General features: G+C 61.4%; 49 protein-coding genes, 1 tRNA gene, 1 pseudogene and 1 riboswitch (2 of these 52 only partly in view). Of the genes and pseudogenes, 21 read left to right on the plus strand and 30 right to left on the minus strand.

Annotated elements, in window-relative coordinates; all coding sequences use genetic code 11:
- Together ACU5AY_RS14310 and mscL are read right to left on the minus strand one after the other, a co-directional pair.
- Positions 1 to 634, minus strand: the 5' portion of a protein-coding gene (locus ACU5AY_RS14310; protein WP_446826713.1) for a pyridoxal phosphate-dependent aminotransferase. It extends 533 nt beyond the left edge of the window; the window shows 634 of its 1167 coding nt (coding positions 1-634); the start codon lies at positions 632 to 634; its stop codon lies off the left edge, out of view.
- A 132-nt stretch (positions 635 to 766) separates the two neighbouring features.
- Positions 767 to 1183, minus strand: coding sequence for a large conductance mechanosensitive channel protein MscL (gene mscL, locus ACU5AY_RS14315; protein ID WP_446825947.1), 417 nt, complete (start codon positions 1181 to 1183; stop codon positions 767 to 769).
- Positions 1184 to 1439: 256 nt separating this feature from the next.
- On the opposite strand from mscL, the gene ACU5AY_RS14320 reads away from it, so the two are divergent.
- The gene (locus ACU5AY_RS14320) at positions 1440 to 2420 is read left to right on the plus strand and encodes a zinc-binding dehydrogenase (RefSeq protein WP_446826714.1); all 981 of its coding nucleotides are present in this window, start codon (positions 1440 to 1442) and stop codon (positions 2418 to 2420) included.
- A 62-nt stretch (positions 2421 to 2482) separates the two neighbouring features.
- On the opposite strand, the gene ACU5AY_RS14325 is transcribed toward ACU5AY_RS14320, so the two are convergent.
- Positions 2483 to 3394: a pirin family protein gene (locus tag ACU5AY_RS14325; RefSeq protein ID WP_446826715.1), complete on the minus strand. Its 912-nt coding sequence runs from the start codon at positions 3392 to 3394 to the stop codon at positions 2483 to 2485.
- 245 nt (positions 3395 to 3639) lie between these two features.
- Here ACU5AY_RS14325 and ACU5AY_RS14330 point away from each other — a divergent pair, with 245 nt between their 5' ends.
- Positions 3640 to 4458 carry a class II glutamine amidotransferase gene (locus ACU5AY_RS14330; protein WP_446825379.1) on the plus strand — a complete coding sequence of 273 codons (819 nt, stop codon included), beginning with the start codon at positions 3640 to 3642 and terminating at the stop codon, positions 4456 to 4458.
- A gap of 4 nt (positions 4459 to 4462) precedes the next feature.
- On the opposite strand, the gene coaBC is transcribed toward ACU5AY_RS14330, so the two are convergent.
- The 4 genes from coaBC to ACU5AY_RS14350 form a co-directional block, all read right to left on the minus strand.
- Positions 4463 to 5668: a bifunctional phosphopantothenoylcysteine decarboxylase/phosphopantothenate--cysteine ligase CoaBC gene (gene coaBC / locus ACU5AY_RS14335; RefSeq protein WP_446826716.1), complete on the minus strand. Its 1206-nt coding sequence runs from the start codon at positions 5666 to 5668 to the stop codon at positions 4463 to 4465.
- A gap of 134 nt (positions 5669 to 5802) precedes the next feature.
- The gene (locus ACU5AY_RS14340; RefSeq protein WP_446826717.1) at positions 5803 to 8016 is read right to left on the minus strand and encodes an FAD-dependent oxidoreductase; all 2214 of its coding nucleotides are present in this window, start codon (positions 8014 to 8016) and stop codon (positions 5803 to 5805) included.
- Between the two features lie 16 nt (positions 8017 to 8032).
- Positions 8033 to 9241 (minus strand): acetyl-CoA C-acetyltransferase, encoded by a 1209-nt coding sequence (locus ACU5AY_RS14345; protein ID WP_446826718.1) that lies wholly within the window; start codon positions 9239 to 9241, stop codon positions 8033 to 8035.
- A gap of 99 nt (positions 9242 to 9340) precedes the next feature.
- Positions 9341 to 11137, minus strand: a complete 1797-nt coding sequence (locus tag ACU5AY_RS14350; protein WP_446826719.1) for an acyl-CoA dehydrogenase C-terminal domain-containing protein — start codon at positions 11135 to 11137, stop codon at positions 9341 to 9343.
- Between the two features lie 420 nt (positions 11138 to 11557).
- On the opposite strand from ACU5AY_RS14350, the gene ACU5AY_RS14355 reads away from it, so the two are divergent.
- From ACU5AY_RS14355 to ACU5AY_RS14365, 3 genes are all read left to right on the plus strand, one after another.
- Positions 11558 to 15277, plus strand: coding sequence for a peptidoglycan-binding protein (locus ACU5AY_RS14355; protein WP_446826720.1), 3720 nt, complete (start codon positions 11558 to 11560; stop codon positions 15275 to 15277).
- 237 nt (positions 15278 to 15514) lie between these two features.
- Entirely contained in the window at positions 15515 to 16435 is a 921-nt protein-coding gene (locus tag ACU5AY_RS14360; RefSeq protein ID WP_446826721.1) for a sulfite exporter TauE/SafE family protein, read from the plus strand.
- Positions 16436 to 16464: 29 nt separating this feature from the next.
- Entirely contained in the window at positions 16465 to 17235 is a 771-nt protein-coding gene (locus ACU5AY_RS14365; protein WP_446829025.1) for a TIGR02186 family protein, read from the plus strand.
- Between the two features lie 6 nt (positions 17236 to 17241).
- Here the strand turns inward: ACU5AY_RS14365 and pdeM are convergent, their stop codons facing one another.
- The 5 genes from pdeM to ACU5AY_RS14390 form a co-directional block, all read right to left on the minus strand.
- Positions 17242 to 17967, minus strand: coding sequence for a ligase-associated DNA damage response endonuclease PdeM (gene pdeM / locus ACU5AY_RS14370; RefSeq protein ID WP_446825386.1), 726 nt, complete (start codon positions 17965 to 17967; stop codon positions 17242 to 17244).
- Between the two features lie 19 nt (positions 17968 to 17986).
- A complete protein-coding gene (locus ACU5AY_RS14375; protein WP_446826722.1) occupies positions 17987 to 20506 on the minus strand; it encodes a ligase-associated DNA damage response DEXH box helicase in 2520 nt (839 codons plus the stop codon).
- Positions 20507 to 20548: 42 nt separating this feature from the next.
- Positions 20549 to 21184, minus strand: a complete 636-nt coding sequence (locus tag ACU5AY_RS14380; protein ID WP_446826723.1) for a YitT family protein — start codon at positions 21182 to 21184, stop codon at positions 20549 to 20551.
- A 50-nt stretch (positions 21185 to 21234) separates the two neighbouring features.
- Positions 21235 to 21873, minus strand: coding sequence for a YitT family protein (locus tag ACU5AY_RS14385; RefSeq protein ID WP_446826724.1), 639 nt, complete (start codon positions 21871 to 21873; stop codon positions 21235 to 21237).
- A 109-nt stretch (positions 21874 to 21982) separates the two neighbouring features.
- On the minus strand, positions 21983 to 22927 hold the full coding sequence (locus ACU5AY_RS14390; RefSeq protein WP_446825390.1) for a methyltransferase domain-containing protein: 945 nt from the start codon (positions 22925 to 22927) through the stop codon (positions 21983 to 21985).
- Between the two features lie 153 nt (positions 22928 to 23080).
- Here ACU5AY_RS14390 and ACU5AY_RS14395 point away from each other — a divergent pair, with 153 nt between their 5' ends.
- The 3 genes from ACU5AY_RS14395 to ACU5AY_RS14405 are packed head-to-tail and all read left to right on the plus strand — an operon-like array spanning position 23081 to position 25259.
- On the plus strand, positions 23081 to 23347 hold the full coding sequence (locus tag ACU5AY_RS14395; RefSeq protein ID WP_446825391.1) for a DUF6460 domain-containing protein: 267 nt from the start codon (positions 23081 to 23083) through the stop codon (positions 23345 to 23347).
- Position 23348: 1 nt separating this feature from the next.
- A complete protein-coding gene (locus ACU5AY_RS14400) occupies positions 23349 to 23858 on the plus strand; it encodes a CAP domain-containing protein (protein ID WP_446826725.1) in 510 nt (169 codons plus the stop codon).
- A 45-nt stretch (positions 23859 to 23903) separates the two neighbouring features.
- Positions 23904 to 25259: an MATE family efflux transporter gene (locus ACU5AY_RS14405; protein WP_446826726.1), complete on the plus strand. Its 1356-nt coding sequence runs from the start codon at positions 23904 to 23906 to the stop codon at positions 25257 to 25259.
- On the opposite strand, the gene ACU5AY_RS14410 is transcribed toward ACU5AY_RS14405, so the two are convergent.
- Together ACU5AY_RS14410 and ACU5AY_RS14415 are read right to left on the minus strand one after the other, a co-directional pair.
- The gene (locus ACU5AY_RS14410) at positions 25235 to 26323 is read right to left on the minus strand and encodes a quinone-dependent dihydroorotate dehydrogenase (protein WP_446826727.1); all 1089 of its coding nucleotides are present in this window, start codon (positions 26321 to 26323) and stop codon (positions 25235 to 25237) included. The two genes, ACU5AY_RS14405 and ACU5AY_RS14410, sit on opposite strands and share 25 nt — an antisense overlap.
- A complete protein-coding gene (locus tag ACU5AY_RS14415) occupies positions 26320 to 26664 on the minus strand; it encodes a DUF952 domain-containing protein (RefSeq protein ID WP_446826728.1) in 345 nt (114 codons plus the stop codon). The genes ACU5AY_RS14410 and ACU5AY_RS14415 overlap by 4 nt, the downstream gene beginning before the upstream one ends.
- Before the next feature lie 115 nt (positions 26665 to 26779).
- Between ACU5AY_RS14415 and ACU5AY_RS14420 the strand changes: the two genes are divergently transcribed.
- From ACU5AY_RS14420 to ACU5AY_RS14435, 4 genes are all read left to right on the plus strand, one after another.
- Positions 26780 to 27172 carry a hypothetical protein gene (locus tag ACU5AY_RS14420; RefSeq protein WP_446826729.1) on the plus strand — a complete coding sequence of 131 codons (393 nt, stop codon included), beginning with the start codon at positions 26780 to 26782 and terminating at the stop codon, positions 27170 to 27172.
- A gap of 176 nt (positions 27173 to 27348) precedes the next feature.
- On the plus strand, positions 27349 to 27993 hold the full coding sequence (locus ACU5AY_RS14425) for a S24 family peptidase (RefSeq protein WP_446826730.1): 645 nt from the start codon (positions 27349 to 27351) through the stop codon (positions 27991 to 27993).
- Positions 27994 to 27995: 2 nt separating this feature from the next.
- Positions 27996 to 28709 (plus strand): thermonuclease family protein, encoded by a 714-nt coding sequence (locus ACU5AY_RS14430; RefSeq protein WP_446826731.1) that lies wholly within the window; start codon positions 27996 to 27998, stop codon positions 28707 to 28709.
- Positions 28710 to 28798: 89 nt separating this feature from the next.
- Positions 28799 to 29212, plus strand: a complete 414-nt coding sequence (locus ACU5AY_RS14435) for a tellurite resistance TerB family protein (protein WP_446825399.1) — start codon at positions 28799 to 28801, stop codon at positions 29210 to 29212.
- Positions 29213 to 29240: 28 nt separating this feature from the next.
- Here the strand turns inward: ACU5AY_RS14435 and ACU5AY_RS14440 are convergent, their stop codons facing one another.
- Complete coding sequence (locus tag ACU5AY_RS14440; RefSeq protein WP_446826732.1) at positions 29241 to 30116, minus strand: transporter substrate-binding domain-containing protein; 876 nt, start codon at positions 30114 to 30116, stop codon at positions 29241 to 29243.
- A gap of 54 nt (positions 30117 to 30170) precedes the next feature.
- On the opposite strand from ACU5AY_RS14440, the gene ACU5AY_RS14445 reads away from it, so the two are divergent.
- Positions 30171 to 32165: a glycosyltransferase family 2 protein gene (locus ACU5AY_RS14445; protein WP_446826733.1), complete on the plus strand. Its 1995-nt coding sequence runs from the start codon at positions 30171 to 30173 to the stop codon at positions 32163 to 32165.
- Here ACU5AY_RS14445 and ACU5AY_RS14450 read toward each other — a convergent pair.
- Positions 32120 to 33079: a UDP-glucuronic acid decarboxylase family protein gene (locus ACU5AY_RS14450; RefSeq protein WP_446826734.1), complete on the minus strand. Its 960-nt coding sequence runs from the start codon at positions 33077 to 33079 to the stop codon at positions 32120 to 32122. The two genes, ACU5AY_RS14445 and ACU5AY_RS14450, sit on opposite strands and share 46 nt — an antisense overlap.
- 532 nt (positions 33080 to 33611) lie before the next feature.
- On the opposite strand from ACU5AY_RS14450, the gene ACU5AY_RS14455 reads away from it, so the two are divergent.
- Complete coding sequence (locus ACU5AY_RS14455) at positions 33612 to 34370, plus strand: competence protein CoiA (protein WP_446826735.1); 759 nt, start codon at positions 33612 to 33614, stop codon at positions 34368 to 34370.
- A gap of 348 nt (positions 34371 to 34718) precedes the next feature.
- Entirely contained in the window at positions 34719 to 36083 is a 1365-nt protein-coding gene (locus ACU5AY_RS14460) for a hypothetical protein (RefSeq protein WP_446826736.1), read from the plus strand.
- An 85-nt stretch (positions 36084 to 36168) separates the two neighbouring features.
- Here the strand turns inward: ACU5AY_RS14460 and ACU5AY_RS14465 are convergent, their stop codons facing one another.
- Positions 36169 to 38121: an FRG domain-containing protein gene (locus ACU5AY_RS14465; protein WP_446826737.1), complete on the minus strand. Its 1953-nt coding sequence runs from the start codon at positions 38119 to 38121 to the stop codon at positions 36169 to 36171.
- A 404-nt stretch (positions 38122 to 38525) separates the two neighbouring features.
- Here ACU5AY_RS14465 and ACU5AY_RS14470 point away from each other — a divergent pair, with 404 nt between their 5' ends.
- A complete protein-coding gene (locus ACU5AY_RS14470; protein WP_446826738.1) occupies positions 38526 to 39161 on the plus strand; it encodes a recombinase family protein in 636 nt (211 codons plus the stop codon).
- 84 nt (positions 39162 to 39245) lie between these two features.
- Here the strand turns inward: ACU5AY_RS14470 and ACU5AY_RS14475 are convergent, their stop codons facing one another.
- Positions 39246 to 40664 (minus strand): hypothetical protein, encoded by a 1419-nt coding sequence (locus ACU5AY_RS14475; RefSeq protein ID WP_446826739.1) that lies wholly within the window; start codon positions 40662 to 40664, stop codon positions 39246 to 39248.
- A 136-nt stretch (positions 40665 to 40800) separates the two neighbouring features.
- The gene (locus ACU5AY_RS14480) at positions 40801 to 41547 is read right to left on the minus strand and encodes a hypothetical protein (protein ID WP_446826740.1); all 747 of its coding nucleotides are present in this window, start codon (positions 41545 to 41547) and stop codon (positions 40801 to 40803) included.
- A gap of 453 nt (positions 41548 to 42000) precedes the next feature.
- Here ACU5AY_RS14480 and ACU5AY_RS14485 point away from each other — a divergent pair.
- A pseudogene (locus ACU5AY_RS14485) lies at positions 42001 to 43047 on the plus strand (tyrosine-type recombinase/integrase); the annotation flags it as partial.
- Positions 43048 to 43105: 58 nt separating this feature from the next.
- Here ACU5AY_RS14485 and ACU5AY_RS14490 read toward each other — a convergent pair.
- A tRNA-Gly gene (locus ACU5AY_RS14490) sits at positions 43106 to 43179 on the minus strand.
- Between the two features lie 227 nt (positions 43180 to 43406).
- Between ACU5AY_RS14490 and ACU5AY_RS14495 the strand changes: the two genes are divergently transcribed.
- A complete protein-coding gene (locus ACU5AY_RS14495; protein ID WP_446826741.1) occupies positions 43407 to 45635 on the plus strand; it encodes a methyl-accepting chemotaxis protein in 2229 nt (742 codons plus the stop codon).
- Positions 45636 to 45689: 54 nt separating this feature from the next.
- On the opposite strand, the gene ACU5AY_RS14500 is transcribed toward ACU5AY_RS14495, so the two are convergent.
- Positions 45690 to 46784 (minus strand): 2'-deoxycytidine 5'-triphosphate deaminase, encoded by a 1095-nt coding sequence (locus ACU5AY_RS14500; RefSeq protein WP_446826742.1) that lies wholly within the window; start codon positions 46782 to 46784, stop codon positions 45690 to 45692.
- A gap of 76 nt (positions 46785 to 46860) precedes the next feature.
- A riboswitch (SAM riboswitch) is annotated at positions 46861 to 46939 on the plus strand.
- A 44-nt stretch (positions 46940 to 46983) separates the two neighbouring features.
- On the opposite strand from ACU5AY_RS14500, the gene ACU5AY_RS14505 reads away from it, so the two are divergent.
- Positions 46984 to 48168 (plus strand): O-succinylhomoserine sulfhydrylase, encoded by a 1185-nt coding sequence (locus tag ACU5AY_RS14505; RefSeq protein ID WP_446826743.1) that lies wholly within the window; start codon positions 46984 to 46986, stop codon positions 48166 to 48168.
- Between the two features lie 24 nt (positions 48169 to 48192).
- On the opposite strand, the gene ACU5AY_RS14510 is transcribed toward ACU5AY_RS14505, so the two are convergent.
- Positions 48193 to 48819: a CDP-alcohol phosphatidyltransferase family protein gene (locus ACU5AY_RS14510; protein ID WP_446826744.1), complete on the minus strand. Its 627-nt coding sequence runs from the start codon at positions 48817 to 48819 to the stop codon at positions 48193 to 48195.
- A 203-nt stretch (positions 48820 to 49022) separates the two neighbouring features.
- Here ACU5AY_RS14510 and apaG point away from each other — a divergent pair, with 203 nt between their 5' ends.
- Positions 49023 to 49415, plus strand: a complete 393-nt coding sequence (apaG, locus tag ACU5AY_RS14515; protein WP_446825407.1) for a Co2+/Mg2+ efflux protein ApaG — start codon at positions 49023 to 49025, stop codon at positions 49413 to 49415.
- Between the two features lie 35 nt (positions 49416 to 49450).
- Here apaG and ACU5AY_RS14520 read toward each other — a convergent pair whose 3' ends face one another.
- From ACU5AY_RS14520 to ACU5AY_RS14540, 5 genes are all read right to left on the minus strand, one after another.
- Positions 49451 to 50287, minus strand: coding sequence for an FTR1 family iron permease (locus tag ACU5AY_RS14520; RefSeq protein ID WP_446826745.1), 837 nt, complete (start codon positions 50285 to 50287; stop codon positions 49451 to 49453).
- Between the two features lie 18 nt (positions 50288 to 50305).
- Positions 50306 to 50650, minus strand: a complete 345-nt coding sequence (locus tag ACU5AY_RS14525) for a cupredoxin domain-containing protein (RefSeq protein ID WP_446825409.1) — start codon at positions 50648 to 50650, stop codon at positions 50306 to 50308.
- Between the two features lie 176 nt (positions 50651 to 50826).
- Positions 50827 to 51813 (minus strand): Hsp33 family molecular chaperone, encoded by a 987-nt coding sequence (locus ACU5AY_RS14530; protein ID WP_446825410.1) that lies wholly within the window; start codon positions 51811 to 51813, stop codon positions 50827 to 50829.
- A gap of 47 nt (positions 51814 to 51860) precedes the next feature.
- Positions 51861 to 52778, minus strand: coding sequence for an ornithine carbamoyltransferase (gene argF, locus ACU5AY_RS14535; RefSeq protein WP_446825411.1), 918 nt, complete (start codon positions 52776 to 52778; stop codon positions 51861 to 51863).
- Between the two features lie 29 nt (positions 52779 to 52807).
- On the minus strand, positions 52808 to 54007 hold the full coding sequence (locus ACU5AY_RS14540; protein ID WP_446826746.1) for an acetylornithine transaminase: 1200 nt from the start codon (positions 54005 to 54007) through the stop codon (positions 52808 to 52810).
- Between the two features lie 401 nt (positions 54008 to 54408).
- Here ACU5AY_RS14540 and ACU5AY_RS14545 point away from each other — a divergent pair, with 401 nt between their 5' ends.
- Complete coding sequence (locus ACU5AY_RS14545) at positions 54409 to 54942, plus strand: GcrA family cell cycle regulator (protein ID WP_446826747.1); 534 nt, start codon at positions 54409 to 54411, stop codon at positions 54940 to 54942.
- Between the two features lie 146 nt (positions 54943 to 55088).
- Here the strand turns inward: ACU5AY_RS14545 and phoB are convergent, their stop codons facing one another.
- The 3 genes in view from phoB to pstB are tightly spaced (at most 47 nt apart) and all read right to left on the minus strand, a layout consistent with a single transcriptional unit that may run on beyond the window.
- Positions 55089 to 55772, minus strand: coding sequence for a phosphate regulon transcriptional regulator PhoB (phoB, locus tag ACU5AY_RS14550; RefSeq protein WP_261931294.1), 684 nt, complete (start codon positions 55770 to 55772; stop codon positions 55089 to 55091).
- Between the two features lie 26 nt (positions 55773 to 55798).
- A complete protein-coding gene (gene phoU, locus ACU5AY_RS14555; protein ID WP_446825414.1) occupies positions 55799 to 56518 on the minus strand; it encodes a phosphate signaling complex protein PhoU in 720 nt (239 codons plus the stop codon).
- 47 nt (positions 56519 to 56565) lie between these two features.
- Positions 56566 to 56573: the 3' portion of a phosphate ABC transporter ATP-binding protein PstB gene (pstB, locus tag ACU5AY_RS14560; RefSeq protein WP_446825415.1), read on the minus strand. It continues 796 nt past the right edge of the window; 8 of the gene's 804 nt are visible here — the last part of the coding sequence; its start codon lies beyond the right edge, outside the window; its stop codon occupies positions 56566 to 56568.

The following is a 56573-nucleotide window of genomic DNA, read 5'->3' on the forward strand; positions in this document are numbered from 1 at the left end:
CGTAGAAGAACAGCGCGTAGATTTCGTCCGCCATGATCCAGAGGCCATGCTTGCGGGCCAGCGCCAGAATGTTGCGCAGGTCTTCTTCGCTCGCCGCCCAGCCGGTCGGGTTCGACGGCGTATTGACGAAAATCGCACGGGTGCGCGGCGTGATCGCTGCCTCGACCTGGGCGAGATCGACGGACCAGCGGCCGTCGCCGAAATGCAGGGGCACGCCGACCGCCTTTGCGCCGGAGACCGTGAGTGCGGCGGCGATGTTGGGCCATGCCGGTGTGAAATACAGCATTTCGTCGCCCGGCGAGGTCAACGCCTCGACGCAGAGCTTGATGGCCTGCATGCCGGAGCCGGTTGCGAAGAAATGTTGCGGGCCGAGGTTGGTGCCGAAATGGCGGCCGTAATAATCGGCGAGCGCCTGGCGCAGTTCGGGGATGCCGCGTTGCCAGGTGTAGAAGGTTTCCCCGGCTTTCAGGGCTGCGGCAGCCGCATCCGAAATGAAGTCCGGCGTCGGCAGATCGCCCTCGCCAACCCAGAGGGGGATGAGGCCATCGCGGCCGCGGGCATAATTGACCACTTCGACGATGCCGCTCTGCGGAGCGGCAAGGGAGCGAGGGCTGAGGCTTTCAAGAAAGGTCATGCATTCACCACAATAGCAAAGGGCGTCCAGGTCAGTGTGAACGCCCTTTTATCCGAGCAGGAAGGGGAAATCCCATTCCATTGTTTGAGGCACCAATCGATTCCGGTGATGCGCCAAAGCGCGCCGGCCGCGTCAGTCCTTCTTGAGCAGGTCGCGGATTTCCGTCAGCAACTGAACGTCTGCCGGCGGCGGCGCAGCCGGGGCCGGCTTCTGTTCTTCCTTGATGCGGATCCGGTTCACGAACTTGACCATCAGGAAGATGATCCAGGCAAGAATGATGAAGTTGAGGACGACCGTGATGAAGTTGCCGTAGGCGAAAACCGCTCCCTGTTCCCTGGCGGCGGTCAGCGTCGTCGCATTGACGTTGGCGCTCAACGGCAAGAAATAGTTCGAAAAGTCGATGCCGCCCGTGATGGCACCGATGATCGGCATGATGATATCGTCGACAAGCGAAGATACGATCTTGCCGAATGCGCCGCCGATGATGACGCCGACGGCGAGATCCATGACATTGCCGCGGGCAATGAATGATTTGAATTCGTCGAGCATGCTGCCTCCTGCCCGCTTGTCCCCACCCGTCGCACCGGCGGGACAGCGGGTCGTCCAGCCGGTCGAGATCAGCGCCATGCGCAATTCGTTCAACCGAAGATATTGGAAGAACGGGGAAGGTCAATGTGGCGGCAGAGAGAATCTTCAATCTCAAACAGTTACGGAAGGGTCGAACAAATACCGGCGGTGGCTTTCCTTTCACGGGAAGCCGCCTAAGTTGACCCCAACGATGAAAACAAAAAAAGAGGAAGGCCTCATGATGCGAGTCGTTGAATACAAAACCTATGGCAACCCTTCCGAGGTTCTGACGGCCGGCGAGCGCTCTATGCCCGAACCTGCGGCCGGAGAAATCCGGGTGAAGATGCGGCTCTCGCCCATCCACAATCATGATCTGTGGACCGTTCGCGGCGAGTATGGCGTCAAGCCGGAACTGCCGGCGGTCGGCGGCACGGAGGCGATGGGTATCGTTGATGCCCTTGGCGAAGGCGTGACCCAACTGAAGATCGGCCAGAGGGTCATGGGTGCCGGGCTCACCGAAAGCTGGGCGGAGTATTTCGTCATGCCTGCCGCCCGCGCGGTGCCGCTGCCGGATTCGGTCAGCGACGAGATCGGCTGCCAGCTTGTCGCCATGCCGATCAGCTCGGTCATGGCGATCGAGGACCTTCATCTCGAGAAGGGAGACTGGCTGATCCAGAACGCGGCGACCGGCGCCGTCGGCAAGACGGTGGCGATGATCTGCCAGTCGCGCGGCATCAACGTGATCAACATCGTGCGCCGCAAGGAAGGCATCGCCGAACTGGCGGAACTCGGCATCGACAAGACCGTGTCGACCAGCGACACCGACTGGATGGATCAGGTGCGCGCGATTGCCGGCGAGGCCTCGATCAAGGCGGCAATCGACTCGGTCGGCGGCAAGGAAAGCGGACAGCTGATGAAGCTTCTCGGCGAAGGCGGCACGCTGATGACCTTCGGCACGATGAGCGGCGGCGCCATGGAGATCGGTTCCGGCGACGTCATCTTCAAGCAGGCGACGGTGACCGGCTTCTGGGCGGCAAAGCGCAGCGCCCGTACCAAGCCGGAGGAGTTTGCTGCAATGGTCGGCGAGCTTCTGACGCTGGCGGCCAGGGGTGAGTTGAAGCTGCCGGTCGAGGAAACCTTCGACCTGACGGAGGGTGCGGCTGCCGCCAAGGCGAGCATGGTTCCCGGCCGCAAGGGCAAGGTCGTGTTCAAAGGCTGACTGAAAACACGACGGCTCCGGCGTTGACGCCGGAGCCGTTCTTTGTCGATCCGTGAGCTATCTCAGTGCGCGGGCTTGATGAACGTGCCGTTCTGCAGTTCGCGCATGGCCTGCATCAGTTCCTCGCGCGTGTTCATGACGATCGGCCCGTGCCAGGCGACCGGCTCCTGGATCGGCTTGCCGGACACCAGCAGGAAGCGGATGCCCTTCTCGCCGGCCTGGACCGTGACTTCGTCACCGGTGTCGAACACCACAAGGGTTCGGTTTCCGGACATGTCGCGGATATTCAGCTCCTCGCCCTGGAACTCCTTCTCCACCTTGACGCCGAACGGCTTCGAGGCATCGCGGAAAGTGCCTGAACCGGCAAAGATGTAGGCGAAGGCCGAGCGATAGGTATCGATCGGGAAGGTCTTGCGCTTGCCCGGCGGCACGGAGATGTCGAGGTAGACGGGTTCGGCGGCGATGCCGTCGACCGGACCCTGCTTGCCCCAGAAATCGCCGGTGATCACCCGGACGGCCGTGCCGTCGTCATCGATAACGACGGGGATCTCGGCGCCCTTGATGTCCTGATAGCGCGGCGCGGTCATCTTCAGGGACGACGGCAGGTTTGCCCACAGCTGGAAGCCGTGCATCTTGCCGGCGAAATCGCCCTTCGGCATTTCCTGGTGCATGATGCCGGAACCCGCCGTCATCCACTGGACGTCGCCGGCGCCGAGCGTACCGGTGTTGCCGAGGCTGTCGCCGTGCTCGACGGTGCCGGCCAGCACATAGGTGATCGTCTCGATGCCGCGATGCGGATGCCACGGGAAACCGCGGATGAAATCCTCCGGACGGTCGTTGCGGAAGTCGTCCATCATCAGGAAAGGGTCGGTCATCGACGGATCGCCGAAGCCGAAGACGCGGTGCAGTTTGACGCCGGCGCCTTCCATGGCGGGCACGGCGACGCTTTCATGCTTTACGGGGCGGATAGACATATCTCATCTCCTCGCTGTTTTCCAAGTTGACGCCAATATAGCGACGATTGGTCTCCAGCGCAGGAGGGTCACCAAGGACGGACTGTTCACAATTCATGCGGGAAAGGCTTGCGGGCCATTTTCACCCGCAATCGCGCCACAATGCGCGCCTACGCAAGCTTGGGGCATTGAATCGCCCTTAAACATTTTCGCGCTATCGTTTCAGAACAGGCCATATTCGCCATCTTATTTGGAGACATCAATTCATGTGTCGCTGGGCAGCCTATCGGGGGGAACCCCTCTATCTGGAAGAAATCGTTTCCTCGCCCGCGCATTCGCTGATCGAACAGTCCCACCACGCGACACAGGCGAAAACGGCGACCAATGGCGACGGCTTCGGCGTTGCCTGGTACGGCGACCATCCCGAGCCCGGCCGCTTCCGCGACATTCTTCCGGCCTGGTCCGACTGCAACCTGAAAAGCATTGCCCGGCAGATCCGCTCGCCGCTTTTTCTCGCCCATGTCCGGGCCTCGACGACCGGCGGCACGCAGCGCGTCAATTGCCATCCATTCGTCAACGGACGCTGGTCCTTCATGCACAACGGCCAGATCGGCGGGTTCGATCGCCTGCGCCGCAAGCTCGAGACCGCGCTGGACGACGAACTCTACTGTGCCCGCGCCGGCTCCACCGATTCGGAACTCCTGTTCCTGCTGGCGATGCAGTTCGGGCTGCAGAACGATCCGCTGGCGGCCATAAGCGATGCGATCACTCTTGTCGAGCAGCAGTCGATGGCGCTGATCGGCGAGGCGCTCGTGCGGTTCACCGCGGCATTTTCGGATGGCAAGAGCCTCTATGCGGTGCGCTATGCGACCGACCAGAAGGCGCCGACGCTCTATGCCGCCCCAATGGCCGGCGGCAAGGGCTACTGCCTCGTATCGGAGCCGCTGAACGACGAAGCCGACACCTGGATGGAAATCCCCGGCGGCAGCGCGGTCATCGTCAATGAGCACGGCATCGACGTCGCCGTGTTCGAGCCTGCCGGCATTCCGCAGGCCGTCATGCCGGCCGTGGCGATGAAGCAGTAGGCCTTTACGCCAGCCGGTCGGCAATCATGGCGGCAAGACGTGCCGCCACCTCTTCCTTGGAGAGATCCGGCCAGGCATCCACGCCGCCCGCCGATATGATCTTCACGCTGTTGCGCGTACCGCCCATGATGCCGGTTTCCGGCGAGACGTCGTTGGCGACGATGAAATCCGCCCCCTTGCGCTCCAGCTTCGCCCGGCCGTTCGTCTCGACGTCCTGCGTTTCCGCGGCAAAGCCGACGACGATCGCCGGCCTTCTGGCGTGATGGCCGACCGTCTTCAGGATATCCGGGTTTTCGGTGAGCTGCAGCGCCGGCGGAGCGTCACCCGCCTTCTTCTTGATCTTCTCGTCCGCCGAGGCCGCAACCCGCCAGTCGGCGACGGCAGCGACCATCACGGCGATATCGGCAGGGAGTGCCGCCTCCACCGCTTGAAGCATCTCGCGCGCCGTTTCCACATGCTGCGTCTTCACGCCGGGCGGATCGGCTATCGTCACCGGCCCGGACACGAGCGTCACCTCTGCCCCCAGCGCTGCAAGAGCGGCGGCGATGGCATGGCCCTGACGGCCCGAGGAGCGGTTGGCGATATAGCGCACGGGATCGATCGGCTCATGGGTCGGGCCGGAGGTGACGATGGCCGTCTTGCCGGATAGCGGCTTCGGTACACCGTCGAGCAGCGCCTCCACCGCGGCGACGATCTCCAGCGGTTCGGCCATGCGGCCAAGACCCGCCTCGCCGCTCTCGGCCATCTCGCCCTTCATCGGACCGACGAAGCGGATGCCGTCGCCTTTCAGCGTTTCGACATTGCGCGCCGTCGCCCTATTCGCCCACATTTTCGGGTTCATGGCAGGCGCCACGAGAATCGGACGATCGGCGGCCAGCAGCACGGCGGAGGCAAGATCATTTGCAAGCCCGTTCGCCATCTTCGCCATCAGGTCGGCGGTGGCGGGGGCGACGAGGATCAGGTCGCATTCGCGCGCCAGCCGGATATGGCCGACGTCCTGTTCTTCCTCGCGCGAAAAGAGTTCGGTGAAGACCTTGCCACCCGAGAGCGCCCCGACCGCAAGCGGCGTCACGAATTCCTCCGCCCCCTTGGTCATCACCGGACGGACGGACGCGCCACGTTCGCGCAACCGGCGGATCAGGTCGAGGCTCTTGTAAGCCGCGATGCCGCCGGAGATGATCAGGAGAATGCGCTTGTCTTTCAATGTCATGCCCGGCCCTTGATACTCGCCGTTACTCATGAGGCGCAAACTAAGGGTTAGACGGCAAAGATGCAATTGGTCCCCAGACGTAGAAAGGGCCGCACGCGGCGGCCCTTTCGAAGCTGTATCCGGATTGGCGCCCCTCAAGCCGCCTTCGCCTCGTCCCCATAGGGATTGAAGCGGCCGTAGAAGGTCTCGCCCTTTTCCGCCATTTCGAGAAGCAGCGGTGTCGGACGGAAGTGGTCGCCATATTCGGCGGCGAGCTTCTCGCAAAGCGCGACGAAATTCTTCACGCCCATGCCGTCGATATAGGACAGCGTACCGCCGGTGTAGGGCGCGAAACCGAAACCGAGGATCGAGCCGACATCGGCTTCGCGCGGGTCGGTGACGATGCCCTCTTCCATGGTACGGGCGGCCTCCAGAGCGATGGTCGCCAGCAGGCGCTGCTTCAATACGTTGACATCAACGTCACTTGCAGCCTTCTGCGGATAAAGCTCCTTCAGACCCGGCCAGAGGAACTTCTTGGCCGGCTTTTCCGGATACTCGTAGAAGCCCGCCTTGCTCTTGCGGCCAAGACGGCCGAGCACGTCGACCATCTTTTCAACGAGCGCCATGTGCTCCGGCTTGACCGATGCCGGACCGAGGTCGGCGATCGAAGCCTTCATGATCTTGTAGGAAAGATCGACGGCGACCTCATCATTCAAGGACAGCGGACCGACAGGCATGCCGGCCATCTTGGCGGCATTTTCGATCATCGTCGCCGGCACGCCTTCGATCAGCATGTCGTAGGCTTCGTTGATGTAGCGGAAGACGCAGCGGTTGACGTAGAACCCGCGCGTATCGTTGACGACGATCGGCGTCTTCTTGATGGCGGCGACGTAGTCGAGCGCCACGGCAATCGCCTTGTCGCCGGTCTTTTCGCCGAGGATGACTTCCGTCAGCATCATCTTGTCGACCGGCGAGAAGAAATGCACGCCGATGAACTGTTCCGGACGCTTCGAGTTCTCGGCAAGACCCGTGATCGGCAGCGTCGAGGTGTTGGACGCGAAGACGGAGCCTTCCGGCAGCACGGCCTCGACCGCTTCGGTGACGGCCTTCTTGACATTGCGGTCCTCGAACACCGCTTCGACGACGAGATCGGCGTCGGCAAGCTGGTTATAATCCGGCGTCGCGGTGATGAGAGCGAGAAGCGCCTCGGCGTCTTCCTTGGTCATCCGGCCCTTGGAGATGGCGGCCTTCACCAGGCCTTCCGAATGCGCCTTGCCCTTGTCGGCGGCTTCCTGGTCGCGGTCGATGAGAACCACGGGAATGCCGGCCTTGGCGGTGACATAAGCGATGCCCGCGCCCATGAAACCGGCGCCGACGACGCCGACCTTCTTGAACTCGGTCTTCGGCACGCCGGCCGGGCGACGCGCACCCTTGCCGAGCTCCTGCATGGAGACGAACAGCGAGCGGATCATCGAGAAGGCTTCGGTCGTCTGCAGGATCTGCGTGAAATAACGCTGCTCGATCCTCAATGCCGTATCAAAGGGAACCTGCAGGCCCTCATAGACGCATTTCAGGATGGCGAGAGCACCCGGATAATTGCCCTGCGTCTCGCGGCGCAGGATCGCAGTGGCGGCCGGCCAAAGCTGCGCGGCGGCCGGGGTCCAGATACCGCCGCCGGGCACCTTGAAGCCCTTCTCGTCCCACGGAGCGACGGGCTTCAGACCGTCCTTGATCATCTGCTTGGCGGCGTTGATCAGTTCGCCGGGCTCGACGACCTGATGGACAAGGCCCATGGCCTTGGCGCGCGAGGCGGTCAGCGTCTGGCCGGTGGTCATCATCTGCAGTGCCGACTGGGCGTCCGTCAGGCGGGACACGCGCTGCGTGCCGCCGGCGCCGGGGAAAATGCCGACCTTGACTTCAGGAAGCGCGATCTTGACGGAATTGGAATTGGCGGCAACGCGACCGTGGCAGGCGAGCGACAGCTCGAGCGCGCCGCCCATGCAGGTGCCGTTGATCGCCGACACCCACGGCTTGCCGCAGGTCTCGAGCTTGCGCCACAGCCAGGTCATGCGGCCGGCCGCATCAAACAGCTTCTGCGTGGCATTGGCCGGATCCTTGGCGCGCTCTTCCTCGATCATCGAGAACATGCCCTTGAGCATGGTGAGGTCGGCGCCGCCGGAGAAGGTCCACTTGCCGGAGGTGAAGACCGCGCCCTTGATGGCGCTGTCTGCCACCACCTGATCGACGATCGCCTCGATCTCGTCCATCACCTCGACGGTGAAGACGTTCATGGACTTGTCCGGCATGTCCCAGGTGACGAGAGCAATACCGTCGGCGTCGGTTTCGACTTTGAAATTCGTATAGGTCATCGGTTTCCTCCCGAAATCAGACGCGTTCGATGACGGTCGCGGTGCCCATGCCGGCGCCGATGCAAAGGGTGACGAGCGCGGTGTTCAGGTCGCGGCGCTCAAGTTCGTCGAGCACCGTGCCGAGGATCATCGCACCGGTCGCGCCGAGCGGATGGCCCATGGCAATCGCGCCGCCGTTGACGTTCATCTTGTCGTGCGAGACGTCGAAGTGCTGCATGAAGCGCAGCACGACGGCGGCGAATGCCTCGTTCAGTTCGAACAGGTCGATATCGGCCATCGTCATGCCCGAACGCTTCAGGAGCTTTTCGGTGACGTCGACCGGGCCGGTCAGCATGAGGGCCGGATCGGAGCCGATATTGGCAAAGGCACGGATGCGGGCACGGGGCTTGATCCCCATGCTCTCGCCGCCCGCCTTCGAGCCGATCAGCACGGCGGCGGCACCATCGACGATGCCCGATGAATTGCCGGCGTGGTGAACGTAGTTGATCTTCTCGATTTCCGGATGGGCCTGGATGGCGACGGCTTCGAAGCCGCCCATTTCGCCCGGCATCTGGAAGGAGGGATTGAGGCTCGCCAGTCCCTGCATGTCGGTGCCCGGACGCATGTGTTCGTCATGGGCGAGAATGGTGAGGCCGTTCTGGTCCTTGACCGGAATGACCGAATTCTTGAAATACCCCTTTTCCCAGGAATTCGCCGCGCGCTTCTGGCTCTCGACCGCATAGGCGTCGACGTCATCGCGGGAGAAGCCGTATTTGGTGGCGATCAGGTCGGCGGAAACGCCCTGCGGCATGAAGTAGGCCGGGAAATTGACCGACGGGTCCATGTACCAGGCGCCGCCGGACATGCCGAGACCGATGCGCGACATGCTTTCCACGCCACCGGCAATGACGATGTCGTCCGCGCCCTGCGCGATCTTGCCGGCGCCGAAGTTGATGGCATCGAGACCGGAGGCGCAGAAGCGCGAGATCTGCATGCCGGGCGCCTTGTTGGAATAGCCGGCCTCGAAGGCGGCTGCCTTCGGGATCACGGCGCCGGCTTCGAAGACCGGATCGACGCAGCCGAAAATGATGTCGTCGACGGTTTCGGTGTCGAGGCCGTTGCGGTCACGCAGCGCTTCCAGCGTCTTGGCGGCCAGGCGCGGCGTCGGCACTTCGTGCAGCGAGCCGTCCTTCTTGCCGCGTCCGCGCGGCGTGCGCACGTGGTCGTAGATAAATACGTCGGTCATGTTTCATCTCCCTGGCCGTTCAGCGGCGGTCATCACCGCGGCCTCGAATTCTTGGATAGAAGGGTGGGGTCGCCGCGCACCTGCGGCAACCCCAAACCCTCAAAATGCGTCGGCCGCCATCGCCATCACGGTGTCGGCACCGGTTTCGATGCGGGCTTTGCGCAGCGCGGTTTCCGGCATGATGCGCTCCATGTAGAAGCGGGCGGTCAGAAGCTTGTTGTTGTAGAAGTCCGCCTTGTCGGCATCGCCCGAGGCAAGCCCTTCATTGGCGGCCTTGGCCATCTGCGCCCACATGTAGCCGAGCATGACCAGACCGAAGAGATGCATGTAGTCGGTCGAGCCGGCGCCGGCATTGTCGGGCTTGGCCATGGCGTTCTGCATGAACCACATGGTGGCCGCCTGCAGGTCGTTCAGGCCCTTCTTCAGGTGCTTGGTGTAGAAGCCCAGCGCCTCGTCGTCGCGATTTTCCTCGCAGAAATCGCCGATTTCCTTGAACATCGCCATGACGGCGCGACCGCCGTTCAGGCCGAGCTTGCGGCCGACGAGGTCGAGCGCCTGGATGCCGTTGGCGCCTTCGTAGATCATGGTGATGCGCGCATCGCGGACATACTGGCTCATGCCGTGTTCCTCGATGTAGCCGTGACCGCCGAAGACCTGCTGCGCCTGAACGGCATGGTCGAAGCCCTTGTCCGTCATCATGCCCTTGAGGATCGGCGTCATCAGCCCGAGGACGTCTTCCGCTGCCTGGCGTTCGGCGGCATCACCCGAGCGATGGGCGATGTCGGACTTCAGCGCGCTCCACAGCACGAAGGCGCGCTCGCCTTCGTTGAAGGCGCGGATGGTCAGAAGCGTGCGACGGATGTCGGGATGGACGATGATCGGATCGGCCTTCTTGTCCGGATCCTTCGGACCCGTCAGCGCCCGACCCTGAATGCGTTCGCGGGCATAGTTCGCGGCATTCTGGTAGGCGATTTCGGAGACGCAGAGGCCCTGCAGGGCAACGCCGAGGCGGGCCTCGTTCATCATCACGAACATGGCCGCAAGGCCCTTGTTCTCCGCACCGATCAGGTAGCCGGTCGCCTCGTCATAGTTCATGACGCAGGTGGCGTTGCCGTGAATGCCCATCTTGTGCTCGATCGCGCCGCAGGTCACACCGTTGCGCTCGCCGAGCGAACCGTCTTCCTTGACCATGAATTTGGGCACGATGAAGAGCGAGATGCCCTTGGTGCCTTCCGGCGCGCCCTCGATGCGGGCCAGCACCAGATGGACGATATTGTCCGCCATGTCGTGTTCGCCGGCCGAGATGAAGATCTTCTGACCGGAAATCTTGTAGCTGCCATCGCCCTGCGGCACCGCCTTGGTGCGCAGCAGGCCGAGATCGGTGCCGCAATGCGGCTCCGTCAGGTTCATCGTGCCGGTCCAGGTGCCTTCCAGCATCTTCGGCACATAGGTCTGCTTCTGCTCGTCCGAGCCATGCACGAGGATGGCCGCGACGGCGCCCTGGGTGAGGCCCGGATACATCATCAGCGACAGGTTAGCAGAGGAGAGATATTCGCCGACTGCGACGTGCAGCGTGTAGGGAAGCCCCTGACCGCCGAATTCCTCGGGGGATGCGAGCCCCATCCAGCCGCCCTGACAGTAGAGGTCGTAGGCCTGCTTGAAACCCTTCGGCGTCGAGACGGTCGCGTCATCGTGGCGCGTGCAGCCTTCCTGGTCGCCGGACAGGTTCAGAGGGAAAAGCTCTTCTTCCGCGAGCCTCGCTGCCTCGCCGGTGATGGCTTCCAGCATATCGGGCGTCGCATCGGCGAAGCCCGGCAGGTTGTTGTAACGCTCCAGACCGAGCACGTTGTTAAGAATGAAAAGCGTATCCTCGACGGGAGCTTTGTAGATCGGCATCGCCTATAGTCCTCCACCGGGCTGACCCGGACTCGTTTCCTCACACTGGCTATTACAAAATTTTGACGTTTGCGTAAACGTCAAATAATCGCCTACATCAAAAATTTGTTCGAGGAGCATGACGCAGGTAGCCAGGACAGCAGTGTCGCATATCCCGATGCCGCACGCATGGGCCGTCAAAGGTTAAAAAATTTCGACCTGGGTTAACGGCTTATTTACCACGTTTGGCGAATGCTACGCGAAACGATGTGGCGTACCGCGCCCTTTCCCTGTCTTGCGTTTTTCGGGAAGCCGCGAAGGAGCATGATTGTTCCGGCGAGGATCAGCTGCATCACCAACAAGCCTCCATGCCAGGATACGGCAGGGCGGCCGGGGCAACCGCCAGAACTCGAAGCGAGCAGACATATGACCGGATCGCGATTGACTTCCACACGCCACGGCGAGCAATCGCCGCTCGACGCGCTCAGCAAGACGATTGAAGGGCTGGAAGCGCGCATCGAGGGGCTCATGGGAGCGGCAGGCCGCAAGGATCCGGCCAAGGGCTCTTCCCGCGCCGCAAGGACCGAGGCCGCCGACTGGCCGCGCGACGCAGCCGACGTCCGCCAGGCTTCTCCCTCCGCCCGACGCTTCAATCCGGTCGACGAAATTCTCGAGCGCCAGCGTTCGCTGGAGGCCGGACGCGGCCCGGTTGCCGCACCCTCGCCGCGGCCGCCGCTTGGCAACCGGCGTCCCGCCGTCGAACCGACCCGGGCGTCCGCGCCGATGCCGGCTGCCGCCCATGCGGCCCAGCCGGACATCACCGACACGCTTCAGGCGCTGCGTCACGAGTTGAAGCGCGACATCGCCGACGGCGTCGCCCGCGAAATGACGGCCATGCGCAACGACCTGAGGGCACTGAAGGCCGACGCCTCCGATCCGCGCTATGCATCCGAAATCCGCAGCGAGCTTGCCCATCTCGCCGACCGAGTCGACCGCCTCTCCGCCCAGGCCGCGCCGCGCCAGGCCGAAGAACTGCGGGCCGAGTTCCAGGGGCTGCGCACCGCTCTCGACAGCATGGCACGCCAGGACGACGTCAATCGCATGCAGGACCATCTCGCCTTGTTCGAGAACCGGATGCAGGCCTTTGACGGCATCAATGTCAAAGACGACATCATGGCGCTCGCCTACCGCATCGACGACATCAAGATGCAGATCTCCAGCCTGAATTCCTCGCCGGCTGTCCATGCGCTCGAAGACAAGCTCATGGTGATCGCCAGCGCGGTCGAGCAGCTTGGCAACCACATGCGCCCCGATCATTCGATCGACGAGCAGTTCGCCGCGCTCAACAGCCGGATGGAAGACATCGCGGCGGCACTCATTGACGGGCCGCAGACGGCACGCCACCCGGAAGACAGCCGGATGATCGAGCGGCTGGACGACCGGATTGCCGGTCTCGCCTCGCAGATCGACGGCATCAGCCGCTCGCTCGACAGCCGTCCCGGCGAAACCGACGTCCTCGCCGCACGCATCGAGGCGATGGCCGAACGCATCGAGGATCTCGCCAACATCGAAGCCGCTGCACGGCTCGAGGAGCGCCTCGACCATCTGGCGCAGCTCATCGAGCAGTCCCAGGCATTCGGGATTGCCGACGGTATCAGTGATTATCTGACCGAGATCTCCACCAAGATCGACGCCGTCGGGGGCGGTGAGCTGAGCGATGCGATCACCGCACGGCTCGACGCCCTTGCCCGCCAGATCGACGAACTGCAGATGCCGGCCGCATCCGACGCCGGGTTCGATGGCGCCGCCATCCAGCGGCTCGAAGACCGGCTTGCCGGCATTGCCAAGCGCCTCGACGAACAGTCCGCACGGCCGATCTCGGCCGCCGCCGGACTGGAAACGCTCGAAGAGCAGATCGCCAATCTTTCGGCCCTCATGCAGGACCTGCAGCCGGCTGGCGGCAGTGGCCTGCCGAGCGACTTCGACCAGCGCATGGCCGCGATCGAGGACTACATCACCACCAACGACGAATATATCATCGAGGCCGCACGCCAGGCCGCCGAATCCGTTCTCGAAGCCTATGCCCGCAGCGGCGGACAGCCGGGCGGCGCCGACATGTCGGCGCTGGTCGGCCTGACGCAGGACCTGAAGAACCTCGAATCCCTCAGCCGCAATTCCGAGGAGCGTACGCAGCAGACCTTCGGCGCCCTTCACGAGACGCTGATCCAGATCGCCGAGCGGCTGGATCACCTCGACGCCGGCATCCGCCAGGGCGGGCAGGTCCGTGCTCCGGCCGCCCGCGACTACCAGACGGAAGCCGCGCCGCAGTTTGCCGCCGAGCCCGAGGCCGCCTTCGACGATGTGCCGGAGGAGCCGCGGCATTTCGGCCGTCGCCACGACGAGGACGTCGTCGCCGACCGCAGCATGGCCGCCGATGTCGCGACTCTCGAGGAGCCGGCGCAGAAGGCGAGCCTGCTTTCCGGCATCGGCAAGCGCCTCATGCCGTCGCGGAAGGAAGAACGCACCCCGATCGACCCGTCGCCATCGATCGATCCCGGCGACGACCTGATCGATTCGGACGAAGGCAACCTGCTTTTGGAGCCCGGCTCCGGCGCGCCCGACGTCAAGAAGATCATGGCCCGCGTGCGCGCCAGCCAGAAGAAGGACCGGCCGGCCGGTCAAGACATCGAGCCGGGCACGCCGGACTATATCGCCGCCGCCCGCCGCGCCGCCCAGGCTGCCGCCATGGAGGTTGAGGCCGCACGGGATGAACAGGAAAAGCCCCGCTCGCCGAAGGTGAAGAAGGGCAAGACGAAGGCGGCCGCGCCGGAAAAGGTGAAGGCCGAGAAGACCGTCAAGGCTGCGAAGTCTTCCGACGGCACGTCGCTCATGGCGAAATACCGCCGCCCGGTCCTGCTTGCCGCAGGCGCCGTGCTGCTGGTCGTCATGGCCATGCCGCTGGTCAACACGCTTCTGAACGGGGCCAAGGCGCCGCAGATCGAGGAACAGGCCATCGCTCCGGCAGAGGCACCGGCGACCGCAACCATGGACGCTCCGCAGGCCGACGCACCGGCAGCCCCCGAGGCGACTGCACCGCAGCCCGACCAGATGCAGGAATCAGCTCCGGCCGATGCGGCGCCGACCGGCGACAAGTCGGAACTTGCACCGCTGCCGCAGGATGGCAGCCAGTCAGGCGCTGCCGCAGGACCTGTGGACGACGCCACGCAGCCGGCCATGGCTGACATGAACCAGGATGCCGCGGCTGAGCCGGCTTCCGCCGCTCCGGCCGTAGCCGCGCAGCCGGAAATCGTCGTGCCGAGCGAGATTTCGCCACCGTCGCTGGTCGAAGCCGCCAAGAGCGGCGACCCGCTGGCGCTCTTCGAAATCGGTGCGCGCTATTCGGAAGGCCGCGGCGTGAAGACCAGCATGGAACAGGCAGCCGTCTGGTACAAGCTGTCCGCCGACCGCGGCTTCGCTCCGGCGGAATACCGGCTTGCCAATCTCTACGAGAAGGGCAGCGGTGTCGCCACCGACATGAACAAGGCACGCGAGTATTATGAAAAGGCCGCCGAGGCCGGCAATGCCAGCTCGATGCACAATCTCGCCGTCCTGCTCGCCTCCGGCGCCTTCGGCGCGCCGGACTTCGGTGCCGCCGCGACCTGGTTCGAGAAGGCCGCCAACATGGGCGTCGCCGACAGCCAGTTCAACCTCGCCATCCTTTATGCCCGCGGCAGCGGCGTGAAGCAGAGCCTCGAGGAGTCCTACAAGTGGTTCACGATCGCGGCGAAGGACGGCGACAAGGACGCCGCCCAGAAGCGCGACGAAGTGGCCAATGCCATGCGCCCCGACCAGATCGATGCCGCCAAGGCAGAAGTCGAACTCTGGAAGCCGGAACCGCTGGACGACAACGCCAACTCCATCGAGGTTCCGGACGAATGGGCCGGCAAGGGCCTGAAGACCGCCACCGTCGACATGGGCAAGGCGATCCGCAACATCCAGGCGCTGCTCAACAAGAACGGCTTCGACGCCGGTCCGGTCGACGGGCAGATGGGCGGCAAGACCGTCGCCGCCATCAAGGCCTTCCAGACCAAGCACGGACAGGAACCCACCGGCAAGATTACCGACGAATTCGTCCGGGAAATTCTCGCCCTCAACAAGTAACTTCTCAAAAGCCGGGCTCCACAGTCCGGCTTTTTCTTTTCCAGTCTCTTCCTAAAGGCAGAACATCTTTCGTCGGCAATTGACACGGATCGGTACCGGGCGCATGACAAAATCCGGTATCGTCAACGTCATGGCAACATTTGTGCCGTAATGAGAAGTAAAGTTGCCGGTGCCGGGCACGCCACCAGCCTCCAAAGCCTGTATCTGCAGGCATCATTCGTTCCTAGGGATCCGACCGTGACAGTTTACCTGCCTATCGCGGAATTGTCGGTCAATATTTTCGTGATCCTCGGCATGGGAGCCGCTGTCGGCTTCCTGTCCGGGATGTTCGGCGTCGGCGGCGGGTTCCTGATCACGCCTCTGCTGATCTTCTACAACATTCCGCCGGTCGTCGCGGTCGCCACGGGCGCAAACCAGGTCGTCGCCTCCTCCATTTCCGGGGCCATGACGCATTTCCGGCGAGGGACACTCGATCTCAAGCTCGGCAGTCTGTTGCTGGTCGGCGGTCTCGCCGGAGCGACCGTCGGCGTGTGGATCTTTGTCATCCTGCGCAAGCTCGGCCAGATCGACCTGATCATCGCCCTGCTCTACGTCGTCCTGCTCAGCACCATCGGATCGCTGATGATGTGGGAGAGCGTGCGGGCTCTGAGACGCGCCCGCAACAGCGAGAAAGTGCCGCTGCGCCGTCCCGGCCACCACAACTGGATTCACGGCCTGCCGCTGAAGATGCGGTTCAAGAAGTCGAAGATCTATCTCAGCGTCATTCCGGTGATAACGCTCGGCTTCATGATCGGCCTGCTGACGCCTATGGGTATCGGCGGCGGCTTCATCCTGGTGCCGGCGATGATCTACCTCCTGCGCATTCCGACGAACGTGGTCGTCGGAACGTCGCTGTTCCAGATCATCTTCGTCTCGGCCTATACGACCTTCATCCAGGCCGCGACCAATTATTCCGTCGACATCGTGCTGGCGGCCATCCTGATGGTGGCGAGCGTCATCGGCGCGCAGTACGGCGTGCGCGTCGGGCAGAAGCTGCGCGGCGAACAGCTGCGCGCCCTCCTGGCGCTTCTGGTGCTTGCCGTCGGCCTGCGCCTGGCGATTTCGCTGGTGGTGAAGCCGGAAGACCTGTTCTCGGTTGTCCAGGGAGGCTTCGGTTGACCCGTCTCGCTCCCCTCGTCTCGCTGTGCATGCTTTTCGCGCTCGCGACGGCAGCGACCGCGCAGGTGCTGCCCGGCCAGACGCTGGACGTCAAGGAATCGCTCGACATCGGCACCTCGACGAACGAGATCGCCATCACGTCGGACTTCAACGGCGCCGACCTGACGATCTTCGGCGCGATCGCCAATGCCGATAACCTTCTGCTCGCCATCGGCCAGTACGACATCATCGTCGCGCTGGAGGGACCGAAGACCGAGGCGACCGTTCGCGAAAAGGAACGGATGTTCGGCATCTGGGTGAACCGTTATTCGATGACGTTCGAGAAGGTGCCGGAATCCTATTCGCTGTCCAGCTCGCGGGCGCTCGACGCGGAAACGATCACGCCCCTGCAGCCGGACAATCCGGTCGGCATCAACCATATCCCTCTCGTCCCGGTCGGCTATATCGGCGACGGCGCGCGGCTGAACGAATTTCGCCAGGCGTTGCGGCGGCTGAAGGAGCAGCATGGCCTCTACCAGCGCGATGCGAGCGGCGTGAGCTTCATTAGCTCCAGCCTCTTCAAGGCCACGCTCCGGATACCGGCGAACGTCCCGAACGGCGTTCATACGGTCCATGCCTATCTCTACAAGAGCGGCGAGCTGATCGCCGACAAGACCGTGCCGCTGCGGGTGGTGAAGACCGGCCTCGAGCAGATGCTGACGGATGCGGCGCACCAGCGCCCCTATCTCTACGGCCTGTTTGCCGTGCTGATCGCGGCGATCACCGGATGGCTCGCCAGCCTGATCTTCCGCAAGGATTGATGGACGTCAGCCCGACAGCTTGTCGTAGCGCACCGAATAGATGCGGTCGCGGCCGAGCAGGTGAGCGGTCAGGGCCGGCTTGTCGAAAATGCCGCGAAACGCCATGTGCCTCAGATCGAGTCCGCCGGACATGACACCGAAGGCCGGCATCAGCAGGCGCTTGCCGTCGCTGGCAAAGCAAGGGCGCCGGACGGATTTCTCACGACGCCGCACCGTCGCCGCCGGATGAAGGTGGCCGGCGATCTCGCCCGCCGCTTCCGAGCCCAACGGCTCGTGGCGGAAGACCAGCCCGCCATAGAGGATTTCGTCAGCCGAGCGCCCCGGCAGGTCGACCGTGCCGTCCGGATCGTGGTTGCCGTTGATCCAGATCCATTCGCGCCCGCGCGCCATCGCGCCGATCAGCTCGCGGAACATCGCCGGCATTTCGGCAGAGCCGACGCGGTCATGGAAATTGTCGCCGAGACTGACGACGATCGACGGGTCATAGCGGGCGATGACGGCCGACAGGATCTTCAGCGTCGCCAGCGTGTCGTAGGGCGGCAGAAGCGAGCCGCGACGGGCGTAGGCCGCACCCTTTTCCAGATGCAGGTCGGAGACCACCAGCAGCGACAGATCGGGCAGAAACAGCGCGCCGAGCGGATCGCACACCGCGGCAACGCCGTTCACGGAGATTTCCGCGCAGAGCGGAGCCGGCAGCGTTTGCGTCTGTTGTGCCAAAGCGAGGCGGTTCATTCCGGTTTCCAACCCTCGTCTATTCCATGGCTTCGCGGATCAGGTCGTCGGCCGCTTCCGCCAGCACGGCGTCCTGCGCTTCGCCGGCGACCGGCTCCTTGCCGATCTCCAGCATCACCGGCACGGCGAGCGGCGAGATGTGCTCGAGCGCCCGGTGGGTGATGTGACCCTTGATTCGCTTCAGCATATCGCCAAGCCGGCCGATATCCAAAAGGCCCGTCGCGGCATCGCGCCGGGTCGCCTCGAGCAATATATGGTCGGGCTCGTGGCTGCGTAGCACGTCATAGATCAGATCCGCCGAGACAGTCACCTGCCGCCCGGTCTTTTCCTTGCCGGGATGGCGTTTCTCGATCAGGCCGGCGATGACGGCGCAGGTGCGGAAGGTGCGCTTCAGCATCCAGGATTCGGAGAGCCACGCCTCCAGATCGTCGCCGAGCATGTCCTCGTCGAAGAGTGCGGCAAGGCTGAGGCGACCGCTGCGGATCATGATGCCCATGTCCTCAAGCCCCCAGACCGCCAGCGCATAGTCCGTGGCGACGAAGCCGAGCGGCTTGGCGCCGGCGCGCTCGAGGCGCCGCGTCAAAAGCATGCCGAGGGTCTGGTGCGCCAGCCGGCCTTCGAAGGCGTAGACCACCATGTAGAAGCGGCTTGAGCGCGGAAAGGTCTCGATCAGCAGTTCGTCGCGCTTCGGCAGGATCGACTTGTCCTTCTGGATCGACAGCCAGTCGCGCACCTGATCGGGCAAGTCCTTCCAGCGATCCGGATCGGCGAGCATGGCGCGCACCTGCTCGGCGAGATAGGTCGAAAGTGGGAACTTGCCGCCGGCATAGGCCGGGATCTTCGGGTCCAGCGAGAAGGCATTCGACACGAGGCACTCGTTCTCGCGGATGCCTTCGAAGCGCAGCACCTTGCCGGAGAACAGGAATGTGTCGCCCTGCGTCATCGATTCCAGGAAATACTCCTCGACCTTGCCGAGCGTCATGCCGCCGCGCCCGAGACTGCCGAGCGCGTTGCGCTTGACCAGGCGGACGTTCAGCATCGGCATCTCGACGATCGTGCCGAGGTTCAGCCGGTATTGCTGGGCCACCTGCGGATTGGAGACGCGCCAGAGCCCGTCGGCGGTCTTGCGGATACGGGCGTAGCGCTCGTAGGTCTTCAGCGCATAGCCGCCGGTCGCCACGAACTCGACGATGCGGTCGAAGGTCTCCCGGTCGAGATTGCGGTAGGGCGACGCGCTCCTGACCTCCGCAAACAGTGCGTCGGCGTCGAAGGGATCGGCGCAGGCCATGCCGAGGACATGCTGGGCGAGCACGTCGAGCGCGCCCTCGCCGACCGGCGGCGTATCCTGTGCTCCGAGATAGTTTGCATCGAGGGCGGCCTGGCATTCCATCACCTCGAAGCGGTTGGCCGGAACCAGGATGGCGCGGCTCGGCTCGTCCATGCGGTGATTGGCGCGACCGATGCGCTGGGCCAGACGGCTGGCGCCCTTCGGCGCGCCGACATGGACGACGAGATCGACGTCGCCCCAGTCGATGCCGAGATCCAGCGTCGACGTGGCGACCACGGCGCGGAGCCGGTTCTCGGCCATGGCCGCTTCGACCTTGCGGCGCTGACCGACATCGAGCGAGCCGTGATGCAACGCGATCGGCAGATTGTCCTCGTTGATCGTCCAGAGCTCCTGGAACAGCATTTCCGCCTGCGACCGGGTGTTGACGAAAAGCAGCGTCGTACCGTGTTGCTTGATCGCCTCGTAGACATCGGGAATGGCGTAGCGGGCGGAATGTCCGGACCAGGGGATGCGCTCTTCGGTCTTCAGGATGCTGATGATCGGCTTGGCGCCGCCGGCGACGGTCACCAGGCCGGCGTGATGATGATCATTCCCCTCCTGCCCGACCAGCCATGTCTGCAGATCCATCGGATCGGCGACCGTCGCCGACAGGCCGATCGACCGGACGCCGGGCGCCAGAGACCGGACGCGCGCAAGGCCGAGCGAGAGCAGATGGCCGCGCTTGGAGGTGACCAGCGAGTGCAGCTCGTCGAGCACGATGAACTTCAGGTCCTTGAAGAAGCGCGCCGCATCCTTGGCGGCGATCAGCAGCGCCAATTGTTCGGGCGTCGTCAGCAGAATATCGGGCGGATTGAGCTTCTGGCGCTGACGCTTGCCCTGCGGCGTGTCGCCGGTGCGATTTTCGATCGTCACCGGCAGCCCCATCTCGGCCACGGGACGGGCCAGATTACGCTCGATATCGACGGCCAGCGCCTTCAGGGGAGAAATGTAGAGCGTGTGGATGCCGCGAAAGGCTTCGCCGGGCTTTGCTTTCCCGCGCGCATCCAGTTCGACGAGCGACGGCAGGAAGCCGGCAAGCGTCTTGCCGGCACCGGTCGGTGCGATCAGCAGCGTGCTCTCCCCCGCCTCTGCCCGCGAGAGGAGTTCCAACTGATGGGCGCGCGGCGACCAGCCGCGTCCGGCGAACCAGTCGCGGAAACGCTGCGGCAGGACGGTGGCCTTCGGGCCGGTATCGGAATCAGCGACGCTCACAAAGCGAAACTAGGACGCCCGGTGGCTTTCGGGAAGCGGCGTCTACATCGCAATGTAGCGGTCGGAGCGATGGTTGATGGCCAGCACCATGTTGAGGGTGACCGCACCGGCAACCGAGCAGGCGATGATGAAGGGCGAGGCGACGAAGAACGAGGCGCTGAGGATGCAGAGGTCGATCCCCAGCTGCACGAAGCCGGCCCGCCAGCCGAAACGGTCCTGCAGGTAGAGCGCCAGGATGCCGACGCCGCCGAGGCTGGCGCGGTGCCGGAAGAGTGCGAGCATGCCGGAGCCGATCACCAGCCCGCCGAACAAAGCGCCAACAAGCGGATTGACGTCCGAGAAGACGATGAAGCGCGGCACCACTTCCGTCAGAGCGGAGGTCAGCGCGATCGCGGTAAAGGTCTTGACCGTGAAGGAAAGCCCCAGCCGCCGGAACGCGAGATAGTAGAAGGGCAGGTTGATGACAAAGAAGGCGACGCCAAAGCTGACGCCCGTCAGGTAATGGGCCAGGAATGCGAGGCCGGCGGCACCGCCGGTCAGCAGCCCTGCCTTGCCGAGCAGGATCACGCCGAGGGTCGCCAGCATGCTGCCGGCGAGAATGCCCTGCGCATCCTCCAGCAGCGAATGCCGGTCGGACGTCGACTGCATGTAGCTCTTGAAATTCGGCTTCACGCCCATGCCGTTGATCCTTCGCTCACGTTTCTCGAAGGCTTATCCGCCCTTACCGCCTATCGCAACACGACGTAGCGGTCCGAGCGGTGATTGATGGCGACGAAGAAGTTCAGCACCACCGCGCTGACCACCGAGCAGAAGACGATGAAGGGGGTGAGGACGAGAAAGGACAGGACGAGGATAATCGCGTCGAACGCCATCTGCACGAGGCCGGCGCGCCAGCCGAAGTGATCCTGCAGGTAGACGGCGAGAATGCCGATGCCGCCGAGGCTGGCGCGGTGGCGATAGAGCGCCAGCAGTCCGAAGCCGACGAGAAGGCCGCCCAGCACCGCGCCCCAGATGGGATCGAGATAGTTGATATCGAGGAAGCGGGATTCGATTTCGGTCAGCCCCGAGGTGACCGCGATGGCGATGAAGGTCTTCACGGAGAAGGCAAGCCCGATGCGGCGGAAGGAGAGATAATAGAACGGCAGGTTCACCAGGAAGAACAGCAGTCCGAAGTTCATGCCGGTGGCGTAGTGAATGAGAAAGGCGACGCCGGCGGTGCCGCCGATCAGAATGCCGACCTTGTTCAGGAAATACAGGCCAAGGGCTGCCATCATGCAGCCGAAGAAGATGCCCTGGGCGTCTTCGGCGACCGAGTGCTTCGACGGTTCCGTATTGAAAATACCAAGCACGCGTTTGATCTGCGCCACGACATCAGTTCCCATGGAGTGAAGTTGTCGCGATTGTCTCCCTAAAGAAGACCTGAATCAAGCGAAATATGTAAGTAATGTTGACCTATTGTGCATTGCACACAATTTGTCAGACCGGCTTTTCCGAAACAATCAGAATTCCGTGCACCGGCTGACCGGCATCCATGCGGATCACGGTCTTTTCCAACGCCAGAATCTGCAGGCCGTTGGCTGCGCAGAGCGACTTCAGGTAGGCCTCGCTGTGGGCGTATCGCAGGGATTCCAGCAGCCGGAACCCCTCGCCCGCCCCGGCATCCTCGACCGAGAAGGCGACGATTGCGCCGGGCGCAGAAATCTCGGCGGCGAGCGAGAAGAAGTTTTCCAGATTGCCGAGATACATCAGCACGTCTGCAGCACTGACGAGACCGGCGCGATGGCGCGACAAATCTTCGGAGAACAGGCCGCAATCATCCGGGCCGACCGACAGATCCGCCTGTTCCAGCAGGTCATAGACCCGCTTTTCCTCCGCCTTGGCCAGCATGTTGGTGGAGAGATCAAACCCTTCGAGGCGCTCGACGCAGTCGCGGATTTCCTCGCCGAACAGGCCGGTTCCGCAGCCGAGATCGACAGCGAGCGCGAAGCGGCAGTTCTTGCCGAGCGTGCGGCGGATGACGTCGCTCAGCTTCTTCGGCACGCTGTAGTCCAGCCGCTCGACCAGCGCCTCGTCGAAATGACCGGCATAGTCGTCGAACAGGCGTTCGACGTAGGCGGTCGGGGGCTGTTCGGGAACGGCGATGCCGCCGAGCAGCGCCAGTTTCAGCGCCGCGCCGAACATGTCGTCGGGGTCGAGCCCGCGCACCCGGTCGAGCGCGGCGATGGCGCCTTCGCCATTGCCGGCCTTTTCCCGGTATTCGGCCAGGCGAAACCAGCCGGCCGCCCAGACCGGCGCGATCTCCAGCGCCTGCTCCATCAGCTCGGCCGCGCTCGCGGGCTCGCCACCCTCGTCCAGCATGCGAGCGTAGTCCGCCCGGCGGTCGGCAATGATATCGCCCGAGGAAAGCTGATGCGCCTGCATGCAATGGGTTCCGAGGAGTAAGGGATGCGCGGCAATGACCGAAGTCATAAAAAAATACAAGTGGAATTTTATCCGACGGCGGTTGCGGACGGCGAAAACCTTGCAGCCGCGCGCAAGAGGCCTTATTTGAAGCGCCAAACAGGAGACCATCCGATGTCGGATCAGGCAAACAGATTCTTGGGCGATACGATCGGCCGCACCATCGTCAAGCTGCTCGTGGTGTCGCTCATCGTCGGCTTCGTCATGAGCGCCTTCCACTGGTATCCGATCGACGTCTTCTACGCGATCCAGGATTTCTTCCGCGAACTGTGGCGCACCGGCTTTGCCGCGCTCGGATCGGTCGGTCGCTACCTGTTGCTCGGCGCGACGATCGTCATCCCCGCCTTCATCATCCTGCGGCTGCTCAACTACCGCCGCTGACATGCAGGACGAAGCAACAGCCATAGCACCCACACGGCGGATGTTCTTCGCCGTCTCGGCGGCCGCCGCAGCGTCCCTTCTGTCCGCCTGCACGACATCGAACGTGCTGAACACGGACGACGGCAATTCGGCGGACATGACGGCCGAGGCCCTGCCGCTGGTCAACGATCTCAGGGCGAAAAATGGCCTGCCGCCACTGACCATCGACCGGAACGCGCAGGCAGCCGCACTCGACCAGGCCAGGCGCATGGCGCGGGCCGGCGAGATGCAGCACAATATCGGCTTCGGCGCCGATTTCGCCAAGCGCATGAAGGGGCAGGACGTTCAACTGCCGGCGGCGGAAAACATCGCCTCAGGGCAGAGGAGCACCGAAGGCGCCGTCACCGCCTGGATCAACTCTCCCAAGCACCTGAAGAACATGCTCGGCAGCTACAAGGGGCTCGGCGTCGCCGTGGCCAGAAATAGCGCTTCCGGAAACCGGCCCTATTGGTCCATGGTGCTGTCCGGCTGAGGCGATTCCCGCCTCGCCTTGATCATTCATCCGGGGACGACCTGCTTGGATACGAGCACCGTCACATCAGAGGGCCGGCAGCAGCCGTTCGACGTCACGCATCGCATCGTGCTGGCGATCGCCGTGCCGATGACCTTCGCCTATGTGTCGACGCCGCTCCTGGGGCTGACGGACACGGCCGTGCTCGGCCAGTTCGGGCGGGCGGCGGATCTCGCCGGCCTCGGCGTCGCCGCCGTCATCTTCGATCTCGTCTTTTCGCTGATCAGCTTCATCCGCACCTCGACCACCGGACTGGTGGCCCAGGCCTTCGGGCGCGACGATCGCACCGAAGAGGAAGCGGTCTTCTGGCGCGCCGTCATCTCCGGTGTCGGCGGCGGGCTGGCGCTGGTGATCCTGTCGCCTCTCATCCTCTATGCCGGGCTCTCCGTCATAGGACCGGAACCGGCGGCGGCGGCCGTGGCCACCACCTATTTCTACATCCGCATCCTGTCGAGCCCGGTGCGGCTCATCAACGACGCGCTGCTCGGCTATGCGCTCGGCAAGGGCCGCGGCACGCTCGGCCTCGTGCTGCAGACCGTCCTGAACGGCACCAATATCGCGCTCTCCATCTTTCTCGGCCTGATGCTCGGCTACGGCGTCAGCGGCGTCGCCTGGGCGACGGTGATCTCCGAGATCGTTGCGGCGGTCGCCGGTTTCATCTTCGTCCTGCCCGCCTTCAGGGGACAGCAGCATCCGTCGCGAAAGCGTCTCCTTGAACGCGACAAGCTCATCGCGCTCTTCGCGCTAAACCGCGACATCACCATCCGCTCGCTGCTGCTGGTAGGCTCCTTCGTGCTCCTCACCCGGGCCGGTGCCGAAATCTCGACGGTCGTGCTGGCTGCCAATGCCGTGCTGATGAACTTCTTCATGGTCGCAGCCTTCTTCCTCGACGGCATGGCCGCCGCTGCCGAGCAGCTGGCCGGCCGCTCCATCGGTGCGCAGAACCTGATGGCTTTCCGCAAGTCCATTCGCCTGACGGCGCTCTGGTCCTTCGCGCTGTCTGGAATGCTGGCAGCCGTAATCCTGCTTTCCGGCTCTTCCGTCATCGCATTCCTGACGACGGCCGAGACGGTGCGCGAAGCGGCGGTGGAATACCTGCCATGGATGGCGCTGACCGGCATCACCGGCGCGCTGGCCTTCCAGATGGACGGCATCTATCTCGGCGCGACATGGTCGAAGGAAATGCGCAACATGATGATCCTGTCCTTCGTCGGATACGTCATCGCGCTTGAAGTGCTGACGCCGCTTCTCGGAAATCACGGCGTCTGGCTGTCGCTCAACCTCTTCCTGTTCCTGCGCGGGGTGACGCTTGCGGCAGCAACGCCGCGGCAGATCCGTCAGAGCTTCCGGTCGGCCCAGTAGTCGACGCGGCTGCCGACGAGCTCGGCGATGTTGCCGACGCCCTCGGCCGCGACCAGTTGCGACAGGCCGCGGACGATGCGGCCGGCAAGGCCGGGGCCCTCGTAGACCATGGACGAATAGAGCTGGACCAGGTTGGCGCCGGCCTTGATCTTTTCCAGCGCCGTTTCGGCGGAATGAATGCCGCCGACGCCGATGATCGGCAGGTTCGGCCCGACGCGCCGGCGCATCTTCGCAAGCACCGTCGTCGAAAGATCGAAGAGCGGCTTTCCGGAGAGCCCGCCCGCTTCACCTGCCTGCGTCTGGTCCTTCAGGCCGTCGCGGCGAAGCGTCGTGTTCGAGACGATCAGGCCGTCGAGATCATGGGCGAGGACTTCGGCCGCGATATCGTCCATGCCCTCCTCGGTGAGGTCCGGGGCGATCTTCAGGAACACCGGCACGCGCGAGCCCGTACCTGCCGACAGATCGTCACGGGTGGAAAGCACCGCCGACAGCAGAGCCGCGAGGCTTTCGCGCGCCTGCAGATCGCGCAGGCCCGGCGTGTTCGGCGAAGAGATGTTGGCGGTGAAATAATCGGCGACCGCGTGGAAGCGGCGGATGCCGGCCACATAGTCGGCAATCCGGTCGGCGCTGTCCTTGTTGGCGCCGATATTGACGCCGACGATGCCGCTGAACTTGCGGCCCGACAGCCGCCCGAAGGCCGCGTCGTGCCCTTCATTGTTGAAGCCGAGGCGATTGATGACCGCTTCATCCTTCACCAGCCGGAAGATGCGCGGCTTCGGATTGCCGACCTGCGGCTTCGGCGTCAGCGTGCCGACTTCGGTAAAGCCGAAGCCCAAGCGCAGCAGCGCCTCCGGCACTTCGGCATTCTTGTCATAGCCGGCGGCCATGCCGAGCGGGTTGGCGAAGGCGAGGCCCGCCACCTTCTGCCCGAGCTTCGGATCCGTCTTCATTCCGCAGGCGGGCACGAGACCGGACTTCAAGGCGGAGATCGAAACGCCATGCGCCTGCTCGGGATCCATCAGGAAAAGCGCCTTGCGGCCGAACATCTTGAACGGGTCGATCATGCGTCTAGCTCCGGAAACTGGTGGCCATCCGGCGTGAGCGGCAGGGGCTTTTCCCAAAGTACCGCGCTCAAGTCGAGGGCCGCATAGAGATGCGGGAAAAGGTCGCCGCCGCGCGACGGTTCGAATTTGAGAGCCGCGCCAAGACGCCCGGCGTCGACGGCGACCAGAAGCAGGTCGTCCTGGCCGGCAAAGTGCCGGGCCGCCGTTTCCCTCGCCTGGCCTGCCGTCGAGAAATGGATGTAACCGTCGGTCAGATCGATCGCCGCGCCCTCGAAAACACCCGTGGTTTTCGCCTGATCCCAAAGGCTTTTCGGAACAATCTTATAAATGACGCGTATCATCACTAGTCTCTCATAGCATCTTCCGCCCGGATTTGCCGGAAACGGCGGACGATGTCCACATCACAAACCGGGGCGGAGACGAAAAATGGAGGGCACAATGTGGAAATGGCTAATCATGGGGCTGACGGCAGGACTCTTCCCACTGTCGGCGTTCGCGCAGGACGAACCCAGCGGACGCTATCAACTGCAACATTCGGAAACGGGTTTCGTTCGGCTCGACACCGCGACCGGCGAAATGACCTATTGCAGCGAAGCGGGCGGCGACCTGACCTGCCGTCCGTCCGCCAATGAGCGGGCTGCCTACCAGGAGGAAATCGACGATCTGTCGCGGCGTGTTCTTGCGCTTGAGCAGGCGGTGAAATCCGGCGTCAAGGCGCAGGACGGGCTGCCAAGCGACGAGGAGCTCGACCGGACCCTTTCGTTCATGGAGCGGTTCTTCCGCCGCTTCAAGGATCTGACCGACGAATTCCGGGCGGAAGATGAGGCACAACCGGTTCCCAAGACCTGACGGATAGAAGCGGAATGTGAGGATTTTATTCCTTTTCACTTTACTCCACAGGGCCGCTTCTCTATGGTGTAGCCGTCTCGGGGGCCGGCGAAATGCCCCCAAAAGGCAGAGTTCATTTCGGCGTTCCTGCCTTTGAAACGAAACCGGCAACGTATGTGCGGACCAGGGCCAGGGCAATGCTTTCTCACCAGACCATTTGGGGCGCGATCGACGCATTGGCGGAAGCCAACAAGCTGACGCCGTCGGGTCTTGCCCGCCGCGCCGGCCTCGACCCGACCGCCTTCAACAAGTCGAAGCGCCTGTCACCGGACGGGCGGATGCGATGGCCGTCAACGGAATCGATCGCCAAGATCCTTGATGCGACCGGCAGCCGCTTTGACGAATTCATCAGTCGTATCGAACCGGCAAACGGGCGGACCCCGATGCCGGGCGGTGCCATTCCGCTGCTGGGATTTGCGCAGGCCGGCGCCGGCGGCTTCTTCGACGACGGCGGATTTCCGGCCGGTCAGGGCTGGGACGAGGTGGACTTTCCCGCCTCGCCTGCACAAAAGCCCGGCGTCTATGCGCTCGAAGTGCAGGGCGACAGCATGCTGCCGCTATATCGTGACGGAGACGTGCTGATCGTCGAGCCCGGCGCGCAGGTCCGGCGCGGCGACCGCGTCGTCGTCAAGACGCGTGAAGGCGAGGTCATGGCGAAGATCCTCGTACGCCAGACATCGAAAGCCGTCGACCTGATGTCGCTCAACCCCGATCATCCCAACCGGTCCTTTGCTACCGAAGAGGTAGAGTGGATCGCCCGCATCATCTGGGCCAGTCAGTAGGAATGTTTTCTCTTCTCCGCAAGCTGACTTTGCCGCTGGCCACCATCGCCGCTGTCGAGATCTGGGTCCTCATGCTCGGCGCCGGCGCGACGCGGATCGAGGCGGGCGTTGTCTCACGACCGTCAGGGGAACGAGCCGCACAAGCCGACGCGGCACCGGCGATGTCCGACGCGACTGCGCAAGACGAGACCGTGATCGGCACGGAAACCCTCACCGCCCGCCGGATCGCTCCCGACCAGTTCGGATACGCCGCCGTCAAGCCCGGCGACACGCTGGAGCGGATCGGGGCTCGCGTTCCCCTCACCCCTCCTCCGGAAAAGGCGACAGACGCGGCAGGGGCTGGAATTCCCCGCCCGAACGCCATTGCCGCCGGCATCATCGGCACGCCTGAGGGGCCTGTCCGCCTCTGGGGGATCATCCCCACCGACCCCGATCGCCGCTGCCGGTCCGGCCCGGACGACTGGCCTTGTGGCATGATGGCGCGAACCGCGATGCGGATGTTCATGCGCAACCGCACCGTCGATTGCGGCGATCCGATTGAAACCGCCGCCGACGGCATGCCTATCAGGCGCTGCAAGCTCGCCGGGCAGGACATTGCCGCCTGGCTTGCCCAGCACGGCTGGGCGGAAGCAAGCGACGGCTCGCCATACAAGACGGCCGCCGATGCTGCCCGCGACGCCGGTCTCGGGCTTTACGGCGACGACGCCCGCCAGTAGTGCCAGGGTCGGCCTGTGCCCCGAAGGCTTGCAAATCCCCCATCTGCAACTTAAATCCGGAGTGAAGCCAAGCAAGGAACACCCACCGCATGAAAATTCTGCTGACACCACACGATGCGCTCATCTACGTCATGGTGATGGCATCGGCAGTCGACAGCGCCATGTCCGACGAAGAACTCGGCCGGATCGGCCATCTCGTCCAGACCATGCCGGTTTTCCGCGATTTCGATGATGACCGGCTGATCGAGGTGGCTCGCAAGTGCGCCGAGATCCTTTCCGGCGCCGAAGGCCTCGACATTGCGCTGGAAACGATCCGCGACGTCCTGCCACCGCGCCTCTACGACACCGCCTATGCGCTGGCCGTCGAACTGTCCGGCGCCGACCATATCGTCAACGCGGAAGAAATCCGCTTCCTTCAGCTGCTCCGCGACCGGCTTCAGCTCGACAAGCTGACCTGCGCCGCCATCGAACGCAGCGCCATCGCCCGCTACCGCCGGCTCTAAGCCTGCATCCCGCGCTCGCGCATGCGGGCTAGAGGCCGTAGGGAAAATACCGGACGAATATTTCCTGCAATTTGCCGTCACGTGACAGCGAGGCGAGCGCGTAGTCGAAGGCGGCCGCCAGTCCCTGGTCCTTGCGACGCGTCATGATCGACAGGCCCTCGCCGAGGAACCGCGAGGAGTAATACGGCCCGTCGAACAGTTTGCAGCATCCTTTTGAGGCGGTTCCGTTGACCCAGAACGGCAACTGGATTCCGTCGGAGAATACCGCCGGGATCTCCCCCTTCTCCAGCCCCCGCAACATGTCGCCCCTGCTGCTATATAGCCGCGGCTGAAGATCCGGAAAGAACGCCCTCAGCATGGCCTCATGCGCACTCCCGGAAATCACCCCCACCGGTTTGCCGTTGAGTGCAGCGGTTGCGTCGCCGCCGTCGAGTTTGGCTGAAGACTGGGTGGCGAAGCGTGCGGGCAGGAGCATGTAGGGGCGCGTGAACGAGGCCTGGCGGCGCGTCTCCGGCGTCACCGCGACACCGGCGATCACGGCCTCCCCTTCACCCGCGGCAAGCGCATCGGAAAGCTCCGCAAACGGAATGGCTTCCACCTGGCACTTCGCGTCGATTGCGAGTTCAGTGCAGATGGCCCGGGCGAGATCGATGTTGAAGCCGGACAGCCGGCCCGCCGGATCGATGAAATTGAACGGTGGAAAATCGGTCGACGTCAGGAAGCGGATGCGCGGCACGAGACTCAGATCCGGCTTTTCAAGACGTTCATGCGCATTGAACAACAAAGGCAAGCTAGGAGCATCAAATTCTTCGGCGGATACCGAAATTACTCCGATAAGGAACAAAAGCGGCAGTATTGCTATCAATTTCCCCCTAGTTTTGAGAGGTGCAACTTTAAAGATCATTGCTAAATTCCTAACGGGGAAATTTCATGCCAGCTTGACAGCGGCTATATCACGGTGGCGGGGATCGGGGAACATCCTAGCGATTTTTCCGGCAGTCCTGATGCGGAAAACATCGTTTTCCGCAGTGAGGCGGTTGATGCCCAAAACAGCCGGGAAGCCGGGACATCCGCCGGGCTGCGCACCCATGCCGAAGGCCGCGTTCTGCTGGCGCTCGGCTTCTCCAAGCCCATGATCGAGCGCTGCCTCCGGCTGGCCGCGAAGAACGGCGCCAGAGCGGAAGACGAGTTGCTGGCCTCCGGCTTCGTGGACGAAAACGCCTACTTCGAGGCCCTCGCCCGGCTTGTTGGCCTCCCCTTTGTCGCCAGCATCGACGCTACGCTGATTGTCGATACTCCGCAGATCGACACCCAGCTTGCCAATCCCACGACGGTACGGCTCTCCCTTGCCGCCTCCGCGCCCCTGACCGTCATCGCGCCAAGGGCGGGACAGTGCGAAAAGCTCATGACTCTGCTGAAAGAGCGGCCTCACCTGCGCCAACAATTTGCGATCGCCTCGCGAACCACCATTCGCACCGCGGTCTGGCAGGCGGGCAGCAAGCGCAGGGTGGAAGACGCCGTCAGGCTGCTCTTCGAAGGCAGGAGTGATTATTCCGCGCGGTTCGTCATTACCGGCGCGCAGGGCCTGCTTCTCGGCGGGCTCGCCTCCGCCCTCGTCAGCACACTGATCGCGATGCCCGGACGCACCCTGCTTTTCCTGCACGCGGTCGTCTCGTTCGTCTACTTCTTTTCCCTGGCGCTGCGCTGCCTCGCGCTTCTCTGGCGGGTCACGGCGCGTCGCCCGAAGCCGCTTCCGAACGAGGATGGCCCGCTTCCGGTTTATACCGTGCTGGTGGCGCTCTACGGCGAAGCCGGGGTCGCCGGACAGCTGATGGCCTCGCTCAAGCGCCTGAACTGGCCGAAATCCCGGCTGGACATCAAGATCGTCTGCGAGGAAGGCGATGACGAGACGATAGAGGCTATCCGGCGTGCCCAACCCGGCCCGGAGGTCGAAATCGTTGTCGTTCCGAAGGTCGGCCCGCAGACGAAACCGAAGGCGCTGGATTATGCGCTTGCCGGAGCGCGCGGCACCTACACGGCTATTTTCGATGCGGAAGACCGCCCCCATCCTGACCAGCTGCGCGAGGCCTATTATCATTTCCAGTCGGTCGGACCGGATGTCGCCTGCCTGCAGGCGCCGCTCATCATCACCAATGCCCACAGGGGATGGCTTCCTTCCCTGTTCGCCATGGAATACGGCGCGTTCTTCCGGGCGATCCTGCCGCTGCTCTCGATGATGCGCATGCCGATGCCGCTTGGCGGCACCTCGAACCATTTCAGAACCGATGTGCTGAAAAGCTGCGGCGCATGGGATCCGTACAACGTGACCGAGGACGCGGATCTCGGCATGCGCCTCTATCGCCTGGGCTACCGCGCCGAGGTGATCAAGCGCCAAACGCTGGAGGATGCGCCGACGCGGATCGGTGTCTGGCGGAAGCAGCGGACGCGCTGGTTCAAGGGCTGGATGCAGACATGGCTGGTGCTGATGCGCAAGCCAGGCGCACTCATCCGTGATTTCGGCCCGAAAGCCTTCATCGTGTTCCAACTGATGATCGGCGGCATGCTGATTTCAGCACTCGCCCATCCATTGATCTTCCTGTTCCTGGCTGCGCCGCTGATGCCCTATATCGGCGTCCCCCCACCGGAAAGCCATTTCGTCCACACAGCGCTTTTTGCACTGGATTCGATTAGCATCTTCGGCAATTACGGGCTGTTTCTGGCGCTGGGATCAGTCTCCCTGATCCCGTACGAAAAGCGCCGGCTCGGTCGGCGATGGATGGCCTTTCCGCTCTATTGGATGCTGATTTCCTATGCGGCCTGGCGCGCAGTCATCGAACTCTGGTTGAAGCCGCATTTCTGGAACAAGACCCCGCACGAAGTGACCGAGCGGCCTGATAGGAGAACCAATCAACCCGAACGGGAGGCGCCACCGGATAGCAACCTCTCGAAATAGCCAATAGTCTTTTCCAGCCCTTCGCGCAGCTCCACCGTTGGCTGCCAGTCGAGAAGGTCTTTCGCCTTCGAGATGTCCGGCTGACGTTGCACAGGATCGTCCTGCGGCAAGGGTTTGAAGACCAGCTTCGAGGACGAGCCGGTCAGTTCGAGCACAAGCTCCGCCAGCGCCCGGATGGTGAACTCGTTGGGGTTGCCGATGTTGACCGGCCCGACCACATCGTCTCCCGTCCCCATCATCCTGATCATCGCTTCGACGAGATCGTCGCGGTAGCAGAAGGAACGGGTCTGCTGGCCTTCGCCGAAAATCGTGATGTCCTCACCCTTCAACGCCTGGACGATGAAGTTGGAGACGACGCGGCCGTCGTTCGGGTGCATGCGCGGACCGTAGGTGTTGAAGATGCGCACGACCTTGATGGCGAGCTTGTGCTGGCGCCAGTAGTCGAAGAACAGGGTCTCGGCGCAGCGCTTGCCCTCGTCATAGCAGGAGCGGATGCCGATCGGGTTGACGTTGCCCCAATAACCTTCGACCTGCGGATGGACGCTCGGGTCGCCATAGACCTCGGATGTCGAAGCCTGCAGGATCTTCGCCCGCACGCGCTTGGCGAGCCCCAGCATGTTGATTGCGCCATGAACGGATGTCTTCGTCGTCTGCACCGGATCGTGCTGATAGTGCACGGGTGAAGCGGGGCATGCGAGATTGTAGATCTCGTCGACTTCGACGTAGAGCGGGAAGCAGACATCGTGGCGCATCAGCTCGAAACGCGGATGGCCGATCAGGTGCTCGACATTACGGCGGGTGCCGGTGAAGAAATTGTCGACGCAGAGCACCTCGTCACCACGCTCCAAAAGCCGCTCGACCAGATGCGACCCGAGAAAGCCGGCACCTCCGGTGACCAAAATCCTTGCGTTCATACTCTCACGTCCTCTCGTCCGTTTATCCGGGTCTAAGAGAGTCGCGGCTGACTGTCAAAACATGACCCTCGCCAACCTTGCAATAAAGAGCGCAAACCAGAGAAGGGCGGCGGAAGCGAGTGTGGATCGGTCGACTGGAGCGGGTGAAGGGAATCGAACCCTCGTATTCAGCTTGGGAAGCTGTCTGCGAACCCAATGATATCAAATAGTTAAGCGTAATTTTTTACAAAGCCTCGCCCCAGACAGGCCTTTAGCAATCAAAGACTTAAGAGGCGGCTGTAAAAAGGTTTTGGGCGAATCCTGGCCTCGAATCAGCAATGGAGGCTAGCTTGGGCGCATTCATCGTCCCCCCTGTGGGCTGCCTTGTAAGCAGTTCTTTGTGTGGCAAATCCGCATCAGCAATTCTTTAATAACGCTACTGTCCATAGGTGCATTTACTGACAGCGGCCCCATAATCGAGACCTGACAATCTTTACTTTCGGCCAAGCGACCAACACGCTTCCTCTACCCGCTGCAAACAGGAGGAGAAAGCATGAGATACGCACTCGTCAATGGAACACGCTCTGAGGCCAAGCCTAAGCTACGGGGAGCATGTCTAAACTGCGAACGCGAAGTAGTGGCTAAGTGTGGCGAGGTCCGTATTTGGCACTGGGCTCACCTTGGCAAACTGGAATGTGACCATTGGTGGGAGCCGGAAACTGAATGGCACCGTTCGTGGAAGGCCCAGTTTCCTCAGGAGTGGCAGGAGGTCGTGCATATCTCTGAGAGTGGTGAGCGCCATATTGCCGACGTGAAGACTAGTGCTGGGTTGGTGGTCGAACTGCAGCATTCACCAATTGCTTCAGACGAGCGCATTTCCCGCGAGAGTTTCTACAAGTCGATGGTCTGGGTTGTAGACGGTAGGCGCTATAAGCGTGATCTGCTCGCATTCAGGAATGCACTTGAGCTCGGATCGATCGTTAATGATAGTCCAATGTACCTGAAGCCTCGTATTGATACCGCTGCAATTTTCCGGCGATGGACACCCCTGCATTGCGCTGTGTTCCTCGATTTTGGTGATGAAGTATTCACAGCAGCGAGCTTGCTGCTTCCTGCGGCCGTACTTTGGGTGCTTCAGCTTGATCGTATCACCGGCAAAGTGGTTATAGGCGCAGTCACGCGAGATAGCTTCATACAGTTCTGTCTGACGGGCAGCGAGCTACGATGGTTACAGGTTACTCGCTCTATGCAGCCGGTCAACCGCTTCCGGATTCCCATGGGCCGCCGGTACCAGCAGCGGCGGCGATTTTAAGCCACTATTCCGTTTAAAACTCTTTACCGAATCGCGAACTGCCCGGAGAGAGCGCGTGATCATCCCACCCTGATCCCTGCCCATCTCAGTCAACTGGCAATCGATAGATGATGCCACTACCAGAAGTCCATCATCGATCCCCGCACTCCGTGCGACAGCGGGAAATGCGGGGAGATCTAACGCTCGCTCAGCTAAAACAAGTCACCCATCACGACGTCCTTCCAAGAGAACGAGGATCACCTCTCAGCCGGATTTAATCGGTTCTGAGCCTAGGTCTGAATACGCACTTTCATCCGAATACAACTGGGGCTATAGGGCACCTATTATTTGCATTCATTTCGGTGACTTATGATCCAGACATCAGGAACGGCCGTTATCCGCCATCGTGATACCCGCCAGGTTTATGAAATCCCTAGCAACGAACTCGATTGGGAAGATGTTTCCAGGCACGAGCGCGATATGGGACCCGAAGTCCTGTGGACGGCTCGCGTATATCATCCAGACCTTGGAGAGCTGGAATGGTCGGTCACCGAGTATCCAGAGGGAGCAATTTCAGGGACGCCTGAAGCAGATTTGAACGGTCACGAACTGCAGACTGATTTCCATTTCGAAATCGACTATCCTACCCCTGATCTAGAGCCTGACGATGACTATGACCTCGTACCGTCCTCCGTCACCGATGATGATGCCGAGGAAATGCGGCAGTGGTTTCTTGAGAATTATGAGGATCCGGCAAATTCACTCCCCTATTCATCGAAAGATGGTGGGTATCAGTGGACCAACGGCGGACCGTACACCCCATTAGAAGCCCTTCAGGAAGAGTTCGACAGAGTATACAGCTTCGAATCCATCGAGGCGGTGGCCAAATCTGTTGAGGATGAAGATGGTACGTATGAGTGGTCACCTCGGGATAGGTCGGAGGCTAGGGACGAGTACGTTTCGAGGATCGCCGACAGACTTAACCGACATCTCCCTCTTGCGGAGCGTATCGTTCCCAACGAAGAAACCGGCGTATTCCAGGCACTGGCAACCCTTGTCACAAAGCCCGACCTTCTGGAGGCGACCCTTGATCGCGTCCGCGATGCGCTGGAAGACTGCTTAGCTTCACCATCAAACGGGCTCTCAGAGAACGACCATGAGGTCCGAAAGCTTCGGCGAATGCTGTCACAGTATTCAACTGATCCTCAACGCGTTGAGATGGATACAAATTCTGTCGGGAAAAGCATCCTTGCGAAAATACGCAAGGGAGACCTGCCTGATTCTGACCAAATTCAAGATTTGGTCTCAACTCTACAGGACGCTGGGGTAGGGATTCGGGCGACCGACCCAAATATCGCTCAGAATAGACGGATCCTACAATCCGCGAGCCTCACCCAGCTTTCAACGGAGAACATTCAGGCGATCCAAGAAGCTGCTCCGGTCCTAGAAGCGATCACTGAAGGTCGCCTTCAGCAGGAGGTGATGGAGGATCTACAGGTCCTCGCCGAATACCAGGGTAAGCTGGGCGGCGTAAACCGAAATGATGGATTTGGTCATGATGAAGTCACGAGAATCATGGGTCGCACGGCACGAATGTTCGCGATCCTGAAAAACACTCCAACATTGATAAGCAAGATCGAAGGCAGTACAGCGCTAAAGGTCGGGAAAATTATAAGTGCCCTCTCGTCCATTATGGTGGTGGGCGGATACGTGTTTAAGTTCTTCTTCCCGTGAAAATATACAAGGAATCCATCATAAATCCCTGCAGCTCCCGCATCGTATGGGAGCATGGATGCAACATGATAGCGCTCTTGGTCGTTTAAAGTTGCTGTATCCAGTCCGCCATTTTCCTTGCAGACCCTTCAAGCTTCGCATTGGCCGATGGGAGCTGTGCATAAAACTGGTCGAAACATGCCCGCAGTTGAATTTGATCGCTTTGCTGCATCAGCTTGAATTGGTCATTCGCGATCAACCATAGTTCGAAGGCTCCTAGGCCGGTGGCATGCGGTCCTCCATCGTCGGATTGCGCCGACGGGAAAACTTCAAGGACAGAAATACCAGCATCCTCTACAATCCATTCGCATTGCTCTATTGAGCGCGGTATCTCCCAAATGGGTCTGGGGTCACCGTCGTAGCCATGAAATTTGACCTGGAATGGTGGTCCGCCAGATAACACCCTGGGAAGGCATGAGATGAACAGCTCCAATACGTCGCTCCTGTTCATGTCTGGCATTACGTAAACACAGTTATTGCATTCGTAGTCAGTCGCAATTGGTGACTGCCACCTGTAGTTTATGACCGTGACGTACCCAAGTAGCAGAGGATTGAAATTCAGGCTCCACAATATGTCCAGAGATAGGTCGTCTTGAGATATGCACTCACTAAAGTAAGAATCTAGCGCTGAAGGTATGAACTGCTCACAGAACAATTTCTTGAACCTATTAAAATCAAATAGTATCCAAGAGTCCGTGATGAAATTCATCGCAAACAAGGGGTCTTTTTTTACTTTTCCCTTCATGTATTCGGTAAGTTGTGAAGGTGGATGTTCGTGTATGCATTCCATCAAGTCTGAAAGCCTGACGGCCCCTGCTTCAATGTGCCCTCCCACAGGGGCTGTTTCAATTAGAGTATGTTCGCCCCAGTAGTCGTCTTCCCAATCAAAGTCGGATGGAGCTTTCTGGGCCCGAATTATGAGCAATGAAATCAATAGGCTCATGCAGTTCAACATTTCGCTTTGGTCGTAAGGGAGGGACCGGATACCGTCCCAGCATCTGTTGCAGAGGGTGGATACTGCCCATTCAAAATGTGCCGCATCTGCAGGTAGCTTAATGGCGAAACTGATGAGCCTGCCTGTAGCAACACTGTCAGCCAAGGGCTGTTTAATTAGCTGCTCAACTTCGTACTTTAACTGTTTTAACTCGCTGTTCGGACGAGCGGTAACGACCACAGTTGTAGGGTCTGCGAGGAGGGCGACTTTCTCGACTGTTGGTGCGACCCACCGGTGGTCGTTGTTGCACCAAGCAGCTTCGAGTTCTGGCGGGGTTCTCCACCTAAACGCTCCGTCATAGGTCTGGCGCCGGGTTGCACTTATGAAGTTGATATTCCCGCTGGAGGTCAGATCTGAGAACAGATCCTGAACTCTTTTTCGATATATCCATTGGTCAATTACGCATTCCAAAGCGCTCTTCCGCACTGGATAGATTGCCTCGTGCTCGTCGGGCAGTAACTGTGCGAGTGGGAAATGTATTCTATACGCATGATCGCGGATTTTTGTTGCCACGTCTTTGTCTTGTACATTCAGGAATAGACCTTCCTGAGCTTCCAAACGCCAAAGGTTGTCAACATTTATCTCGACAATCTCCGCGCCATTAAGCGCTGATAGGTCGTTAGAGTTGAAGCAGTATATTACGGCTGTGTTTCCACTCGTATCCGAGCTAGCTGGTGACTTGGAGAATATCGCCGCGATCTCCGGTGATCTGGTTAGATCAAGGAATCTCGTAGGAATGCCGTAGTGCTGAGCGATCGCCATCGTTGCGCCTGACTGCGTACGATAGGCAGCCATTTGAGGAACCGCCTCCGCCCACTCCAAGAACTCGCTCAGGTTACTCTCAGCAACTGACAACGCTTCGTCTGTGACGCGGAGTAGGCTAGGAATGAGTCTCGGCCAATCCCGTGTCTGCCCCCGAAACAGATTATATTTTCCATCTAATTTCAGCTTTTTACACAAAGCTATTGCTTCGGCCAAGCTGTTCACGCTGATATCTTGGCTCATCCCCCATCCCGTTCGCAGCGCCAACGATGTGCCTGAAGTAAGGGCGAGGGCTGCCAACCATCATCTATAGGTTGTCGAGTGACGCTGGACAATCGGTTGCATGCTGCTTTCGCGAAAACTGCAGATTTTTACGTGGGAGTATTTAAGCTCTTTCGTGCGGGGATTTCCCCCATGGGGCGGCATCGGTCCCACTCCACCACACTGCCCTCCGCAGGTCCTACGCTTACTAGGTTGTCGGGCTGGGCTCCTACATAGGCGGCATAAGGCGGGGTCACGGCCCCTGTCCACAGGGGTATACCCTAGTGAGCAAGTGGTTGTGTGTGAAAATGTGTGTCCATAAGGGTTGACTTCTTTCAACGGACAGGCATTTGTGTGAACATGACTCTTATGGACAGGATGATGTGATGTCAAAGACCGTGCTCTACGCCCGCGTGTCAACCGTAGACCAGACGCTTGATCACCAGAGGACCCAAGCGGAACAAGCTGGATTTGTGATTGACGAGGTGATTGCTGACCATGGCGTGTCAGGTATCAGTACCAACCTTAGGGACAGACCCGAAGGCAAGAGGTTGTTCGACAAGCTCAGGCATGGGGACGTGTTGGTTGTTCGTTGGGTTGATCGCCTGGGGCGGAACTATGAGGACGTAACCAAGTCGATCAAGGACTTCATGGACATGGGCGTGATCGTCAAAACAGTGATCAATGGCATGGTCTTTGACGGCGCAACGAAAGACCCAATGCAAAAGGCGGTCAGGGACGCGCTGATAGCGTTCATGGCCGCAACTGCGCAGGCACAAGCCGAAGCGTCGAAAGCCGCTCAGCGGGCCGGAATAGAGGCAAAGAAGGGGGATCCGAAGACCTACCCCGGCAAGAAGCCGAGTTACGACCGGAAGGCCTTTCAGAAGGTAGTGGACCTGCTTGCGCTAGGGCATGGAGCCTCAGAGATCTCGAAGGCCACCAATTTGAAGAGGCAGACTGTGATTAGGATCAGGGATGATCAGGCGAAGGCTGAGGCGATCCTGACAAAATGGGGTATGTGAGCCGAAAGCTTCATAGAATACAGGCACTTCCGCTTATTTGCACGAGTAATAGGGAGGTCATTGGGCGGAGCCTGATGGCCTTCCTTAGTTTAGTACCCATTTTCTGTTCTCTTTGAATGTGGTCACACTTTCATAGTATTTTCTATAGGGGCCAGTGATATCTTTAAGTGGCTTGGTCATGTCCAGAAATCCAGTGGAAGGCTCATCATATTCAATCTTCTTCGCTTTAATGGTTATATCCTTCCCGTACTTGCTATGGAACGTTTCTTGCATGACCTCCTGTAGCTCGTCTTCCAGTTTTGCATGTATGATGAAGCTGTCATGCACGGGTAGGCATGGGTAATCCCTTTTCGCAAACTGATGCATAATTTTCTCTGCCATATCGGAATCTTCTCGTTGTAGATGCAGCCCGTGCTTGGACTTGAAATATTTCCTGATTGGCCGGTGTCGTTGTAATATCTCGTGCTGAAGCTGTTCCCAGCTGATGCCTAGCTTCTGGCTGTCGAATCCCTCGATAGGGTTCAGCCGTTCGCCCGCGTTCAGCATTGCGTTAAATGTCTGTTTGACGATTTTGCGGGGAACTGGCAGTCCGATCTCGTAGGCATCGTAATCTAGCGCCAGTCCTTCTTTGGCGTAGATCATGGCTGGATGCATGTGGGAGTAATCGAGCTCTACAGTCGGTTCGTCATCAATTGTGATGTTCGGTCTGTAGGCTTTCGGAACGCTTTGCCACCATCCACCGTAGAAGCGGCCACCTTTGGTCCAGTCGTTGTCATTGAAGATGCGTACAATTGATCGTCTAGTTAGGTCAATGTGAGCGGGAGGCTGATAGACTGGGTCCGCGCGCCATGATGCGCTACCAACGGCCTTATTGGCCATGCGCCGGTTCAGCCCTTCGTGCTCGGTGTCCGAGATCCGCAGATCGAACCAGTGGTGCTGTAGCACGATGTTGATTTTTTGTAGATGGACTCGCATGGATCGTATGCTGTCATCGTCTTGATACTCGACAGCGCGCTTGTCCTTGTCCCTGAGCACAACCGTCTGCAAGTCACCCGTGTTGAGAACTGTAGTCGCGGTCAACACATCTGACATCGGGGCCAAGGTATGTGCTAGCTTCACGGTCCCGGCAACTCGGGTCACTCGCCCGCCACTGTGAGACCCCTTCGTAATCACAGCCATGTAGCCGGCCTGTAGTAAACCACTGAAGGCATCTTTGAAGGTGCTCCAGGTGACAAAGCTCGGACGATAAATGGACCGATTGACGTAGGCGCTGTTCGACTTGCTGATCCCAATCGTCATCTCTGGGTCACTGAGATGTGCCGCGAACAGATCAAGTATGAGGGCACTGACTGCGCTGGCGAATGCGTCGGAAGACGATCCTCTTCCTCTGGTGCGCTTCTCTTGCGCGCTCAATTCCTGCAAGATCGTGGCAAGGGCGGCTTGATAGGCTGGATGAGCGTTCACTCGGAACCAGTTGACTGGTCTGGATCTGGTCTCGGGCATAGCTGCACTGCTGTCGTGAAATGACGATTCCGGACGCTATAAAGAAATAGCTGGCCGGTTTCCATGCCTGAACAACCTCAGGCAGAGCATCATTGCGTAGCCGCTTTGGGTAGTCCGCGAACCCTGTGACGGATCTCTAGGCTGTGACGTTCCGCCCTTTCGTTCGGCTGTTCCGCCAAGACCACACTCCTCTGGCTGGCACAGATAGTACAGCTAGGCTACCCAGCAGAAACATCACATCAATTGCAACAGGGATAACCCCAGCAATCAGTTGCGCTATCGTTCCCATGCGCTGTACGCGAGCTTTCGCGGCCTCACGTTCTTGAATGTTTGCCAGAACAGCATGCGCCTCTCGATCTGAAGCGGCGGCGCCAATCATTGGTAGGTACTCTTCACTGATCCGGATGTAGGCGCTGTTGTTAGTCAGCCATTCCTGAGGATGGAAGCCAAGCTCTGGAGGGTTCTCGTAGGCGCGCTGGTAAGACTGCGATGCGTTGAAAACGATGCTGCCTCCTGCTGTGAAGCTGTCAGCAATTCCCTCGAATAGCGTCTCAGTCTTGTCGTCTGTGGCGATCCCCAGCGTTTGATACCATGACTGTCTGTCGCGAGCCTCCCGGCATTCCCGCTCTGCACGTGTGCTCGCCGCTTCCCCTCCTATGACTGGCATCCCCATCGAGTTGGTTGTGCCCTCGGAGGTGTCGATAGGGCGGAAGCTCTCAGGGATATTGTCGAAGCCACATGCATAAGCGCCGCCGGTTCCTGTCAACAGGCTGGCAGCTACTAGCAAACAACTTGCACCTCGCTTGATGTGCTGGAGCTGGGACGAGCTCTGGGATACTAGCTGGCGATCTGCTCTCGCATTCGACGCGACCTTCGATGTCAATGACCTACCCCCCAATGCAGAAGGGCGGTAGGCGCGGTACGTCTCCGCGAGTTGCCCTTCGATCTCTGGTGATCGGGGAGTTAGTAACCGCATGACACGGCCCTACGGCCTTTAGTTCAGAGAACCTGTTGCATACGCCGCAGGCTCCCCGACCATAGGTCGAAGAGTGGTGCCATTTCAGTGGCACACGTTCCTAGTCATGAGGGGTTACTACGCCCCGAAGCCGCACGTACGGCTCCAGGGTCTGTTTCCAGGATTTGGGAATCGGTGTCAATCCAGCATTGGAGCCTCAGGTTTAACGGCCAGCATGGTCAGGTATCTGTATCTTGCTCGTTGGCACCAGGCGGCCACGCGGGCAATTGGTAAGCCCAGGGCGACACAGCGGGTTTGCGGATTCATGGAAACCCGCTACGTCTCTGTTGAATATGACGTCGCAGTACACCGAGGCAACGAATGGTCACAGTTGATTTGAAGGGCGTGCACAAGGTCCAATGCAAGGGCAGGCACTACTATTACGCTTGGCGAGGCGGTCCGCGTCTTCCCGGCAAGCCCGGAACGGAAGAGTTCATGGCCTCATACTTCGAGGCACTGGAAAGCAGGAATGTTCCCAGCAGTTCCAGGTTCGGCGCGCTTGTGCGAGCCTACCGCACCAGTCCCGAGTACGCAAAGCTGGCTGACAGCACGAAGCGCAACTGGTCCAGAATGCTCGACAAGATTGACGCGCACTTCGGTGACATCAGCATTGCGCAGTTCGACCGGCCCAAGAGGATACGGCCAACCATTCTGCAGTGGCGCAGCCAGTTCGCCGATACACCGCGCACGGCTGACTACGGGATGCAGGTGCTGTCTCGTGTTCTATCCTACGCCATTGATCCCTTGGGGAAGATTGCTGCCAATCCATGCGAGGGCATCAGGAATCTCTACAAGAATGACCGTGCAGCCATAATATGGACAGAGCATGATCTAGCTGCGTTGAAAGATGCCAAAGACGGCAAGGGCAAACCTGCCTGCTCTACAGAAATGGCATTGGCTATCGATCTGGCCATTTATACCGGCTTGCGTGTCGGAGATCTGGTCAAGGCTACGTGGTCACATGTAGGTCAGGATGCGATCATCATGGCCACGAGCAAGAGCAAAGGCAAACGTGAAGCCCTCATACCGTTGTACGATGACCTTCGCTCACTACTGAGCCGCATACCACGACGTAGCAATACAATTCTTACAAATAGCCGAGGCGCCGCCTGGACGCAGGACGGCCTTGCCTCATCGTTTCATACTGCCAAGAAACACGCTGGCTTGAACGACCGAAACCTGCACTTCCACGATCTGAGAGGGACAGCGGCAACCAAATTCTACACTCTTGGGCTACCAGAGCGCGTCATCGCTGAGATCATGGGATGGTCCGAAGATGAGGTACAAGGGATCATTCGAAGGTACGTTGACAGGACAGCAGCAACGCGAGCGGTCATCGATCAAATCAACACCGGTGTAAAACTAACTGTAAAACAGGGGGTGAATCCGCCAACCCAATCGGGTCGTAAGCCTTTGAAAAGGTTGATGGAGCGGGTGAAGGGAATCGAACCCTCGTATTCAGCTTGGGAAGCTGCTGCTCTACCATTGAGCTACACCCGCGCGCGCAGAGACACATTCATGAGGTTGCGGACGATGTCAAGTCACTCCGCGAAGGCCGTTTGCCCTGGTCGGACACGACAGCCGAAATGCAACCGTGATGATCCCAATATTTCAGGACGATGGACGTTAAAGGTGCATTAGGCATTTATAAAATATCTTCTCCCCAAACGGCCCCCCAAGACAAAATGCACAGTATTCGTCAGATCGGCTCATTCGGGGGTAATGGCATGACAATTTCCGACATTTCGGTCAGCAAGCGCTTCTGGCTGGCCGTCATGATACCGGCGACGGTGGCCCTGTTTCTTTCCGTTATCATTGTGCGTGACATGTGGCGTGCGCAAAGCAACATGGATTTGATCGCCGAGGTCAGCCGCGACGTCGCCCAGATCGGGCGGCTGATCGAGACACTCCAGGTCGAGCGCGGCACCACGGCCGGCTTCATCGGCTCCGCCGGCGCAAAGATGGGCGAGCCGATGCGCAAGGCGCGAGCGGCGACCGACGCGGTCGCGGGCAATCTAGCGTCCGTCGCCAACAAACTCGCGGTCGCCGATGTCAGCGTCCCGGCACTGATCGCTGAGATCGAGGCAGAGCTTGCCCGCATCGGCACGATCCGGAGTTCCATCGACGGCCAAGCGCTTCCCGGCAAGGATGCCTTCGGCTACTATACCGGCCTGATCGGCAAGATGCTGCAGCTCAACACCGACCTGACCGGGCTTGCCTTTCATTCGGATGTGACGTTTCAGCTGATGGCCGTCAACGAACTCATGCTTGCCAGCGAACTGGCGGGCCAGGAGCGCGGCATGGGCGCCGGCATCATCAGCTCCGGCAAGTTCGCGGACGGACAGTTTACGGCCTTCAGCAAGTTCGGCGGCGCACAATCGGTGCTGATGGATCGCTTCCTCGCCCTGCAGGACGCAGGCAGACGCGCTGAGGCCGGCGCCACCTTCAGGCAGGAAGCATTCACGAGCTTCGACGGAATGCGCGACAACCTGATCAGGCGTGGCAGCGAAGCGGACTTGTCCGGTCTCGATCCCGCCGCCTGGTTTGCCGATGCAAGCGAGCGGATCAGCAAGATGATCGCCCTTCAGGAAGCATCGCTGGCCGAGGTCGGCACGATCGCCGACGGCCTGAGCGATGACATCCACCACAAGGTGATCCTGCTTCTGGCCGCCATCGCAATTGCCGCCACCTTGTCGATCCTCATTCCGGCGTCGCTGGCCGTAACCGTCCTGCGCCCCCTGAAGGCCCTGACCCAGGCCATGCGCGATCTGCTTGCCGGCCGGGGCGACATCCATTCGATACCCTCGCTCGGCAAGAATGAAATCGGCGCGATGGCCGATTCCGTCCGCGGCATCTTCGTCATGGTCAGCGAGCAGAGCGAGCGCGAACGGCAAGAAGAGCTGCGGGTCGCTGCGATGAAGGCCGACGAGGAGGAGGCCCAGAACCTCGAGCGGGCGCACATCGCCCAGGAGCAGGCGGCCGCGTTGGAAGCCCTCTCGGCGGCGCTCGACCACCTGGCGAACGGCGACTTCGAAAAGCGCATGTCCCTCGATCTTTCCGAGAATTTTCGGCCGATGGCACGCAACTTCAATGACACCGTGGAGATGATGCGCAAGACGATGTCTGACATCCGCACCACGTCGCGTGAAATCAACGGCAGTGCCGACGCCCTCGCTTTCACCTCCGATGAACTCGCCGCGCGCACCGAAGAGCAGAACCGTTCGCTGGAGACCAGTTCGAACGCCCTGCGCATCCTGACGGAGACCGTGCGCTCGACGGCCGACAACGCCCAACGCGCCATGCACGCCGCCCAGGAAAGCAAGATGCAGGCGGAGCGATCCGGCGATGTCGTTCGGCAGGCGGTGGCGGCGATGGGAGCCATCAACTCATCCTCCAGCCAGATCGGCCAGATCATCGGCGTGATCGACGACATCGCCTTCCAGACCAATCTCCTGGCGCTCAATGCCGGAGTGGAGGCCGCCCGCGCTGGCGAAGCCGGCAAGGGATTTGCTGTCGTCGCCCAGGAAGTCCGCGAACTGGCGCAGCGCTCCGCGCACGCCGCCAAGGAGATCAAGGGCCTGATCTCGGCAAGCTCGAACCAGGTGAAGTCCGGCGTTTCCCTGGTGGAGGAGACCGGCACTGTCCTGACCGCGATCATCGAGCAGATCTCCGAAACCAGCGGGCTGGTCTCCATCATCGCCAGCAACACGACGGAGCAGTCCGCGCAGCTCACCGAGGTCAATCACGCGATCTCCGAAATCGAGCAGATCACGACGCAGAACACCCAGATGGTGATCGACAGTTCGCGCGAAATCCACGATCTGACCGCGCGGGTCAATCACCTGCACGAGAAGCTCGCCCGGTTCAGGACGCGCGACGAAAAGCACGATAGCGCCTACGAGGGCCCGGAGCGGCGAAAGAGTGCCGGCATACCGATACGCTATTCGGCCGCCTGAAACGCGGAGGCGCGGGCCCGTGAGAAGTCAGGTTCTGCGTCTCCGGCGATGATGTCAGGTGCGAAAATGCTTGGAGAGCTTCAGGCCCTGCGCCTGATAGTTGGAGCCGAGGCCGGAACCATAGAGCGAATGCGGCTTTTCCAGCATGTGTTCGTAGACGAGACGCCCGACGATCTGGCCATGCTCGAGGATGAACGGCACCTCGTGGCTGCGCACTTCGAGGACGGCGCGCGATCCGGTGCCGCCGGCGCCGGCATGGCCGAAGCCGGGATCGAAGAAGCCGGCATAGTGAACGCGGAATTCTCCGACCAGCGGGTCGTAAGGCGTCATTTCCGCGGCATAAAGCGGCGGCACGTGCACGGCTTCGCGCGATACCAGGATATAGAATTCATCCGGATCGAGGATCAACTCCTCGCGGCCGTGGCTGTAGAGCGGCTCCCAGAAATCGAACACCTCGTTGGCCGCCTTCTCGTCGACATCGACGACGGCGGTGTGATGCTTGCCGCGATAGCCGATCAGGCCGTCGTCGGCACTACCCTTGAGATCGATCGACAGCGCGATCCCGCCGCCGGACACGTTCGGCGTGTCGCTGGCGACCAGAGTCTCGCTTCTGTGAAGCGCCAGCAATTCGGTCTCGCTCAAGAGCGGCTGGCCGATGCGGAAGCGGATCTGCGACAGGCGCGAGCCCCTGCGCACGACGATCGGGAAGGTGCGCGGCGAGATTTCCAGATAGAGCGGACCGGAATAGCCGGACGGTATCTTGTCGAATTCCTGGGCATAGTCGGTGATGACGCGGGTGAAGATGTCGAGGCGGCCGGTGGAGCTCTTCGGATTGGCGGAAGCCGACATGCCGGAGGGCAGATCGAGGCTTTCCATCAGCGGCACGATGTAGACGCAGCCCGTCTCCAGAACCGCACCTTCGGAGAGGTCGATGACATGCAGTTTCAGCCGGTCGAGCTTGTCGGAGACAAGGTGGCTCGGCCCCGGAAGGAAGCTTGCCCGCACCCGGAACGCCTTGGCGCCGAGGCGCAGGTCGAGGCTTGCCGGCTGCACCTGGTCGATGTCGAGTTCCGCCTGGCTCTTCAGCCTGCCCGCCTCGAAAAGTTCGCGAATGGCGCCATCCGCCAGAATGCCCGTCTGTCTTGCCATATGTCCCGTCCTTGAAGTGTGAGGCACAAAACCAAACTCGAGGAATTGACGCAAGCGGTGATGGGGAGTATTTGGCTCCTTATCCCGTGGTGATTTGGCCGGTCGGCTTGCAGCCACGTTAAACAAGTGGCTAAAAAGACCGGGTTGAAACCGGTCTGCTTTTGCGGCCGGTTTTTTTGTTTTGGAAAGTGATCATGGCATGAGCAAGAATTGGCAACCGGCAACCCAACTCGTTCACGGCGGCTCAATCCGGTCGCAGTTCGGCGAAATGTCGGAATCGATCTTCCTGACGCAGGGCTTCCTTTATGAGAACTCGGCATCGGCCGAGGCCCGTTTCAAGGGCGAGACCGAAGGCTATATCTACGCCCGCTACGGCAGCCCGACCAACGACATGTTCGAAAAGCGCATGTGCATGATGGAAGGCGCCGAAGACGCGCGCGCCACCGCATCAGGGATGGCCGCCATTTCGTCCTCCATCCTCTGCCAGGTCAAGGCCGGCGACCACATCGTCGCGGCCCGCGCGCTGTTCGGCTCCAACCGCTGGATCATCGAGACGCTGGCACCGAAATACGGCGTGACCTGCACGCTGGTCGACGGTCGCGACATCGCCAACTGGGAAGCCGCCGTTCGCCCCAACACCAAGGTCTTCTTCCTGGAAAGCCCGACGAACCCGACGCTGGAAGTCGTCGACATTGCCGGCGTCTCGAAGCTCGCCAAGCAGGTCGGCGCCACGCTGATCGTCGACAACGTTTTTGCCACGCCGCTCTTCCAGAAGCCGTTCGAACTCGGCGCCGATGTCGTCGTCTACTCGGCCACCAAGCACATCGACGGCCAGGGCCGCTGCCTCGGCGGCATCGTACTGTCCTCCAAGAAGTGGATCGACGAGAACCTGCACGACTACTTCCGCCACACCGGGCCGGCGATGTCGCCGTTCAATGCCTGGGTGCTGCTGAAAGGTCTGGAAACCTTGCCGCTGCGCGTGAAGCAGCAGACGGAGAATGCTGCAAAAGCCGCCGACTTCCTCGCCGAACACAAGGCCGTCGCCAAGGTCATCTATCCCGGCCGCAAGGACCATCCGCAGGCCGATATCATTGCAAAGCAGATGAAGGCCGGCTCCACGCTCGTCTGCCTCGAGCTGAAGGGCGGCAAGGAAGCGGCGTTCGCGATGCAGGATGCCCTGCAGATCATCAAGATTTCCAACAATCTCGGCGACACCAGAAGCCTGATCACCCATCCGGCGACGACGACGCACAAGAACCTCACCGACGAAGCCCGGGCCGAACTCGGCATTTCGCCGGGCACCGTGCGCCTTTCGCTCGGCATCGAGGACGGCGGCGACCTGGTCGCCGATCTCGAACAGGCGCTCGACAAGGTCAAATACTGACCCACATATCAGACCGCCGGGGCGTCACTCACGCCCCGGTCGTTCCTCCCGCATGATGCGCCTGGCAAAGAGGATGCGGGCGGCAGCGGTATAAAGCGTGAGCGCCGCGAAGAGATAGGCCAGCCACCAGAACCAGTCCGGACAAAGGCAGGCAATCGCAAAGACGGCGATCGTCTCCGTCGCTTCCGCCAGTCCCGTTGTGAAATAGAACGATTTTTCACCGCGCGCATCGGTCGTCAGCCGGCGCTTTTCGGCCATGACGGCGAAGGCGAGGAAGCTCGATCCGTTCACATAGAAGGCAAACAGAAGGACGGCGCCGGCAATGCCGTTTCGCGCCGGGTCGGCGATGACGAAGGCGAGAGGGACGGCGCCGTAAAACACGAAGTCCAGGACGATATCGAGAAAGCCGCCGAAATCAGTCTTGCGCGTTGCACGGGCAATGGCGCCGTCAAGACCGTCTCCAAGCCGGCTGGCAAGCAGAAACGGTAGAGCCAGCCAGCCGTGGCCGGAGGCAACAAGGGCCGCCGAGAGGAGGCCCAGGCCGCAAGCGATCAACGTCATGGTGTCAGCACCGACGCCCCGTTCCGCGAGCCATTCGCCCGTCTGCCGCAGATGCGGATCGATGCGCTTTCTGATTGCACCGTCGAGCATGCGCCTCCCTCCCCTTGCCTTATTCATCCGCACCCCGAAAACCGGCTTGCCGGCGAGCACGCACATATTAACCTAACCTATTATGATTAACGGCAAAAACCGCGTTCATTTCTGGTTTTTAATACTTGAGTACGGGCATCCGGCTTGACGCAACCGGCAGGCTATACGATATCGTTTATGAAATCTTAAGGAAGGTGTCCGGTATGTATCGCGCGCTGACACGGGACATAGAAGTTGTGGTGGAGCCCTACTATCTGGAGGAACAGTCCGATCCGGAAGACAGCCGCTATGTCTGGGGTTACCGGATCGTCATTTCCAACAATTCCGACATATCCGTCCGGCTGATCAGCCGCTACTGGCACATCACGGACCAGAACGGCCAGGTCGATGAAGTGCGCGGCCCAGGCGTGGTCGGCGAACAGCCGCGGCTGTCGCCGGGCGATTCCTATGAATACTCATCGGGCTGCCCGCTCGACACTCCGTCCGGCGTTATGTTCGGCCACTACCAGATGTCGACGGACGAGGGCGAACTGTTCGAGGTCGACATTCCGGCCTTCTCGCTCGACACGCCGGACATGACCCGCACCCTCAACTGACAGAGCTGATTGCTCCGGCCTCCAGCCGGGATGGACTATCCAGCATTCGCATGTCTGGCAGGCTGGTGCCCACGGGCTGCCAGCGTGCGGGTGGCGACGACGACCGCAATTAGCGTCACGACATAGACCAGGACCTGGAACTCGCTCGGCTGCTGGGAATAGCCGAACATGGTGTGCATCAGGCGGCCCGGAATGCTGCCTTCCTCGAGAAGCCAGGAGGTGTCCCACGCAGTAGCGGACAGCCAGTCGATCTTGCCTGCGCGTTCCAGATAGGCTGCCGACTGCGACGCCATGCTGGCGGCGAGGAAGGTGATGAGAACGCTCGTCACCGAGAACAGGTGACGCATCGGAATCTTCACGAGACCGAAATAGGTGAGCGCCGAGACGCCGGCTCCGAGAACGAGGCCGAGTGCCGATCCGAGCGCCAGCGACGACCAGCTGTCGCCTCCGGCGAGGATGATGCCGTACATGAAGAGCGCGATTTCGGCGCCTTCGCGCAGGACAGCGATGCCGACGACCAGCGCAAGCGCTGCCAGCGAACGCTGCCCGTCGCTGACCGCCTTGCCGGTGGCGGCGAGATCGGCGGCGAGTTCACGTCCGTGATGCGCCATCCAGAGATTGTGCCAGATCAGCATGACGGCGGCGATCGCCAGGATGCCGGCGTTGAAGAGTTCCTGCCCGAAGCCGTCCGCCCATTCGGAGACGACGCCGGCAAAGGCGGCCAGCACCACGCTTCCGGCGATGCCTCCGGCAACACCGGCGGCGATCCACCAGCGGCTGCCGGCAACCAACCGGGTTGCGGCCAGCACGATGCCGACGATCAGGCCGGCTTCAAAAATCTCGCGGAAAACAATGACCAGTGCGCCCAGCATGCCTCTTCCTCCGTCACATTATTCGACGACGACGTGGCCGACATACTGTTTGGGATGGAAGTCATCGAAGAAGTCATAGGTGCCAGGCTCCTGCGCCCGCACGTTCACCACGATGTCATGGCCGCTTTCGACGATCTTTTCAAAGCCGAGCGCCCCCGACTCCAGCTCGACCGGCAATTCCGTCTTGTTATGCAGCTTGATGCGGAACGGTTCGCCTGCCTTCGCGCTGATCTGCTGAGGGCTGAAGCTCTCGCTGCTCAAGGTGATCTCGTAGGTCTTGACGTCAGCGGCTGTCGCGGCGCTAAAGGCCGTACCGGCCAGAATGGCAATGGCGGCCACGGCGATGGTCATGCGTTCCTTCATCGGGTCAACTCCGGATCGTTGGCGATGGTCGGCAGGTTGCCGGGCCATCAGATTTGCTGCAGCCTTAATATCATGAGATCATTTATCAAGAAATATTATGTCGCAGGCAGCGCACCTCCCGCCCGCGCGGCCCGACGTTCTCGGCCAAGAAACCCCGAAGCAGCAGCAGACCGGCCTTATTCGATCACCTCGTTGGCGTCGAACACATAAGTCGTCGAACAAAACTCGCAGGTGACCGCGATCTTGCCGTCTTCCTCGCTCGCCAGGATCTCCTCTGCCGAGAAGCCCTTCAGCACGCCACCGATCTTCTCGCGCGAACAGGAGCAGCGATCGAATACCGGCTGGGGCTCGAAGACCCGCACGCCGCGTTCGTGGAACAGCCGGAACAGCAGCCGCTCCGAGCCGACCTGCGGATCGGTCAATTCGTCCGCATCGATCGTTTCGGCGAGCGTGCGGGCCTCCATCCAGGCATCGTCTTCGAACATCGGCAAGGCATTGTCGTCGCCATCACCACCCGGAAGATCCGGCTGGCGCATGCGCTCCGGCGCTTCGGGCAGGAACTGAACGATGAGGCCACCGGCCCGCCAGGTATGCCGGGCCTTGCCGTCCTCGTCCCGATCGTAGAGCTCGGCCGCGGCAAGCCGCATATGCGTCGGGATCTGTTCCGACTGGCGGAAATAGGTGCCGGCGATTTCCTCGAGCGATGCGCCGTCGAGCGCGACGATGCCCTGATAGGGCTGGCTGAAGCGCCCCTGGTCGATGGTGAAGGCGAGGACGCCCGTGCCGAGCAGCTGCTCGGGTTCGGCCATGCCTTCGCTGATGGCAAGCTCAAGGGCCTCCTCGTCGAAACGGGCATAGGCGCGCATGCTGTCGGGCGTCGAAAAATCGGCGACGAGCAGGTCGACCGGGCCGTCGCTCTTCGTCTGGACGGTGAACTTGCCTTCAAACTTCAGCGACGTGCCGATGAGCACGGTGAGCGTGATGACTTCCGCCAGAAGCCGGGCAACCGGCACGGGGTAGTCATGGCGGCCCAGAATGGCGTCGAGCATCGGGCCGAGCTGGACGGCGCGGCCACGAACGTCGAGCCCTTCCACCTGGAAAGGCACAACGTGATCATCACCGGCGAATCCGAATTCGCCGAGCTTGGTGGTTTCTTCCGCCATGGCGGATACTCCTTAAGTTTCGGCGCGCGAAACGAGGCGGCGCCGTATCAGATGGCCCCGAGGCACCAGGCCAGAATGGACTTCTGCGCATGCAGGCGGTTTTCCGCCTCATCGAAGACAACAGACTGCGGTCCGTCGATCACGTCGTCGGTCACTTCCTCGCCACGATGCGCCGGCAGGCAATGCATGAACAACGCATCGTCCTTCGCCCGGCCCATCAGCTGCTTGTTGACCTGGAAGGGCTGGAAGATGTTGTGGCCGCGTGCCTTGTGCTCCTGGTTCATCGAGACCCAGGTGTCGGTGACGACGCAGTCGGCGCCCGACACGGCCTTCTCGGCGTCGTGGCAGAGCATGATTTCGGCGCCTTCGTTGCGCGCCCAGTTCAGGAACTTGTCGTGCGGTTCGGAGCCCAGCGGCACGGCCATGTTCATGCGGTAGCCGAAGCGGGCAGCACCTTCCACGAAGGAATGCAGCACGTTGTTGCCGTCGCCGGTCCAGGCGATGGTCTTGCCGGCGACCGGCCCCTTGTGCTCCTCGAAGGTGAGCAGGTCGGCCATGATCTGGCAGGGATGCGTGTCGTCCGTCAGGCCGTTGATCACCGGCACCGTCGCATGCTCGGCAAGCTCGAGCAGGCGCTTGTGGTCGGTGGTGCGGATCATGATGGCGTCGACATAGCGCGACAGTACCTTTGCCGTGTCGCCGATCGTCTCGGCGCGGCCGAGCTGCATTTCGGTTCCCGACAGGAAGAGCGTCTCGCCGCCGAGCTGGCGCATGCCGACATCGAAGGAGACGCGCGTGCGGGTGGACGGCTTCTCGAAGATCATCGCCAGCATCTTGCCGGCAAGCGGCTTGTCAGCCGTTCCGTCCTTCGTCGCCACCTTGCGCGTGCGTGCGTCGTTCAGAATACCCCTGAGTTCCTCCGAGGAGACCGCGGAAAGATCGAGAAAATGCTTGGGAGCTGCCATGATAACCTGTCAGAATTCGCTTGGCCGCCTCAGGCGGACTTCTTGATATGAGCGGAATGAAGCGCCTCGGCGGCACGCTCGATGCGCGCCAGTCCTTCGCGGGCTTCTTCCGCGCTGACGATAAGCGGCGGCAGCAGGCGCACGACATTGTCGCCCGCAAGCACGCCGAGAACATGCTGCTCGCGCATTGCGGCAAGCAGCTCCGCGGACGGGATCTTTGCCTTGATGCCAAGCATCAGGCCTTCGCCGCGGAAATCCTCGATGACATCGGGATAGCGATCCTTCAGGGAAGCGAGCCCCTGGCGGAAGACGAGTGCCACGTCGCGCACATGTTCCAGGAAGCCATCGGCGAGGATGACGTCCAGGACGGCATTGCCGACGGCCATGGCCAGCGGGTTGCCGCCATAGGTCGAGCCATGCGTGCCAGCGACCATGCCCGAAGCGGCTTCCGCCGTCGCAAGGCAGGCGCCGAACGGAAAGCCGCCGCCGATACCCTTGGCGATCGCCATGATGTCCGGCGTGATGCCGGCCCACTCATAGGCGAAGAGCTTGCCGGTGCGGCCGACGCCGGTCTGCACCTCGTCGAAAATCAGCAGCAGGTCGTGCTCGTCGCAAATAGCACGCAAAGCCTGCAGGAATTCCTTGGACGCCGGACGGACACCGCCCTCGCCCTGCACGGGCTCGACGAGGATGGCCGCGGTCGCGTCCGTGATCGCAGCCTTGACGGCATCGAGGTCACCGAACGGCACCTGGTCGAAGCCGGGCGCCTTCGGGCCAAAACCTTCGAGATATTTCGCGTTGCCGCCGGCCGCGATCGTGCCGAGCGTACGGCCATGGAACGCGCCCTCGAAGGTGATGATGTGGAACTTGTCCGGATGCCCGTTGGCATACTGGTAGCGCCGGGCCGTCTTGATGGCGCATTCCAGCGCTTCGGCGCCCGAATTGGTGAAGAACACCTTTTCGGCAAAGGTCGCAGCGGAGAGGCGCGCGGCCATCTTTTCCTGGCCGGGGTTCTCGTAGACGTTCGACAGGTGCCAGACCTTGCCGGCCTGCGTCGTCAGCGCCTCGACCAGATGCGGATGCGCATGGCCAAGCGAATTCACGGCAACGCCGGCGGCGAAGTCGATGTAGCGCTGGCCGTCCTCGGTGACGAGCCAAATCCCCTCGCCTCGCTCGAAGCGCAGAGGTGCTCTTGCATAGGTATCGTAGAGCGGACCGTTCTGAGCCATGGCGCTGACCTTTCCTGGGCTTTGTTGGCTGGGCACAAATAAAAAAGACCGCCTTTTGGGCGGTTGCCGCACTATCATCATATAGGTCGCCGATGTCAACAAATCACCTGTAAAATCAGGCGATCGCGGCGGCCGCATCAAATTCGAAGGATGGCCTCGCATCCATCGCCAGGCAAAAAAGTGAAAAGAAGCAAGTTGGGGAAAACTGCGAAATCGAATCACGATGATTCCGGCGACTCTTGTCACGGAGTCAGGCTGGCACTAGGTTAAACGTGCATTAAGAATTTGCGCTTGGCGGAAAAAAGTCACCCGGCAGTACAAGAGGCGTACTCCGTCCCGGAGGAATTCGGGACACGGTGAAGGATTCTGCCATGCATTGGACTGCAGGCGGAGAAGACCCAATGAATTGGACAGACGAACGCGTTGAAAAGCTTAAGAAATTGTGGGCGGATGGGCTGAGCGCCAGCCAGATCGCCGCACAACTCGGTGGCGTCAGCCGCAATGCCGTCATCGGCAAGGTTCACCGTCTCAATCTTCCCGGACGCGCCAAGTCCGGCGGCGCATCCTCGGCTGCGCGCACGGTCAAGAGAGCCGTCACCGCCCCGAAGGCTCCGAACTACGCGGCCCGCGTCACGACCCGCTCCGTCACCCGTACGGCCGGCGCCACGGCTCTGAAGGAAGAAGTCGAGATCAACGCGATCCAGGAACTCCGATACGTTCCTGCGTCGAACGTCGTCGTGCCGATCTCCCGCCGCCTGGCCCTGACCGAACTGACCGAGCGCACCTGCAAGTGGCCGGTCGGCGATCCGCTGCAGGACGACTTCCACTTCTGCGGCTGCGAGTCCCCGGACACGTCGCCCTACTGCAACTATCACGCCCGCCTCGCCTATCAGCCGACCAGCAGCGACCGTCGTCGCGCGGCGGCCGCGAACTGATAGCTGCAGCGTCAATCGACTGACCATGATGAACGGGCCTTCGGGGCCCGTTTTTCGTTTCCGTATCCGCACTTTAGGCCAAATGAAAAACCCCGCCGACAATGGGCGGGGTTCTCAAAAACTCCGAGGTACGGACTGGCCGAAGCTCAGACTTCCATCGAGTAGCCGGCGCCGCGAACGGTGCGGATGACGTCCTGCATGTTGGAGAAGTTCAGCGCCTTGCGCAGACGTCCGACGTGCACGTCGACCGTACGCTCGTCGACATAAATGTCATGGCCCCAGACCCCATCCAGCAGCTGCGAGCGCGAAAACACGCGGCCCGGAGAGGCCATCAGGAACTCCAGAAGCCGGAACTCGGTCGGGCCGAGGCGGACCTCACGACTCTTGCGGTGGACGCGATGCGTCTCGCGGTCGAGCTCGATGTCGCCGCAGCGAAGGACGGCGGAGAGAACTTCCGGATGCGCGCGCCGCAGCATTGCGCGGACGCGAGCCATCAGTTCAGGCATCGAGAACGGCTTGACGACATAGTCGTCGGCGCCGGTCGAAAGGCCGCGAACCCGCTCGCTCTCCTCGCCACGTGCCGTCAGCATGATGATCGGCAGGCGCTCCGTTTCCGGGCGCATGCGCAGGCGACGGCAAAGCTCGATGCCGGGAACGCCCGGCAGCATCCAGTCGAGAAGCAGAAGGTCGGGCACGCGCTCCTTGAGGCGGATTTCCGCCTCGTCGCCGCGCATGATCGCCTCGACCTCGTAGCCCTCGGATTCCAGATTGTAGCGAAGAAGCTCGCTCAGAGCTTCCTCGTCTTCAACAACCGCTATTTTCGGGACCATTCACGGTTCTCCAACTTATCGAGCCGTCACTCGGACGTCACGCCCATGGTGGACGTGTTGTCGTCCTTCGGACGCTCGCCTTCCGGCTGGCTGCCGGTCGTCATGTAGTAGATCGTTTCGGCGATGTTCGTCGCGTGATCGCCAATGCGCTCGATGTTCTTGGCGCAGAAGAGAAGATGCGTGCAGGTGGTGATGTTGCGCGGATCTTCCATCATGTAGGTCAAGAGTTCGCGAAACAGCGAGGTGTGGATGGCATCGATCTCCTCGTCGCGGTCGCGGATCGACTTGGCCTTCTCCGCCGAGCGGCTGGTATAGACGTCAAGCACTTCCTTGAGCTGCACCGAGGCAAGCTCGGACAGATGCTCGAGGCCCCGGGCGAGCTTGCGCGGCACACCCGTGCCCTGCACGGCGATGACGCGCTTGCCGATGTTCTTGGCCAGGTCGCCGACGCGTTCGAGGTCGGCCGCGATGCGGATCGAACCCATGATTTCGCGCAGGTCTGCCGCAACCGGCTGACGACGGGCGATGGTGACGACGGCGGCGTCGCCGATTTCGCGCTCGCCAACGTCGAGGACGACGTCGTCGGAGATCAGCTTCTGGGCAAGCGCCAGGTCGCCGGTGACCAGCGCCTGCACGGATTCGCTGACCATCTGCTCGGCGAGACCACCCATTTCGGAGATCCGGCGCTGCAGGAACTTCAATTCATCGTCGTAGGCCGACATGAGATGCTGTTGTGTCGAGGGCATTTTGGTGTTCCCTGATATCTTGAGGCAGGCTTCAGCGCGGCTGCGGCTCAGCCGA

Source organism: Rhizobium sp. PAMB 3174 (assembly GCF_052908375.1).

What these genes read in the sequence shown, in the direction of transcription:
- ACU5AY_RS14525 (WP_446825409.1), bottom strand. Translation starts at nt 50,650, where the DNA reads ATGAAGGAACGCATGACCATCGCCGTGGCCGCCATTGCCATTCTGGCC.
- phoB (WP_261931294.1), bottom strand. Translation starts at nt 55,772, where the DNA reads ATGGTCCCGAAAATAGCGGTTGTTGAAGACGAGGAAGCTCTGAGCGAG.
- ACU5AY_RS14395 (WP_446825391.1), top strand. Translation starts at nt 23,081, where the DNA reads ATGTCGGATCAGGCAAACAGATTCTTGGGCGATACGATCGGCCGCACC.
- ACU5AY_RS14500 (WP_446826742.1), bottom strand. Translation starts at nt 46,784, where the DNA reads ATGGCAAGACAGACGGGCATTCTGGCGGATGGCGCCATTCGCGAACTT.
- ACU5AY_RS14390 (WP_446825390.1), bottom strand. Translation starts at nt 22,927, where the DNA reads ATGCAGGCGCATCAGCTTTCCTCGGGCGATATCATTGCCGACCGCCGG.
- ACU5AY_RS14400 (WP_446826725.1), top strand. Translation starts at nt 23,349, where the DNA reads ATGCAGGACGAAGCAACAGCCATAGCACCCACACGGCGGATGTTCTTC.
- ACU5AY_RS14460 (WP_446826736.1), top strand. Translation starts at nt 34,719, where the DNA reads ATGATCCAGACATCAGGAACGGCCGTTATCCGCCATCGTGATACCCGC.
- ACU5AY_RS14410 (WP_446826727.1), bottom strand. Translation starts at nt 26,323, where the DNA reads ATGATCGACCCGTTCAAGATGTTCGGCCGCAAGGCGCTTTTCCTGATG.
- ACU5AY_RS14470 (WP_446826738.1), top strand. Translation starts at nt 38,526, where the DNA reads ATGTCAAAGACCGTGCTCTACGCCCGCGTGTCAACCGTAGACCAGACG.
- ACU5AY_RS14520 (WP_446826745.1), bottom strand. Translation starts at nt 50,287, where the DNA reads ATGCTGGGCGCACTGGTCATTGTTTTCCGCGAGATTTTTGAAGCCGGC.
- argF (WP_446825411.1), bottom strand. Translation starts at nt 52,778, where the DNA reads ATGGCAGCTCCCAAGCATTTTCTCGATCTTTCCGCGGTCTCCTCGGAG.
- ACU5AY_RS14465 (WP_446826737.1), bottom strand. Translation starts at nt 38,121, where the DNA reads ATGAGCCAAGATATCAGCGTGAACAGCTTGGCCGAAGCAATAGCTTTG.
- pdeM (WP_446825386.1), bottom strand. Translation starts at nt 17,967, where the DNA reads ATGAACCGCCTCGCTTTGGCACAACAGACGCAAACGCTGCCGGCTCCG.
- ACU5AY_RS14455 (WP_446826735.1), top strand. Translation starts at nt 33,612, where the DNA reads ATGAGATACGCACTCGTCAATGGAACACGCTCTGAGGCCAAGCCTAAG.
- apaG (WP_446825407.1), top strand. Translation starts at nt 49,023, where the DNA reads ATGTATCGCGCGCTGACACGGGACATAGAAGTTGTGGTGGAGCCCTAC.
- ACU5AY_RS14440 (WP_446826732.1), bottom strand. Translation starts at nt 30,116, where the DNA reads ATGATCTTTAAAGTTGCACCTCTCAAAACTAGGGGGAAATTGATAGCA.
- ACU5AY_RS14340 (WP_446826717.1), bottom strand. Translation starts at nt 8,016, where the DNA reads ATGACCTATACGAATTTCAAAGTCGAAACCGACGCCGACGGTATTGCT.
- ACU5AY_RS14495 (WP_446826741.1), top strand. Translation starts at nt 43,407, where the DNA reads ATGACAATTTCCGACATTTCGGTCAGCAAGCGCTTCTGGCTGGCCGTC.
- ACU5AY_RS14510 (WP_446826744.1), bottom strand. Translation starts at nt 48,819, where the DNA reads ATGCTCGACGGTGCAATCAGAAAGCGCATCGATCCGCATCTGCGGCAG.
- ACU5AY_RS14365 (WP_446829025.1), top strand. Translation starts at nt 16,465, where the DNA reads ATGCTTTTCGCGCTCGCGACGGCAGCGACCGCGCAGGTGCTGCCCGGC.
- ACU5AY_RS14530 (WP_446825410.1), bottom strand. Translation starts at nt 51,813, where the DNA reads ATGGCGGAAGAAACCACCAAGCTCGGCGAATTCGGATTCGCCGGTGAT.
- ACU5AY_RS14350 (WP_446826719.1), bottom strand. Translation starts at nt 11,137, where the DNA reads ATGCCGATCTACAAAGCTCCCGTCGAGGATACGCTTTTCATTCTTAAC.
- ACU5AY_RS14475 (WP_446826739.1), bottom strand. Translation starts at nt 40,664, where the DNA reads ATGCCCGAGACCAGATCCAGACCAGTCAACTGGTTCCGAGTGAACGCT.
- ACU5AY_RS14425 (WP_446826730.1), top strand. Translation starts at nt 27,349, where the DNA reads ATGCTTTCTCACCAGACCATTTGGGGCGCGATCGACGCATTGGCGGAA.
- ACU5AY_RS14380 (WP_446826723.1), bottom strand. Translation starts at nt 21,184, where the DNA reads ATGGGCGTGAAGCCGAATTTCAAGAGCTACATGCAGTCGACGTCCGAC.
- ACU5AY_RS14450 (WP_446826734.1), bottom strand. Translation starts at nt 33,079, where the DNA reads ATGAACGCAAGGATTTTGGTCACCGGAGGTGCCGGCTTTCTCGGGTCG.
- ACU5AY_RS14430 (WP_446826731.1), top strand. Translation starts at nt 27,996, where the DNA reads ATGTTTTCTCTTCTCCGCAAGCTGACTTTGCCGCTGGCCACCATCGCC.
- ACU5AY_RS14325 (WP_446826715.1), bottom strand. Translation starts at nt 3,394, where the DNA reads ATGTCTATCCGCCCCGTAAAGCATGAAAGCGTCGCCGTGCCCGCCATG.
- ACU5AY_RS14345 (WP_446826718.1), bottom strand. Translation starts at nt 9,241, where the DNA reads ATGACCGACGTATTTATCTACGACCACGTGCGCACGCCGCGCGGACGC.
- ACU5AY_RS14540 (WP_446826746.1), bottom strand. Translation starts at nt 54,007, where the DNA reads ATGGCTCAGAACGGTCCGCTCTACGATACCTATGCAAGAGCACCTCTG.
- ACU5AY_RS14330 (WP_446825379.1), top strand. Translation starts at nt 3,640, where the DNA reads ATGTGTCGCTGGGCAGCCTATCGGGGGGAACCCCTCTATCTGGAAGAA.
- mscL (WP_446825947.1), bottom strand. Translation starts at nt 1,183, where the DNA reads ATGCTCGACGAATTCAAATCATTCATTGCCCGCGGCAATGTCATGGAT.
- ACU5AY_RS14420 (WP_446826729.1), top strand. Translation starts at nt 26,780, where the DNA reads ATGGGGCTGACGGCAGGACTCTTCCCACTGTCGGCGTTCGCGCAGGAC.
- ACU5AY_RS14545 (WP_446826747.1), top strand. Translation starts at nt 54,409, where the DNA reads ATGAATTGGACAGACGAACGCGTTGAAAAGCTTAAGAAATTGTGGGCG.
- phoU (WP_446825414.1), bottom strand. Translation starts at nt 56,518, where the DNA reads ATGCCCTCGACACAACAGCATCTCATGTCGGCCTACGACGATGAATTG.
- ACU5AY_RS14415 (WP_446826728.1), bottom strand. Translation starts at nt 26,664, where the DNA reads ATGATACGCGTCATTTATAAGATTGTTCCGAAAAGCCTTTGGGATCAG.
- ACU5AY_RS14435 (WP_446825399.1), top strand. Translation starts at nt 28,799, where the DNA reads ATGAAAATTCTGCTGACACCACACGATGCGCTCATCTACGTCATGGTG.
- ACU5AY_RS14505 (WP_446826743.1), top strand. Translation starts at nt 46,984, where the DNA reads ATGAGCAAGAATTGGCAACCGGCAACCCAACTCGTTCACGGCGGCTCA.
- coaBC (WP_446826716.1), bottom strand. Translation starts at nt 5,668, where the DNA reads ATGACATTGAAAGACAAGCGCATTCTCCTGATCATCTCCGGCGGCATC.
- ACU5AY_RS14320 (WP_446826714.1), top strand. Translation starts at nt 1,440, where the DNA reads ATGATGCGAGTCGTTGAATACAAAACCTATGGCAACCCTTCCGAGGTT.